The 50,257-nt window shown below is 44.3% G+C and carries 43 protein-coding genes, 3 tRNA genes and 1 pseudogene; 14 read left to right on the top strand and 33 right to left on the bottom strand.

Annotation, left to right across the window (positions count from 1 at the left end; genetic code table 11):
- Positions 1–103: 103 nt before the first annotated feature.
- Positions 104–2,305: a TonB-dependent receptor gene (locus tag QZ942_RS10630; protein ID WP_292995389.1), complete on the bottom strand. Its 2,202-nt coding sequence runs from the start codon at positions 2,303–2,305 to the stop codon at positions 104–106.
- 342 nt (positions 2,306–2,647) lie between these two features.
- Here QZ942_RS10630 and zigA point away from each other — a divergent pair, with 342 nt between their 5' ends.
- The 3 genes from zigA (at position 2,648) to QZ942_RS10615 (ending at position 5,097) form a co-directional block, all read left to right on the top strand.
- The gene (zigA, locus tag QZ942_RS10625) at positions 2,648–3,856 is read left to right on the top strand and encodes a zinc metallochaperone GTPase ZigA (RefSeq protein ID WP_292995387.1); all 1,209 of its coding nucleotides are present in this window, start codon (positions 2,648–2,650) and stop codon (positions 3,854–3,856) included.
- 1 nt (position 3,857) lies between these two features.
- The gene (locus QZ942_RS10620) at positions 3,858–4,514 is read left to right on the top strand and encodes a DUF1826 domain-containing protein (protein ID WP_292995385.1); all 657 of its coding nucleotides are present in this window, start codon (positions 3,858–3,860) and stop codon (positions 4,512–4,514) included.
- Positions 4,515–4,632: 118 nt separating this feature from the next.
- Positions 4,633–5,097: a Fur family transcriptional regulator gene (locus QZ942_RS10615; protein WP_292995383.1), complete on the top strand. Its 465-nt coding sequence runs from the start codon at positions 4,633–4,635 to the stop codon at positions 5,095–5,097.
- 28 nt (positions 5,098–5,125) lie between these two features.
- Here QZ942_RS10615 and QZ942_RS10610 read toward each other — a convergent pair whose 3' ends face one another.
- The 3 genes from QZ942_RS10610 to QZ942_RS10605 form a co-directional block, all read right to left on the bottom strand.
- Complete coding sequence (locus tag QZ942_RS10610; RefSeq protein WP_292995381.1) at positions 5,126–5,251, bottom strand: hypothetical protein; 126 nt, start codon at positions 5,249–5,251, stop codon at positions 5,126–5,128.
- A 31-nt stretch (positions 5,252–5,282) separates the two neighbouring features.
- On the bottom strand, positions 5,283–5,477 hold the full coding sequence (locus QZ942_RS14120; protein ID WP_366836390.1) for a DUF547 domain-containing protein: 195 nt from the start codon (positions 5,475–5,477) through the stop codon (positions 5,283–5,285).
- Positions 5,478–5,993: 516 nt separating this feature from the next.
- A complete protein-coding gene (locus QZ942_RS10605; protein WP_292995379.1) occupies positions 5,994–6,704 on the bottom strand; it encodes a glutathione S-transferase family protein in 711 nt (236 codons plus the stop codon).
- Positions 6,705–6,838: 134 nt separating this feature from the next.
- Here QZ942_RS10605 and QZ942_RS10600 point away from each other — a divergent pair, with 134 nt between their 5' ends.
- Complete coding sequence (locus QZ942_RS10600; protein ID WP_292995377.1) at positions 6,839–7,198, top strand: helix-turn-helix domain-containing protein; 360 nt, start codon at positions 6,839–6,841, stop codon at positions 7,196–7,198.
- Positions 7,199–7,264: 66 nt separating this feature from the next.
- Here QZ942_RS10600 and QZ942_RS10595 read toward each other — a convergent pair whose 3' ends face one another.
- The 6 genes from QZ942_RS10595 to QZ942_RS10570 all read right to left on the bottom strand — a co-directional run bounded on the left by QZ942_RS10595 (position 7,265) and on the right by QZ942_RS10570 (position 16,378).
- A complete protein-coding gene (locus tag QZ942_RS10595; RefSeq protein ID WP_292995375.1) occupies positions 7,265–8,638 on the bottom strand; it encodes an ammonium transporter in 1,374 nt (457 codons plus the stop codon).
- 697 nt (positions 8,639–9,335) lie between these two features.
- Positions 9,336–10,940: an ABC-F family ATPase gene (locus QZ942_RS10590; protein WP_292995373.1), complete on the bottom strand. Its 1,605-nt coding sequence runs from the start codon at positions 10,938–10,940 to the stop codon at positions 9,336–9,338.
- A 381-nt stretch (positions 10,941–11,321) separates the two neighbouring features.
- Entirely contained in the window at positions 11,322–11,711 is a 390-nt protein-coding gene (locus QZ942_RS10585; RefSeq protein WP_292995371.1) for a hypothetical protein, read from the bottom strand.
- A 669-nt stretch (positions 11,712–12,380) separates the two neighbouring features.
- Complete coding sequence (locus tag QZ942_RS10580; protein WP_292995369.1) at positions 12,381–13,127, bottom strand: hypothetical protein; 747 nt, start codon at positions 13,125–13,127, stop codon at positions 12,381–12,383.
- A 170-nt stretch (positions 13,128–13,297) separates the two neighbouring features.
- On the bottom strand, positions 13,298–15,610 hold the full coding sequence (locus QZ942_RS10575) for an EAL domain-containing protein (protein WP_292995367.1): 2,313 nt from the start codon (positions 15,608–15,610) through the stop codon (positions 13,298–13,300).
- 168 nt (positions 15,611–15,778) lie between these two features.
- Positions 15,779–16,378, bottom strand: coding sequence for a glutathione S-transferase family protein (locus QZ942_RS10570; RefSeq protein WP_292995365.1), 600 nt, complete (start codon positions 16,376–16,378; stop codon positions 15,779–15,781).
- A gap of 419 nt (positions 16,379–16,797) precedes the next feature.
- On the opposite strand from QZ942_RS10570, the gene QZ942_RS10565 reads away from it, so the two are divergent.
- The gene (locus tag QZ942_RS10565; protein ID WP_292995363.1) at positions 16,798–17,427 is read left to right on the top strand and encodes a hypothetical protein; all 630 of its coding nucleotides are present in this window, start codon (positions 16,798–16,800) and stop codon (positions 17,425–17,427) included.
- A 422-nt stretch (positions 17,428–17,849) separates the two neighbouring features.
- On the opposite strand, the gene QZ942_RS10560 is transcribed toward QZ942_RS10565, so the two are convergent.
- Both QZ942_RS10560 and QZ942_RS10555 read right to left on the bottom strand, forming a co-directional pair.
- Entirely contained in the window at positions 17,850–20,036 is a 2,187-nt protein-coding gene (locus tag QZ942_RS10560; RefSeq protein WP_292995361.1) for an endonuclease/exonuclease/phosphatase family protein, read from the bottom strand.
- A 100-nt stretch (positions 20,037–20,136) separates the two neighbouring features.
- Positions 20,137–21,396 (bottom strand): OFA family MFS transporter, encoded by a 1,260-nt coding sequence (locus QZ942_RS10555; RefSeq protein ID WP_292995359.1) that lies wholly within the window; start codon positions 21,394–21,396, stop codon positions 20,137–20,139.
- 495 nt (positions 21,397–21,891) lie between these two features.
- Between QZ942_RS10555 and ppk2 the strand changes: the two genes are divergently transcribed.
- The gene (gene ppk2 / locus QZ942_RS10550) at positions 21,892–23,046 is read left to right on the top strand and encodes a polyphosphate kinase 2 (RefSeq protein ID WP_292995357.1); all 1,155 of its coding nucleotides are present in this window, start codon (positions 21,892–21,894) and stop codon (positions 23,044–23,046) included.
- Positions 23,047–23,603: 557 nt separating this feature from the next.
- Entirely contained in the window at positions 23,604–24,251 is a 648-nt protein-coding gene (locus QZ942_RS10545) for a DUF4082 domain-containing protein (RefSeq protein WP_292995355.1), read from the top strand.
- A gap of 145 nt (positions 24,252–24,396) precedes the next feature.
- On the opposite strand, the gene QZ942_RS10540 is transcribed toward QZ942_RS10545, so the two are convergent.
- Entirely contained in the window at positions 24,397–25,359 is a 963-nt protein-coding gene (locus QZ942_RS10540) for a methyltransferase domain-containing protein (protein ID WP_292995353.1), read from the bottom strand.
- 45 nt (positions 25,360–25,404) lie between these two features.
- Between QZ942_RS10540 and QZ942_RS10535 the strand changes: the two genes are divergently transcribed.
- Positions 25,405–25,530, top strand: a complete 126-nt coding sequence (locus QZ942_RS10535) for a hypothetical protein (RefSeq protein WP_292995351.1) — start codon at positions 25,405–25,407, stop codon at positions 25,528–25,530.
- 179 nt (positions 25,531–25,709) lie between these two features.
- Positions 25,710–27,002 (top strand): DUF2130 domain-containing protein, encoded by a 1,293-nt coding sequence (locus QZ942_RS10530; RefSeq protein ID WP_292995349.1) that lies wholly within the window; start codon positions 25,710–25,712, stop codon positions 27,000–27,002.
- A gap of 67 nt (positions 27,003–27,069) precedes the next feature.
- On the opposite strand, the gene QZ942_RS10525 is transcribed toward QZ942_RS10530, so the two are convergent.
- Both QZ942_RS10525 and QZ942_RS10520 read right to left on the bottom strand, forming a co-directional pair.
- On the bottom strand, positions 27,070–27,960 hold the full coding sequence (locus QZ942_RS10525) for a hypothetical protein (protein WP_292995347.1): 891 nt from the start codon (positions 27,958–27,960) through the stop codon (positions 27,070–27,072).
- A gap of 353 nt (positions 27,961–28,313) precedes the next feature.
- A complete protein-coding gene (locus tag QZ942_RS10520; RefSeq protein WP_292995345.1) occupies positions 28,314–28,661 on the bottom strand; it encodes a hypothetical protein in 348 nt (115 codons plus the stop codon).
- A gap of 733 nt (positions 28,662–29,394) precedes the next feature.
- On the opposite strand from QZ942_RS10520, the gene smbP reads away from it, so the two are divergent.
- Positions 29,395–29,730, top strand: coding sequence for a small metal-binding protein SmbP (smbP, locus tag QZ942_RS10515; protein ID WP_292995343.1), 336 nt, complete (start codon positions 29,395–29,397; stop codon positions 29,728–29,730).
- 338 nt (positions 29,731–30,068) lie between these two features.
- Positions 30,069–31,349: a hypothetical protein gene (locus tag QZ942_RS10510; RefSeq protein WP_292995341.1), complete on the top strand. Its 1,281-nt coding sequence runs from the start codon at positions 30,069–30,071 to the stop codon at positions 31,347–31,349.
- Positions 31,350–31,585: 236 nt separating this feature from the next.
- Here QZ942_RS10510 and QZ942_RS10505 read toward each other — a convergent pair.
- The 13 genes from QZ942_RS10505 to QZ942_RS10445 all read right to left on the bottom strand — a co-directional run bounded on the left by QZ942_RS10505 (position 31,586) and on the right by QZ942_RS10445 (position 42,436).
- Positions 31,586–31,675 (bottom strand) — tRNA-Leu (locus QZ942_RS10505).
- A gap of 19 nt (positions 31,676–31,694) precedes the next feature.
- Positions 31,695–31,768: transfer RNA gene (locus QZ942_RS10500), tRNA-Cys, on the bottom strand.
- A 113-nt stretch (positions 31,769–31,881) separates the two neighbouring features.
- Positions 31,882–31,956, bottom strand: a tRNA-Gly gene (locus QZ942_RS10495).
- Positions 31,957–32,077: 121 nt separating this feature from the next.
- Complete coding sequence (locus QZ942_RS10490) at positions 32,078–33,748, bottom strand: alginate export family protein (RefSeq protein ID WP_292995339.1); 1,671 nt, start codon at positions 33,746–33,748, stop codon at positions 32,078–32,080.
- A gap of 470 nt (positions 33,749–34,218) precedes the next feature.
- Entirely contained in the window at positions 34,219–35,091 is an 873-nt protein-coding gene (locus QZ942_RS10485; RefSeq protein ID WP_292995337.1) for a hypothetical protein, read from the bottom strand.
- Positions 35,092–35,196: 105 nt separating this feature from the next.
- Entirely contained in the window at positions 35,197–36,297 is a 1,101-nt protein-coding gene (locus tag QZ942_RS10480) for a sulfate ABC transporter ATP-binding protein (RefSeq protein ID WP_292995335.1), read from the bottom strand.
- The gene (cysW, locus tag QZ942_RS10475; RefSeq protein ID WP_292995333.1) at positions 36,294–37,172 is read right to left on the bottom strand and encodes a sulfate ABC transporter permease subunit CysW; all 879 of its coding nucleotides are present in this window, start codon (positions 37,170–37,172) and stop codon (positions 36,294–36,296) included. Before cysW ends, QZ942_RS10480 begins: the two co-directional genes overlap by 4 nt.
- A gap of 8 nt (positions 37,173–37,180) precedes the next feature.
- Positions 37,181–38,014 (bottom strand): sulfate ABC transporter permease subunit CysT, encoded by an 834-nt coding sequence (gene cysT, locus QZ942_RS10470; protein ID WP_292995331.1) that lies wholly within the window; start codon positions 38,012–38,014, stop codon positions 37,181–37,183.
- A 50-nt stretch (positions 38,015–38,064) separates the two neighbouring features.
- On the bottom strand, positions 38,065–38,889 hold the full coding sequence (locus tag QZ942_RS10465) for an EAL domain-containing protein (RefSeq protein ID WP_292995329.1): 825 nt from the start codon (positions 38,887–38,889) through the stop codon (positions 38,065–38,067).
- A 100-nt stretch (positions 38,890–38,989) separates the two neighbouring features.
- On the bottom strand, positions 38,990–39,331 hold the full coding sequence (locus QZ942_RS10460) for a DUF2325 domain-containing protein (protein WP_292927694.1): 342 nt from the start codon (positions 39,329–39,331) through the stop codon (positions 38,990–38,992).
- Positions 39,332–39,379: 48 nt separating this feature from the next.
- Positions 39,380–40,378, bottom strand: coding sequence for a sulfate ABC transporter substrate-binding protein (locus QZ942_RS10455; RefSeq protein WP_292995327.1), 999 nt, complete (start codon positions 40,376–40,378; stop codon positions 39,380–39,382).
- A gap of 31 nt (positions 40,379–40,409) precedes the next feature.
- Positions 40,410–42,092: an alginate export family protein gene (locus QZ942_RS10450; RefSeq protein WP_292995325.1), complete on the bottom strand. Its 1,683-nt coding sequence runs from the start codon at positions 42,090–42,092 to the stop codon at positions 40,410–40,412.
- Positions 42,093–42,238: 146 nt separating this feature from the next.
- Positions 42,239–42,436: a YezD family protein gene (locus tag QZ942_RS10445; RefSeq protein WP_292995323.1), complete on the bottom strand. Its 198-nt coding sequence runs from the start codon at positions 42,434–42,436 to the stop codon at positions 42,239–42,241.
- An 824-nt stretch (positions 42,437–43,260) separates the two neighbouring features.
- Between QZ942_RS10445 and QZ942_RS10440 the strand changes: the two genes are divergently transcribed.
- The gene (locus QZ942_RS10440) at positions 43,261–43,590 is read left to right on the top strand and encodes a BON domain-containing protein (protein ID WP_292995321.1); all 330 of its coding nucleotides are present in this window, start codon (positions 43,261–43,263) and stop codon (positions 43,588–43,590) included.
- A gap of 289 nt (positions 43,591–43,879) precedes the next feature.
- Here QZ942_RS10440 and QZ942_RS10435 read toward each other — a convergent pair whose 3' ends face one another.
- Both QZ942_RS10435 and QZ942_RS10430 read right to left on the bottom strand, forming a co-directional pair.
- The gene (locus QZ942_RS10435; RefSeq protein ID WP_292995319.1) at positions 43,880–44,215 is read right to left on the bottom strand and encodes an exosortase system-associated protein, TIGR04073 family; all 336 of its coding nucleotides are present in this window, start codon (positions 44,213–44,215) and stop codon (positions 43,880–43,882) included.
- 603 nt (positions 44,216–44,818) lie between these two features.
- A complete protein-coding gene (locus tag QZ942_RS10430; protein WP_292995317.1) occupies positions 44,819–45,754 on the bottom strand; it encodes a CysB family HTH-type transcriptional regulator in 936 nt (311 codons plus the stop codon).
- Positions 45,755–46,595: 841 nt separating this feature from the next.
- Here QZ942_RS10430 and QZ942_RS10425 point away from each other — a divergent pair.
- On the top strand, positions 46,596–47,009 hold the full coding sequence (locus tag QZ942_RS10425) for a hypothetical protein (RefSeq protein WP_292995315.1): 414 nt from the start codon (positions 46,596–46,598) through the stop codon (positions 47,007–47,009).
- A gap of 21 nt (positions 47,010–47,030) precedes the next feature.
- On the opposite strand, the gene QZ942_RS10420 is transcribed toward QZ942_RS10425, so the two are convergent.
- The 3 genes from QZ942_RS10420 to QZ942_RS10410 all read right to left on the bottom strand — a co-directional run bounded on the left by QZ942_RS10420 (position 47,031) and on the right by QZ942_RS10410 (position 49,970).
- Positions 47,031–48,137, bottom strand: coding sequence for a lytic transglycosylase domain-containing protein (locus QZ942_RS10420; RefSeq protein ID WP_292995313.1), 1,107 nt, complete (start codon positions 48,135–48,137; stop codon positions 47,031–47,033).
- Between the two features lie 159 nt (positions 48,138–48,296).
- A complete protein-coding gene (locus QZ942_RS10415; protein ID WP_292995311.1) occupies positions 48,297–49,211 on the bottom strand; it encodes a peptidylprolyl isomerase in 915 nt (304 codons plus the stop codon).
- Positions 49,212–49,316: 105 nt separating this feature from the next.
- Positions 49,317–49,970, bottom strand: a complete 654-nt coding sequence (locus tag QZ942_RS10410; RefSeq protein WP_292995309.1) for a DUF6629 family protein — start codon at positions 49,968–49,970, stop codon at positions 49,317–49,319.
- A 189-nt stretch (positions 49,971–50,159) separates the two neighbouring features.
- Here QZ942_RS10410 and QZ942_RS10405 point away from each other — a divergent pair.
- Positions 50,160–50,257, top strand: a pseudogene (locus QZ942_RS10405) (IS5/IS1182 family transposase); the annotation flags it as partial.

Here is a 50,257-nt window from a genome sequence, read left to right as displayed (position 1 = left end):
AACAGCGCAACAATCAGCAAATAAAATCGGATACGGTTGGTCATGTAAGTTTGATTTTCATTCTATGCAATTCTTGCCGTGGTCTTGTCATTAAGCAGATTGACTAAAAGGAGGCGCGCAACCCGAATACAAAACTTCGTCCTGGTTCCGGTGCGAAATTTCGTAAAAAAGAAACCGAGTTGCGTATTTCTTCATCCAACAGATTGTACCCTTTGGCAAACAGCCACAAATCACCCCATGTGCCTGCTTTGATTTGATAATCCGCCGTTGCGGTTAATAAATGGTACCCGCCTGTGGATGTTTCATTTTTGCCCGGGTGAATTTGTGTTTCCCCGCGGGTATAACGTAGCGCGGTATTCCATAGACTATTGCCAAATCCCAGCTCGGCACCGTAGCGTAGCGGAGGCATGCGCGGCACATCGTCGCGATCGCCATTGACAAAGCGGCCGCGTACATAATCGGAGAACACGGTCAGCAGCACATTGCCCCGCGGCATTTTATAGAGGGTTGCGTCAATCCTGGATTCGAAACCGGCAAATTCGGCATTGCGTTGGTCGTAAGCGAAAATCGATACGCATTCCGAGTCGCTGACACAGCGCTGGCGGATCACTTCGTTGTCAATTTCGTAGACCAGACCGGTATTGCGCAGATAAATATAATTGTCGGTACGGTTATAATAGCCATTGATCCGTGCACTGATGCGTTCGGATTTCCAGTCAAAACCGAAATCAGCCATGTTCACAGTTTCATTCTTTAATTGCACATTCCCGATTTCGAAACTGCGGGTGGATAAATGCGGGCCGAGCGCAAGCAATTCCTGTATATCCGGGGGACGCTTGCCGCGATTCAATGTCAGCGTTAGCGCAACATCCGGTAGCGGATTCCACTGGACGGCTGAGGAAGCCGAGAGTGCCTGATAGTCAAGCGCATTGGGCAAAGGCACCGGTGGCAGGGCGCTGCCGCGCAGTTTCAATTCGCTGGCGCTGGGATTTACGTGCGCTTGTTCGAAGCGGAGGCCGCCACGCACTATCCATTTATTCCAGGTGTAATCCTGCGTGGTATAAAAACCCAATGACTGTTGCTTGGTCGGTGGTACGAAAGTTTCGACGCCGAGGGCGGAAAATTTGCGATCTATCCAGTGTGCGCCGAAGGTGCCGGTTAGGTTAGGTAATGCATTGTGACGCGCTTCGACACGGCCCTCGCCGACATCATTTTTAAACTTGGTGAAAGGCGAACCACCTTCCACCTCGGTATGTCCGTAGTCGACCAGCCCATAGCGGAAACTAATACTTTCGATTCCACGCATCGGCGCGTACCATTCAGATTTAAAATCGTAGCGGGTTTGTTGCATATTGATACGGATATTCGGGAACAAGGCCTGGAGTCCAAAAATATCCTCAAAGCCAGTCAAATCCCTCAGTCTGGGCAAGATCGTTTCCAGACCACCCAAATGATTTGGATCCAGATTATGGCTACCTTTGGGTATTCCATAGCGATTATCTGTGTGACTGACCGACATGCCTGCCATGACATTATTGCCCACCCATGAAACACCGGCAAAACCACCGATTCCTTTGCTATCGGTATTCGGGATTTTGCCACTGATATTTTGTATTCCCGTCAGACCGAACTGTTGTTCTGCGAAAGTTTCATCAATTGCTTTGCCGGGAATTTGAGTATCACCCCGCTGGCGAAAGAAACCGCCCAAATTGAACGCCAATTGATCTTTTCCCATATTCAATTTAAAGGCGGAATTTGTGCCGTCTCCGTTTGTATCATAACGGCTCTCAACAGAACCGCTGATTGGTTTCTTGGCGCGCTTTTCAGGTATGCGCTGATCATTAACGTCGACAACGCCGCCAATTGCGTTGCCGCCATAGCGAACTATTTCCGGGCCACGCATGACTTTGATTTCTTCGGCAAACAACGGGTCGATTGCCACGGCATGATCCGGGCTGAGACTGGTTGCATCATGGGTGCCAATGCCATTTTGTAAAATACGCACCCGGGATCCGGTTAAGCCACGGATCACAGGGACGCCAACTCCTGGGCCAAAAGAAGCATTGCTCACACCCAATTCCGTCTCAAGAGTTTGACCTAGCGTATCGCTTTGCTGCAAACGCAGAGACCTGCCCTTCAAGACGCTGGTATTGGGTTTTGGATGCTGATCGGGCACGATGCCAATTACTTTTATGGGTTCAAGTTTGATCACGGATTCATTCTCGATAGAAATGGGTGCTCCTTTCGTTTGAACGGAATTACTTGGTTTCTCATCAGTTGCTAGAGCCTGATTTGACGTTCCCATAACTAATAAGATACTTGCTGCTATTTGCCACTGCCAGGAGCGTGTTTCTGGTGTTCGATTCGATAAATATCTGAAAGATAGATTCTGGAAACGATTGCACATATCACGCTTGCCTGCTTCTTTTCTCTCGATCAGCGTGTGGATGTAATAAGTGTGGATCGATTCAAAACTTCTAATTTCAGGGAATGCATTAAAAATATGTTTCTTCTCATGTAAATTGTAGAGTTATCTAGACGTCGCCTAAAAGTTCAAGCGCAGTAGTATTGCTTTATTTAAATGATATGATATAACATAACTATTATCAAGCAACATAAAATTTATTAATAGCGAACAAATCACACTATGGATACAACAACTGATCTTTTGCCAGTCACTGTACTTTCTGGTTTTCTGGGCGCAGGTAAAACGACTGTGCTAAATCACATTCTTAATAACCGGGAAGGAAAACGAGTTGCGGTTATCGTGAATGATATGAGTGAGATCAATATCGATGCATCAATTATTGAGCAGGAAATATCATTCAATCGATCCGAAGAAAAACTGATAGAAATGAGCAATGGCTGCATCTGCTGCACTTTGCGCGAAGATCTTTTGATTGAAGTACGTAAACTTGCTACCGAAGGAAAGTTTGATTATCTGGTGATCGAATCGACAGGAATTTCGGAGCCGCTACCGATTGCAGAAACATTCACTTTTGCAGATGAAGAGGGTGTCAGCTTATCCGATATTGCGCGATTGGATACCATGGTGACGGTGGTTGATGCGGTCAATTTCCTTAAAGATTTTGAAGAAGCAAAAATGCTTCAGGACACTGGAGAAAGCCTGGGGGAAGACGATGAACGTAGCGTTGCCGATCTATTGACCGATCAAGTTGAATTTAGCGATGTGATCTTGATCAGCAAGATCGATTTGATTACGCAGGAGGAGCTAACCCGCTTGCATGGGATTTTAAGTTGTCTCAATACGCAGGCGGAAATCATAGCGATTGAGAATGGTCAGGTTGATTTATCCAAGTTATTGAATACCCAAAAATTTAATTTTGAACAAGCTCAGCAAGCACCTGGCTGGCTGAAAGAGTTACGTGGAGAACATATTCCGGAAACCGAAGAATATGGAATCAGCAGCTTTGTTTACACCGCAAGGAAACCATTTCACCCGAAGAAATTCTATGATTTTCTACATCATGAATGGCCGGCAGGTAGATTACTTCGCTCGAAAGGATATTTTTGGCTCGCAACCCGGCCAGATTATGCAGGGCAGTGGAACCAGGCCGGGGGCATTGCAGGATACAGTTATAGCGGTATGTTTTGGAAAGCGGTGCCTAAAAAACAATGGCCTACCGATAAAGACTATTTGGCATCTATTGCAGCGAAGTGGGTTGAACCATTTGGGGATAAGCGGCAGGAATTGGTTTTTATTGGTCAGAATCTTAATCAACAAGCAGTTTGTCAATGGTTGGACGAATGTCTGTTGACCGATGCAGAACTGCATGCTGGCAAGGAATACTGGAATACCTTGGAAGATCCTTTTCCTTCCTGGGATCCTGATTAATATGCAAACATATCCTGCGACTGATCATTCACTCAATCAAGTGATGCCTGCGCAAAGCACTTATGTTAGCGGTTATGCACCTGAAGTACTGGCGCAAATTTATGATACGCAGATTAATATGTGCATTTTGCAACGTTCTATTGCGCCTGACGTTAGAATGTATGCGGCGTATTTGCAGCAAGAATATGTCGATTTCCAGTTGATACGGCAGGTCAGTGTTCAGAGCGTGGTTGATGTATTAAAGGGATCGCTACCCGCCCATTCTATGAGCATTTGCTTTATCGAGGATGTTGCAATGGCAGTTGATATGTTTTCCTGTCTTTTCGATCTTGATCAAGTAGGCTTACGGTTGCTGGTGTTAAATAAAACCATGTGTCCACGTTTCCATGCGGATAAAGTGCCGTGCCGTTTGGTGACGACCTATGCGGGCAAAGGAACAGAATGGTTAGACAGAGAAGGAATAATAGATCGTTCAGCGTTAGGAGCCAGCAAGGAATCAATGGTTGAGCACGATATCGTTCAACATTTAAGCGAAGGGGATGTTGCGTTGCTCAAAGGGGACGGATGGGAAGGAAATGAAGGGTTGGGCGTTATTCATCGTTCACCGTCTCTTAATGACAATGAAACACGGTTACTGCTTACGCTCGATTTTGTTTAAATTTTACTGTTGTGTAATGAATCTATCCATACTAAAGTGCATCTCTGTTATAGACGCGCAATTGCAATTTATAATCTTGTGGCAAATTTACTTACTATACCATTGGAAGCCGAACAGAATGCCAGCTGACATTGATCAGATCCTTAAGAAATCACAAGAAGCTTGTGCGTTGACGGGAGCTAAACTAACCAGTAAGCGAAAGAATGTGCTTACAGTGCTATTGACCGCATCGACTCCGCTCTCTGCCTATGAAATTGTCGAAAGATATAAAGTCCAGTTTAATGAAGCACTGCCGGTCATGTCCGTTTATCGTATGCTGGATTTCCTGATTCAGGAAAAGTTGGTGCACAAACTTGAAACAGCCGGTCAGTACATGATCTGCGCTCATATTACCTGTGATCACCCGCATGAAATGCCACAATTTCTGATTTGCGACCGTTGTCATGCAGTGAAAGAGATAGGTATCAAAAAGCAGATAATGTCAGAGCTGGAACGCGGTATTCAAAGTACAGGCTTCGCATTAAATAAAAAACAATTGGAATTACACGGGTTTTGTGAACATTGTCAAAACAAATCAAAGTAATGAATTTGCGTCGGTAGTAGTTACATTATTATTTTTCATTGGGCATCCAATCAAACTCGATAAATTGGATTTCAGCATTTTCGGAAACAAATAATTCGAATGCGCGCGGTGTATCGGTCAGGCTATCACGGTAGTGTGCAAAAAACTGTGCCAAGCTAGACCACTCCCGCCAGCCGCGTTCAAAGTCATCGCGATACTAGCCAATCAAAGATTTCAGAAACTTCAAGTTTTTCTGCTTCTTCGTTAATTTTGTTGCGTGACCGATTCGATAAAAAGGCGCGTGCGGCCGTTTTCAATTGTTGCTCGCGTTCCATGCCGGTATAGGCTCTATTGCGCAGTGCCGGGCAACCGGTGGATGCGCGATTAAACGCAAAGTGAATGCAGGGGTTCGTTGAAATTTACCGGTTTCCGTAGCATTTCATTTTCAGTCGCGTTTAATGACAGGAATTCACCCAGTAACGATATGAATTCTAATTCCCGCTGGTTTTTCATCATGGAGATCAATTGCGACTTCCAGCTCAGCGCGACCGGCGCATAAATCCGCAGGGTCGCGATCGAAGAATAGCTACGTAGAATTATTTCGACGGTAAAGCATTGTATGAATTGATCAAGAATGCAAGTTGCTCGGATTGATTCCAGCCAGAGAAATCACTTCTCTTAACCGCGGAGAGTTGTGATAAATATTTTTGTAACTGACCATGATTGAGCGTAATTCCATAGTAATTGACTTGACTGGCTTGTTTAGGTTGAGCATGTAAACATGCTCGCGCAGTAAATCATCTCAAATTGTATGGTCAAATCGGGTCGCTGATGCAGTATTTGCGGTGATGCATGACAGCATGATCAGTAGAAATCGCTTAATTGCCATGAGGGTATTCCATTGCTCAAGGTAAGTATCAAGTGCTTTGCAAATCAGGATAAAACTCACGTTCGATTCGATCAACATAATTGACAAGATTGTCTTTGGCTAGGCCATATTCCTTCAACGGTGATTCAATGGGGCAGCCGATGATATTGATGAGCAACCCAAAAGCTGTAGTATCCAGCGTAGTGGGTTGATCGCCCAAGAAATAAGGCTTGTTGCCGATACTTGCAGATAGGGCATCCATATCCTGTTTGCCGAGTGCGAAGATTTCTTCAGCTTGGTGTCTGCCGGTGCCATGACCCAAAATCTGCCGCTTGATTTTGCGGCGCCAGCCACTGGCGACAATATCCCGGATGATGGGCGGTAATCCGCCAAAAATCGCTTGTTTGTTGACTTGCCAATTTTCATCCGTGTATTGCCAGCGCGAATAGAGCGCAACCCAAAACAAATGTTCTTCAAGCAATCGCTGCATGCCAATCGATAGGGCCAATTCTTCTTCGGACAGCCCTTCATCCAGATCCTTGTATGCTGATTTGAGATGCCTGATGATAAAACGCGAATCACCCAAGGCTTGGCCATTATCTTCGATGTAGGGCAGTTTTCCTTTGGGTGCGCCTAATGGAAGCGCCGGTTTAATTTCATATTCAATCTCCGCCATGCGCAAGTAGGTTTCTATTTTGCAACAGAAAGGACTTAAATTTGGAATACCCCAAGTGCGTTCAAATTGGTAAAGTTTTAACATGTCAGCTCCTTATTGGTAATAATTTCACCGTTACTTGTATAGTGCAAGTTACTTTATATTATAAGCTTGTTAATTGCAAGTCAGTATATTACATTACTGCCATTCTGTTATTTTCTGAGTAAGGTTTTTGGCGTATGACGAACAATTCTGACAAGACCATCTTTGAGCGATCGCATTGCCCGATTGCTTGCGCGCTAGATCAGTTGGGGGATAAGTGGTCTTTGCTGATTATCCGTGATCTGTTGCTGGGAAAAAGGCGATACCAAGAGTTTCTGTCATCACCAGAGCAAATCGCGACAAATATTCTGGCAGATCGATTGAAAAAACTCGAAGCTGCCGGGATTATCGTGCAGCATGCATACCAGCAAAAACCGGTGCGCTTCGAATATGAATTAACCCAAAAGGGAGAGGATTTGCGGCCGGTATTAGAAGCTTTAGTCAATTGGGGAAAGGTTTATTATCCTGACGCCACCGTTTTTAAATCTCATGAATAGTGATCACTTACCTTAGATAATAAAGCCCCCCGCTGAAAGCAGCGGGGGGCTAAACTTGAAGAGCTATTAACTCTGTGATTCTGGTTTTGCCTCAGTATTTTGCGTCTGTGCTGCCGCAACTCTACTTTCCAGAGTTAAGATGCGGGATTCCAGTCTCGCTACCAATGCTTTGGTTTCTGGTGATTCAACTGGGGCTTGTGGTTTAGCGGCACGTGTTTCCAGAACTTCCACGCGCGTTTGTAATTGCTCCGGCAAGTTCTCTTTTTCAGGGCCGGAAAGGTGTGTAAATTCTACGCTATCCTCATAAGGCTCGCGTGTGGTACCGGTCGCTTTGACGATGGCACCAGCGATCAATCCACCGGTAATGGCAATGATAAGGGTAATCATGATGCCGTTGAATTGCGCAATTGCGATATCCGGTACTACGAAGAAAGCACTGAGTCCACCTATTAATCCAGGCATACCGTGCAAGTTATGCACGCCACAGGTATCGACGAGTTTGAATCGGGATTCCAATACCGGTTGCAGGAATACATAACCTAGAACAGAAACCGTGCCTGCCAGCAAACCAATGCCAAATGCGCCGGTTGGGGATACCACATCGCATAAAGAACCAATAGCTACACCACCTGCCAACGCCGCATTAGCCATATCGACCATGGAGGTTTTGCCGTTGTGCAGTTTGGAACTGAGGAAATAGGTGGCAATCGTCGCGCCGGAGAGTGCCAGTAATGTATTGACGACCGTTTGCGGCATATTTTCTAAAGGTACTAGTGCCGTGGCAAAACTTGGCCAGAATATCCAAAGCACCATGGAACCTAACATGGCAAAGCGATCAGAGGTGTGATCAGATTCGATCGGCTTGCTGCGCTGGTAAGCTGTGGTGAGCACGATGGACATACTTAATCCAAAATAGGCACCAAATGCATGGATAACAATGGAACCGGCTGAGTCCTTAAATCCGGTGGTATAGCCAATCGCATCATCAAGCACCAGCCATTCATTTAACAGATAAAGCGGAACGACTAATAGAGCGAGCAATGCGTATTGAAAAACACGTAGACGCCCTAGTACAGCACCCATAGCGATTAATGCCGTGGCGACTGATAGCTCGGCAAATAGCAACGAATCCAGCGTGTGCGGTGATAACTGGTGACCAAAGATACCGTTCGCGCGTAACAAAATGTAAAGAGGAAGTCCAACGGCGACAACCAGATAGGTGCCAGTTACCGCGCCAAACCCATAGCGGCGGACAAATACCATGAGAAAACCGAAACCGACCAGAAGCATGGTCAAGATGTTGATAATGTAATTATACTTTGCAACTACTTGCGCTTCACTCACAACAGCTGCTACTTCACTAGCGCTGACCCAACTGCTGAAACCTAGGAGAAACAGCCCCACTACGTTCAGTAGTGTCAAGCAAAAGCCTTTGTTCATATGATTCTTCCTTATTTTGGTTGTTTGGGATATTTCCGGGGAAACACTGTTTATGCCAGGTAGAACTTTAGTTATTAATATCGCTGCATTAATTGATCAACACATTCTATGGCGAGACCCTCAGAGCGTGTTTTAATTTGAATACAGATTCATCCCCGGGTAGGAGTTTGAACTCTAATTACCTTTAAAACAATAGGGTCTAAATAGATTAATGATTATTTTTGCAATGAGATTTGAGTATGAGAAAGAATAATCATCAATAGAAACCGGTGTTTATGTCTGTGCCGGATAAGACAGAATTTTAAGATGCAGCTTTAGGCGCTATGTCTTAAAGATCAAATTTTCTTCATTTTACAAATTTTATTTACTGCGTGATAAAAGTCACAAAGAAAATCATGGAAATATGTTTTACTCAACGCTCAACGCACATTTCCACCGCTTTAATGCCCTTTAGTTTGCTGTTACCGCTGAAAACTAAATGAGGATATGCGTTAAATTCAGCAAAGACTGTGTCATTCAAAGTGTTCGCAATGCTTTAAGGAAAAATGATTTAAATATACCAAAGCAGCAATAACGGCTGATTGCAAAATCTTTGTCTGAGATTTCTGTACAAAACACAAAGACCTGAAATTAGCGATCGTTGCCACCTGTAAAACAGGCGGCATATAGCCAATGAGAAATCGGAGAATGCTATAAACTATTCAATCCCTTGTGATCTAAGATAATCCTCATAATTGCCCTTGAAATCATTCATACCATCCGGTTTCATTTCAAGAATTCGTGTGGCCAGTGAAGAAACGAATTCCCGGTCATGGGAAATAAAAATCAAAGTGCCGGTATATTTCTCCAGTGCGCTATTCAGTGATTCGATGGATTCCATATCCAGATGATTGGTCGGTTCATCCATCAGCAAAACATTCGGTTTCTGCAGAATCAACTTGCCAAAGAGCATGCGGCCCTGTTCTCCGCCAGAGATTACGCGGGTGGATTTTTTGACGTCATCGCCGGAGAACAATAATCGGCCCAATGTGCCGCGGATCGTTTGATCATCATCATTGCCTTGCCGCCACTGGTCCATCCATTCGGTCAATGACAGGGTTTCTTCAAAATCAGCCGCATGATCTTGCGGATAATACCCGGGGCGTGCCTTATCGGGCCATTTTATCGTACCGGAATCCGGTATTAGCTCGCCTACAAGGCAACGCAGCAGCGTGGTTTTTCCGATTCCGTTAGGGCCAATGATGGCGATTTTTTCGCCGGCTTCTATGTCCAAGTTCAAGTGATCAAATAAAGGTTTGTCCATTCCAGCGAAACGCTTGCTGATTTCTTTGATGGAAACAGCGAGACGATGCAGCTTATCCCGGTCATCCACTTCAAACAGGATATAAGGATATTGGCGGCTGGATGGTTTGACATCTTCCAGTTTGATTTTCTCGATCTGCCGCGCACGGCTGGTTGCTTGTTTGGCTTTCGATGCGTTTGCCGAGAAACGGCTGACAAAAGACTGCAAATCGGCAATCTGCGTTTTCTTCTTGGCATTATTGGTTAACATGCGCTCGCGCACCTGGGTCGAGGCGATCATATAGTCATCATAGTTGCCGGGATAGATACGTAGTTCACCGTAATCCAGATCAGCCATATGCGTGCATACGCTGTTCAGAAAATGCCGGTCATGGGAGATGATGATAATGGTATTTTTGCTGGCATTGATGATGTCTTCCAGCCAACGGATGGTATTAATATCGAGGTTATTGGTCGGCTCATCCAGTAATAAGATTTCCGGATCGGAAAATAATGCTTGTGCTAATAACACGCGTAACTTGAATCCTGGCGCAATTGCGCTCATCAACCCCTGATGCTGGGAAGAGGGGATGCCTACCCCAAGTAGCAGCTCTCCGGCGCGCGCTTCGGCAGAATACCCATTCAGTTCGGCAAATTGAGACTCCAGTTCGGCGGCATGCATATATTCTTCTTCCGTGGCATCCGGATTGGCATAAATGGCGTCACGCTCCTGTTTGACTTGCCATAACTCCGCGTGCCCCATCAGTACCGTATCAATGACTAAACAATCTTCAAAAGCGAATTGATCCTGACGCAGCTTGCCCACCCGTTCACCGCTGTCAACCATGACATTGCCCGCAGTGGGTTCAAGATCCCGGCCGAGAATCTTCATGAACGTTGACTTGCCGCAACCATTCGCGCCAATCAAACCATAGCGATTACCCCCGCCAAATTTTACGGAAACATTTTCAAAGAGTGGTTTGGCACCAAATTGCATGGTGATATTGGCTGTTGTAATCAAAGTCTGTACCTAAGGGTTATTGTTTCAAGAGAAGGGCCGACATTCTAAAGGTTTTTTTAGGGTTACGGTGAGTGTTAATAACTTTCGATTGGAAATGAAGCTGTTGTAGCTGAAATGTAGAATAGAATTGTGAAGAAAGCAGATGGTTTAAATATAACCAAGCGAAAGCGATCAATTGCAAAGTCTTTTCATGTGATCGTATCACGCACAAAGATTGAAAACGGCAATTGGGCTTATGCTTTGCAAGTGCAGAAACTGTTAGTGACAGGCTTGGCAATTATTTTTGTTAACTCTATTTCATGCTGCTTGATGCGCCTCCTATACTGTGTTGAAAGCAAGTATAGGAGGGATTGTTCCTGAGTCAGGATGCGGTGTTTTAATTTACTTGATGGTATACGCCAAATTGTAAGTTTTATTGTTGAGCATATTGGTGCAAGCAAATCCGGCCGGGGATAGGACGCTGCCTAGGCCGTAACCGATATAAATTTGAGTGCCTGCAATATTACTCAAGTCTGTCGGGGTGACGATGATCGATATCTTGTCGTGGGTTGAGAGCGTGGTGGTGAGGTATGCGGGCGTGTTATCGCAACTCGTGAACTGTTTCCATTCCAGACTGCTATTCAGAAAATAGGCTCCGCCACCCACGTTGTTGGGCAGAATGACAGCGACGAACACACTGCCTAGCTTGCCCATATCATTGCTGTCGACAGTCAGCATCCCCATGATGGTTTGTGCTGTGATAGGGCCAGACGTGCTGGACGACACAGACATTGAGCTGTTCGGGTTAGGTGTCTGTACGGTTGCGGAGGCGCTCTTCTCCGAACAATCGTTCCATATATCGCACGCACTTACAGTATAAGAATAGATTGTTTCAGCAGTTAATTCGGTGTCACTATAGGAAAGAACCGGGCCCAACGAAGCTATCAAGCTGTTATTTCGATAGACCATGTATTTGTGATAGATCGTCCCATTGGAGGACGCTTTCCAGGTCAAGGTCACGCTGGTTGTTGAGTCGACATGGGCTTTTAAATTGGTGGGCGCCACGGGGAGTTCACTCGACTTGGCTAAACTGCTCAGCATGAGCGTAGCGAAGAAGATTAGGCTCATCAGTATCACCGGTGCCGATGTCGGGTGTGAGTTGCATTTGTTGAGGTTTTTTATCATCTTTTTTCCTAGTTAATAAAAGAAATAAATGTGGACAGTCAACCGGTATCCGCTTGAATGTTAGTAAGTTGAATTTCTTGAAACATATCGACTAGGAATTGCAGAGCTTTAACGATCATTAAGGACGGTTGGTTGAGATGACGTTAGAAATCCCAATATCATTTGTTCATACCCCAGTTCGGCAGCATGCAGAAAATTTTATCCAGTGGCTCCGGGTTGGGATCATGTTGCTTTTTGATACAGCTATTATTCCACGTGTCTCGATTGATCATCGAATTACAAATAATGAAAAATACCGATTAGTGAAACGCCCCCGGTTGCATAGATGAGTGGGCTGTCCCAGGTGTGGGGAGAAAAAGCTTCGGCTAAGGTAATCAGGATCGGCATTAGAAGTAGCGCGGCAACTAGCTGAGTGGAACTGAAGTATTGGTGAAATGCCAATATCGCAATCACAGTGGTCATCAATACGCAGGCGCTGCCCATATAACTTCGAACGTACTTTTGCTTGGTAAAAAGCGCATAAGTCGTATATTTTCTTTTACCGAATCTTATCCCGACGGGTTCTGCAAGACCGTCACCGACACCATTGGCAATAATGATGATCATGATGAGCGGTAGCATGTCGCGGCTTTCGAAGTAAGCCAGCAAGGGGATGAGTACCAAGTAGCTTGCGATAAACTGTGTGTAAAGCCAAGTCAATGTAAATGGTCTATCTTCCGGCCTATCAAACGAGCAGAACATCACGGAAAGCACCCTGACCTTATTGCGCAAGGGCGCTATAAAAAATGTCAGAAAAATAAATGCGCAGACCACATCGATGAAAAATGTTGTTGCGCTATAGGGATACTCAATGACGGATGACAGTAAAGTCGGCAGAAAGAAAAATGCGAAATGATTTATTTTGCGCGTGTAGTTAACTTTGAAATTTTGATGAATGACTAATAATCCGCACGCATAATGAATTAAAAATAATAATGCGTAGAAAATTGCGTGATGCAACCAATACTCGAAGGGGATGGACATGTGCGGATCGGCTATAGTTTTCTCATGCAATACGAGTCAATTCTCAGCATTTGCATCAAGTGGTTTATATGCAGGTCTCGATAAGATCGTATCCAAATATCGCGCTACATTGCGATAGGATGAAAAATCAAATTCACCACCCAATGTTTCGAAAGAATAAGAATTATTGGTTATGTGCCTGACGCCATTTTGTCCAATTTGCGCTGACGGGGTACAAGTAACTTTGAGATTGTATCGGTATTGGCTGGTGTACTAAACAGATAACCCTGCACTTTTTCACATCCAAGGCTTCTAAGAATATTCAATTGTTCTGGTTTCTCAACCCCTTCAGCGATTATTCCATATCCCAGTTTGTGTCCCATCTCTATCATCGAACTAATTAGAGTCAGTGCTTGCTTATCAACAAGCATATCGTTAACAAAATATTTGTCTATTTTCAGGCAATCAACCTTAAGGTGTTTAAGAGAAGCAAAAGATGAATAACCTGTTCCGAAATCATCAATTGCCAGTAAAACACCCAGGTCTTTCAAGTCTTGAAATATGGAAAGATTGCGTGGGTCGGTCTGCACAATGCTCTCTGTCACTTCTAACTCCAGCTCAGCTGGGGCTATTCCTACTTCTTCAATAATACGTTTAATCAGTGACGCAAACTCTTTATCGAGAAAAAGGCTTGGAGAAATGTTTACTGCCATACGAAGCGAGTGAAAGCCTTCTTTCTTCCAGGCGACTAATTGGCTACAGGCTGTTCTTAACACCCATTCGGTAAGTGGTTTAATCATACCGATTTTTTCGGCTGTGGCGATAAAATCAATTGGCGGGACTTGGCCTAATTCCGGATGATGCCATCGTGACAGTGCCTCGAAACCAAAGATTTCTCCGGTATTGACTTCAATTTGCGGTTGATAAACCAAGGACAATTGTTGTTTTTCGATTGCTTTCCTTAAGTTTTGCTCAACATGAAAACGATGCTCAGCTTGTTGGGTAAGTTCCGCTTTATAGAAAGCATACTGATTTTTTCCATTTTCCTTTGCTGTGTAAAGCGAGGTATCTCCTGCTTTTAATAATGCTGACAGATCTTTTCCATCATCCGGGTAATATGCGATTCCAATACTGCAAGTCGGTGTGAGTTTTCTGGAATACATCTCGATCGGTTGCGCTATCGCATCAAGACAACGTTTCGCGACATTGGCTGCATAATCAGCATCTATTTCTTCAATGAGAATACAGAATTCATCGCCTCCAAGACGCGCAATAAAATCAATTTCACGGCATGTATTGACCAAACGCTTTGCAATGGTCTTAAGCAGCAAGTCACCAGCATCATGCCCAAGACTGTCGTTAACAGCCTTGAAGTCGTCTAGGTCAATATATAGCAATCCAAAACGACGGTTATGCCGGGCAGACGTTTTTGTGATTTCTGCAAGGTGCTGAGAAAAAGCGGCGCGATTGGCAAGACCGGTTAGTTCATCGGTATAGGCGAGTATTCGTATGCGCTTTTGAGTCTGATCCCGTTCCATGACTATTCCCGCAAGCCGGGCTGCAGCGATAAGATCATGTAATTCTGCTGTATTAGGAAGCGCAGGATGATTGTAGTACATGCCAAACGCACCTAAAACCTTTCCACTGGAAGCATTGATGGGTTCAGACCAACAACAACGCATGCCATGGGGTAGGGCGTATTGTTTGATTTTTTCCCATTTAGGATCTGTCTCAATATTCTCAACGAGAACACGCCGTCCTGTATAAGTGGATGTTCCACACGATCCGACATTGGGTCCGTTTTCCAGACCGTTTATGGCGTCACAATATGCCTTTGGCAAGCTCGGAGCCCCTCCGTGCAGAAGCTTGTTATGCTCTAATTCAAGCATTGAACATCGCATTCCAGGATGGCGGGCTTCATACAATAGCGCAATCGCATCATAGATGTCAGATGCGGAGCGCCCTATTGCAATCATCTCGAGAATTTCGGCATTTTTGTTATCAAATATTTCTGCCAGTTTACGCTCTGTCATATCAATATGTGTTCCAACCAGCCGAATTGGCTTACCATCAGATTCGCGAATTACAAGAAATGCTCGGGAGAGGACATAAACTTCGTGTCCATCCTTATGATGCATACGCATTTCAACTTCAAATGAATCGGCTTGACCAACCAAGTAATCCTGAACCTTTTCGAGCACTCTGTCCTTATCATCGGGATGAACCAGATTTGCCCAGGTGTTCAAGTCATTATCAAGTTCATTTTCTCCATACCCCAGCATACTTTTCCAGCGCGGTGAGTAATAGACTTCATCCGATTCAAGATTCCAATCCCAAAGCCCATCGTTAGCGCCACGCATCGCCAGAGAAAACCGCTCTTCACTGATATAAAGCGCAGTTGTACGTTCTTCTGTCATCAGATTGACAGCAGCAAGTTCGGTATGTAGCCGTTGTATCTCTTCAAGAAGCTGGGACTTGGATCGATTGGTATAATTTTTAATCATCTCAATAGACAGAGCGTGTTGTTTTAGGGGATAGCAACTACTCACTGAGATTCGGGAATTGTCACGCGGACACGATCTAAGTGTTGGAAAATGGTTGCTCTTATTCCGTGTCGGCCATTACTTCATCAAGGTAATACGATTTAATTCTCGACATTGTTATCAACCGGCTTATGCTTTCTTGTATGCAGATCTCGATAAAATCGCATCCAAATAGCGTACTACATTTTTGTAGGGTGCAAAATCAAATTCACCGCCCAGTGCATAGGACAAAACACCCGCCATATTAATATCGGCAACGGTAAATTTATTGGCCACCAGAAAATCTTTACCAGCCAGATAGGCATTCAATACCTCGAGTGGTTTCATCAGTTTCTTTTCAGCCAATTGGATGATGTCAGAACTTCTGTCTTTTTCATCCAGAACCTTCCGGTGGAGAATAAGATCCACACATGCTGTTTCCATTTGGGTTACTGCAAAAAAAGTCCATTTGTAGAGCTGCGCTTCATCTTCCAGCCGGTTAACCCACAGTTTCTCAGCGCCATATTTTCTCGACAGGTAAAAATTAATCGCCATGGCCTCGGTCAGCACCAGATCGCCATCAACCAGAGTGGGTACCTGGGCAAGTGGGTTTAGCTTTAAATATTCGGGAGTGTGCTTCTCTTCCTCGAATGGGTTTATCTTGACATGCCGGAAATCAAGACCAAGTTCCGCCAGCGTGAATAATACATATTTCGCGCGTGACCATTCAATTCCATACAAAGTAATCATATTTTCACCTTGAAGTTAACGCTTGTTATTGCATAATCCTAAATTCCTCAGTTGAAGACTCTTAAATCGCTCAAGAACCCTACTGATTAAGGTTCTTTGAAAGATACATGGCATTACCAATCAGGTGAGATTTTAGTGGAATAATCAAAATCTGCTGAAATTGTTGTCACGCCTTGCTCTCAGCTTGTTTGCCGCAACGAAGGAGCAGTTAATATTTCTGGCCTGTAACCATTGATAGTATTATATTTCAGCCATTTTCATCCTAAATTCCAACTGAGGAAATTAGGATAATGGATTAATTACTGCATTTTAGCAGGTCTGTTATGGTGGGTGTTGATCCACAGACGCGACGATCCATTGCACGGAACGGCGGTTGGAGGGTATGCTTTGCTGGTATGGAATTTTGGAATAGGGGTCTGGTGAAAAAACTTATTATGTTTGATTTTTCAGAGAAAAATGCTTTCCCGTTACTTAGAAATTTGCTGGATGCAGATTCTAGCAGGCTGTTTCACGAACAGCACGAAATTAAACAAGCGCATCCCGCGGATATTTTAACTGATAAATTACTGTATCTTAACGTAAAATTCCAGACCTTTTGGAAGAATAGCTCTTTAGAAACGCAGTGGGATAATTCAAAAAACAACCCAAAAGGAGACAGTATCTCCGATTATATTTTAGAGCTTGATTCTTTTTATGATTCTTTGTTTTTAATAATAAAATGTTTTGAGCCCCCAAGAGAGCAGGATAATAAAGACGCGACTAGGTGGCTTAAAGGCATAAAATCAGTTAGAAATCAAAAGTTTTTGGACTCTACGAGTCAGAGCCAAAAATTATTTCGCGATATGGCTAATAAACTAAAGCATGGTCATGTTTCAATATCCATGTTGACAATCTCTAATCACAAGAACATTCCAGTAGATGGTTTCTATATTCAAAGCATCGTCGGTCCAAATGATCAACGGGGGCCTGATCCAGATATTCATCAACTTTATAGGGGAGCTGCAACGGCGATTTCGTATAATCACTTTGCACTGCACTGCACTGCATAGCATAGGCTGCTTATTCTTGCACCTGCATAAATTAAATGAAACCCTATTTCCGAAGAATTCGAGTAATTTTTTCAAGCAATCTGAAGCGGCAAGTAAAATGATATTTGCGTGTGAGTCGATTGATCATGACTTTTATCCAGATGAATATGAAAAGCCATTTATGGGAATTAAGCGAGTAAACCCTGACAAGTTTTCATTAATTTATCCGTACAGATATAAAAAATCAGCCAACGAGATCTTCCATAAAATAAGCGGCTATAAAGCAGAGGTGAGATTTAATCCGCGCACTAGTTCATCAAATGGAATCATTCCATATATGCCCCTGCTCTAGATGGCATTGGTTTTGATTCGGCGGATCACCTTTCGGGCATCCGTCTACGAAGCTGAAAACAAGCCGCCGAAAAGATGAACGCATCGCGTCTTTACCGATTCGGATATCGGCTCAACTTATAAATAATCTGATACTCCGCGCCGTCCGCCTCGATGATGATGGACGACTCCCGGCTGTTTTCGCCTTTCTTCAATGCGGGAATCGTGGCGGTGAAGGGGCCGTCGTCGTCTTCGCCGCTGTCGAGTTCGAATACGGTGATGTTGAGCCTGTTGTCAAAAGCGGTATTTTTAGGGTAATAAGAATTGAGCATCCGTCGCTCGTCGTCGTCGAAGTCTTCGTCGGTGAAGTCGAGGAAATTGGTGGCCATATCATCGGCGGTCATGGTGAGGTGGATCTCGTCCGCGCCGAGGCCGCTTTGGTCTTCGATGCTGTAGATTTCCAGGTGATTCAGATAGGAAATACTGTAGCGATAGCCTGCCAGGAATTCAAAGTCCGTTGTCTGGCTGCGTTCCAGCAGAATATAAACATCCTTGATGTCGGCGGCACGATCATAGTCGATTACTGTGAGCCGGTCTTCATTGGTTACCTGCGCAAAAGGCGCCGGGGCGCCGATGCCTTCGAACAAACTGAGGCGGATTTTTCGTTCAAAATCGTTTTGGATATAAAGCTGCACCGGGTAAGGGTTGCCGCTCAATAATTGTTCGGCCAGCGGCGCCCTGAACCAGCATTCGTCGTTTGCGCCATTTTTCTGGCCGACCGGCAGGCGTGGATCTTTGGGGATGTCGTTTGGCAATAAACCGATGGCGAGGAAGCGGTTTTCGCCGGTGTGCTTGATGAAAGAGAAAGCGATGTTGCCGGTGAATTGATCCTCTCTTTCAGCAGCTTTCAGACGGATGAACATTGGCCGGTGTACATCGACCTGATCGCCTATCTCAGACAGCCCGAATTCATGTTGCAGACTGTTTAACCAGTCGAGGTCGAGTCCCAGTTCGCCCCATTTGACTTGATTGAACGGATCAATTTTTGTGGACATAGCGTTGTCGTAATAGAAAGCGGCTTCCAGATTGGGGCTATAAGTGAACGTGTAAGTACCCGGTTCATGAATATAAATCCACTGGAACACGCCGGAGGAGGGGATCTTCAGGTCATTAGCGATATTGACTTTGACCAGTGAATCCGGCGCCTGAAAATGCACAAAATCGCCCTGCAGTTTGGCTTGATTCGGCGTGTTGTACGGAAACTGCCAGTGCACTTGCGCCAAGATACCTTTGTGGTCGCTCTGGATTCTTTCAAACGCCATATCCAACGCGGAGAAATTGGACGGCAAAATTCGCATGTGCTGCGCCACCAGATGGCGAGGCGTTTCGCCCATGGCATCGGTGCGTTGCTTCGGAAAACAGATGTAATCCAGCCGCTCTTTCAACCCTGCCGGCAAATACTTGCCATCTTTAAGATTGGTGTTGGTCAAACCCGGGTCTGCTTCCATGAAAGCACCCGGCGGCGCCATCAATGTGCGCCAACCGTCAATCAGTTGCCCGGTGAAAATCAACTGGTTTTGCCTGACGGTTATTCCTTGCGAGGCGTTGTTGTACGGTCCGCCGTTGTTGATAAACACGTTGGTCCATTCGCTATGACCCTCGGTGGAATAGGGCGGCGTGTCGCCGCGGATGTTCAAATCACCCAGTACGATGACTTTATCCCAATTGCTATTATCTTCCGGCGCGCCGATCAGGTCGATGAGCCCGGCTTCGATGACTTTCAGTTGCCGCAAGCGGATGGTGTGATGTTCGCCGACTTCTTCGTAAAAAGCCTGCAAGTGTGTCAAGGCGATGGTGACGACCTCAAAGTGTAACCCAGTGCTGATTTGTACGATGGACACACCTTTTTCCGCCAAGCCGTCATCGCTCGCGCTCATCGGGTAAAACATTCCGCCAATGCCAGCACTAACGTAGGGATAAAACCGGCTGCGGTTATTGGAAAAGTTATAGTCCGACGGCGGCAATTCGCGAAACTCGAATTTGCTGAATATCGCCAGCCCGCCGTCGTTCAAATCGCCGCTGCCGCCGTTGAACGACACGATGAAATGGGGATACATGTCCTTGAGTCCTGTCTCCAGAATCTCCTTGGCATCTTCGTTATCCGCCTCGTTGAACACCACCACATCGGGATGCTCATCAAAAGCAAAATTACCGGGATCGAGTGCTTTGACCGCCGCCTTTGCGCGCCATTCTGCGTCGCTATGAGGACCTGCGGGCCAGGCTTGCGCCTGGATGTTCATGGTTAAGATTCTGATATGTCTCATAATAGAAGAACTCCCTAAGCTAGGTGATTAGCAGATTATTGAAAACTCGTGTGTACTGTTGTTTGATCGAAGTATTCTAACGCGCTTGACCGGTTTTCACAGGATTTAATCCTATTGCGGCAATCAACATTCCAAGAACCGCCAGTCCTGAAACGATGGCAAACGCGTGTAAATAGCTGCCGGTGAGGTCCTTAACGCTGCCGGATAGCAGTGTTCCGAGGACGGCGCCGGTGCCGTAGGCGGTAAACACCAATCCGTAATTCTGCGCATAATGCAGTTTTCCAAAGAAGATGCCGGTCGCGGTGGGCGCCAGCGCCAGCCACCCACCCAGGCACATCCACAACACGCAGAATGCAAACAAGTACAGCATGGCATTGCCTTGTCCGAAAAAGAACAGCAGTAAAGACGCACCTAGAATCATCGTAAATGAAACCATTGCGGTATGCTTCGGACCCAGCTTGTCGGTTAAAGCCCCGAACAACGGCCGCCCGAGTCCGTTGAATATCGCAAACAATGAAACAGCAAGCGCTGCCGTTGCCCCGTCCAGCTTCGCTACTTCGGTGCCGACCGGAGATGCGATGCCGATTGCCATTAACCCCGCTAAACATCCGATTGTGTACGTAGCCCACAACGCATAGAAACTACGGGTTTTTAACATTTCTCGCCTATTGAGGTTTAAGGATGGCATTAAATCAGTGGCAGCAGAAGCTGTTTTTACTCCCTGAGGTGCCCACCCAGTGGGCGGGAAACTCAATAATTGAGCTAATAGCATGAGCACAACCAGAAAAGCGATTCCTGAGTAAAGAAAGGTAGGAAGTATTCCAATATCAGGATGATCGATCATCGCTTTCATGAGTGGCGCGATTACCAATGCCGATATGCCAAAACCCATCACCGTTAAGCCAATCGCCAAGCCGCTTTTTTGCGGAAACCATTTCGCGACCACGGCAATCGGGCAGCCGTAAACAATGCCGACCCCGGCTCCGCCTATTACGCCGTATAAAATGGTCAGGACAGTAATGTCCAGAGAAAAACTTGCAGCAATCCACCCTGTCCCTACCAGCAAGCCTCCAAGCATAGTCGTCTTTTGGGGACCCCATCGTGCTACTAAACTTCCTGCAAATGGCATCGCAATCGCGAAGACAGCAAGGAATACCATAAATGGGTAGCCGCTTTGGCTCGAAGATATTCCCCACAATGCTTCCAAAGGTTTTCTGAAAACACTGAATGCATAAATGGATCCAAGACAAACATTGATTAATAATCCAGTCACAACCAGTACCCATCTCCCTTGTTCCGCTTTCATACCGAATAGTTTCAAATTTTGCACAACCATTTCAGTTTCTCTCTATCATCTTGTTATTTCAATCAGCACAGTCTCTTGCCGTGGAGACTCTTCTCATGATCTTACCGTTTCTTGTCTTCTGCCGGGTCTTAATCTGGATGATAGCTTCGATAACTGCAGCGGGATAGGTTATGTCTGTGCCTGCGGAATAGTTATTTGGCAATGGCGGGTTCATAGAAGGTGTGCAGCATCGACCCGAAATAGAGTTGAATTCGAAGGGAAAAATTTATTCAGGAGATTAATATTTCGCAGTGCAGCATAAAGACCGGAAAATTGCGATTATTACCGCTTGAAAACAGGAGCATGCGGTCTTGAGAAATCGGAGAGTGCTATCAATCGTACCTGACGGTGATCGGGATTATTCTGCACAAGAATAAGAGTTTTCAATTATGGGCCTGGCGCTTTTTTGTCTTTTGGTTCAAATGAGGAATTTGGGATTATAATAAAAAATTGTTCATGATTTGATTTTTTAGAAGGTTTTATGCTATGGGGAAAAAAGCCACTATCACGCCTGCTTCAAAAAAAACACCTGTACGTAAGACGAGTCGCCGTAAGATAAGCGATGGTGATATCTCTCCTGTACTGACGGATGAAGGCATTCAAGCGTATGAAATTGATGAAGCGATAGCATCAGCTCAAAACTCTAAAGAAATTGCCATGCAAGATATACTGGAAAAAATTAAATCCGGTGATGCCTCAACCTTGGCGGAAACCTTGGACGTAATTTTGATGGGGGCATCACCGGATGATGCCGCTAAACTTCGGCATGCCTTGCTTGAGCACATTCACCCCATCGTCACCAAAAGAAAAAGTAATCCAGATGATGAATTGTCTGATGATTGGCGAGAAGGCGGGTATCCCTATAAAAACCTAATGACCCGCAAGGCATATGAGAAAGCCAAATATGATTTACAAGTAGAGCTACTAAAATTCCAAGCATGGGTTAAAGAATCCGGGCAGCGAGTGGTAATTTTGTTTGAGGGCCGCGATGCTGCTGGAAAAGGAGGAACGATAAAAAGATTTATGGAACATCTGAATCCTCGCGGTGCCAAGGTAGTGGCGCTGGAAAAACCATCTGAGGTGGAACGCGGACAATGGTATTTTCAGCGTTATATTCAGCATTTGCCGACTGCTGGTGAAGTGGTCTTGTTTGATCGATCTTGGTACAACCGTTCTGGCGTTGAGAGGGTTATGGGATTTTGTGACAATGATCAGTACAATGAATTCATGCGGCAAGTGCCAGAATTTGAAAGGAATCTGTCAAGAAGTGGTATTCTTCTGATCAAATTCTGGTTTTCAGTTAGCAAAAAAGAACAACTCAGACGTTTTAAAGAAAGAGAAGCGCATCCGCTTAAACAATGGAAGTTATCGCCTATTGACGTGGCTTCTTTAGACAAATGGGACGAATATACTAAAGCAAAAGAAGCCATGTTTTTTTATACAGACACGGCCGATGCCCCATGGACAGTGATTAAATCTGATTGCAAGAAACGGGCAAGGCTTAATGCGATGCGTTATGTTTTGCACAAAGCATCTTATACAAATAAATATCTGCCAAATATCGGTCCGTTGGATCCTTTGCTGGTAGGCCGTGCGCACGTTGTCTATGAGCAAGGCGAGCATGAGCACGCATTATTGTGAACTGTCACCACTTTTTGTAGCCACGAAAAGTCTTTCCGGCAGCAAAACTGGGGCATATATTTAACGAGAAATCGTTGGGTACTATTGATGGTGCTCAATGACGATAGGAATTATTGTGTACATGAATTAGAATTCCTGGTTATGGATGTGATGCTTTTTTGTGAGTTTTGAGTTCGCTGTTCAGGGTAGCTGATGTGCTGATGTGCGCAAAGTTGATTAACTAACAAAATAGGATTTTCCGAAGTTTTATAGTACAAATGTACTGTCTGAAAATGACAGACCAACTATATCCACTGGATTGCTATTGTGATCCAATGAGAATGGGTAATTAGTTGATTTACCTCAGAGATCAGTATCCTATACTTTTAGAGGATACAAGTTTGTACAATACAATACAATATATTGTCCTCTGAAAGCTTTTTGTCTGTAGAGCGGCAATTAAAATACAGATAAACAGATAAAAATTATAGACTTCGATGATGGTTTGTAGTTAATCGAGTTTTAACGTAACACTGTATATCCATAAACAACATTTGATTAATTCAAAGGAAATTATCATGAAATATTCTTTTATTGCTGGCTCAAAAGGGAGGGCGTTACTCGCTTTGGCGATGTTATGCGGCGCTTCTCATGCACTTGCACTTGATACGCCGGCTTATTCCGTCACGGGATCGGGTTTTCTCGGTTTCGATAGGCCGGTGACCGCGGGTTTCAAATTCACCGCCGAGTCGGCTAGTAACCTGACTGCACTTGGCTATCACGACGAAGGTTTGGACGGGCTCTTCAATGCGCACGACGTAGGATTGTATGATCTGTCTGGTACACTGCTCGCCAGCGCGACCGTTCCCGATGGCACGGCAGGGGATCTGATCGGAGAGTATCGTTACGTCACGCTTGGCAGCGCTTACACATTAACGGCGGGTACTGAATATGTATTGGCCGCCCATACCACCGCGGGTGACGGGTACCGTTTCGGCACTGTGCCGCCAATCACGCTAACGGTTGATCCATTGATTTCAATCGGCGATGACGCCAGTCTCTATGTCTATGGTTCAACGTTAGCCTTCCCAACCGCTTTCGCTGGTTATGACATCTATGCGACGCCTAACATGCTGTTGTCGCCGGTGCCAGAGCCAGAAACCTATGCGCTGCTGTTAGCAGGATTGGGGTTAATAGGCTTTACATTGCGTAACAAGAAAGCTTAAAAATAAGTTACCTTTATTAAACGTATTCAGTCGAATGAAGAACCCGCCTCTATGGCGGGTTTTTCTTGTCTGCTATTTTCAGACTATAAGAGTTGTTCCTGAAAAAATAACTAACCACGATTCGAGGCCGGTTGTGATGCATGGATCAGTGATGATGCATTTGAGTGGTATTTGATCGAAATTTCGATGGGTAATTTAGCGCCTCAAGTGCTAATTCCAAGACCGGAACCCGCTTGCTTACAAGGCGAACTTCCAGCGAATCAGACAGTGCGTTAAGGGGGGCGCCGCCTTGGTAGCTAAAGCGTATTGAAATATGATCGCCTTTGGAAACCGCAATTGGCGTGGAGAGTGGAACGATGATGTATTGGGTATGCCAATCGACGGTGCTGTGTGTCAGCATATTAATGGCCAGTATATTTTTGGTGATGAGTCGTAATGCATTGAGTTGACCGTCTTCAGCAATGATGATTTCTCCGTCCCAATGACAGGTTTGGCTAAATGGTTCGGCATAAGCCAGCAATTGAAATACCTCAGGATTTCCGAGGCTTTTGCTTCTTTCCTGAATTGCGCAGGGATCTTGAAATAGAATCGTGGGCGCGTAGAAACCTTCAAAATGGAAGTTTTGTTCTATCGGTTGAATGGCCTGAATGCTGGCTTCTGGCACAAAGATAGGCAAGGGGCTGCCAAACTTTTCCCAGTAACGTTTTTTAAAGGAATCGATAACAGGCATTTGCTTTTCACGTAACAAACCCGTGTGCAGCATTTCACAGATCACCACGTCAACCGGTTCCGGCGGCAAGTAATGCAGCGCATCGGCTTGGATAACTTCGACTTTGCCGCCATTAATGTTTTTCGCAAGAAAGCTGCGCGCAGCACCTACCAGTTCCGGGTTGCGCTCAACACAATAAACCTTCTGCGCTTTTTGCGCGGCAAAAAACGATTGTACGCCAGTGCCGCCGCCCAGCTCCAGAACCTTAGCGCCCGGTTTGACCACCAAATTAATTGCTTCTTTAAAGCCTTTCATCCGGATAGTGTCATTCAACATGTTGTGATGGTAATGCAGGGGAATGAATTGGCCAAGTTCCAAGCTCTCGAATTTATTTTTCATAGGGATTCCTGAATATTTAGCGCTGCGAATTTATAATGAGTTGCTGTGACTGTTGACAGCAATGATCATGCCAGTCTGCGGAATGGCATACGCTGGCAGTGCTGGCGCATTTATACTTGGTTTTTTCTAGTGGATGGACGGCAAGACCGGCAAATATTGCCGAAAAAATAATTGGACTCGTGCCTGCAGCCCGGCATGCAAAAATTGAGATTCCAGCAATGCAGCAATAGCAAGCCAAGATTACTTCAATAACCGATGGGCGCTCATCAGAAATACAGCGTAATATTTCAAAACAAAAAATGCATTGCTTCGTTATTTTATCGCCGGTATAAACAGGAATAAATATTGTTATGACAGAACCAACGATTGTCTGCCCGAACTGTAAAACGGAAATTAAACTGACTGAATCATTGGCGGCGCCGCTGATTGAATCCACGCGTAGGCAATTTGAGCAACGCTTGGTGCAAAAAGACACTGAGATCATGCGGCGCGAGCAGGCCATGCGCGAAAAAGAGAAGCAATTGACGGAAGATAAACGTAAGCTTGAAGACCAAGTGGCTGATCAAGTGGCGGAACAGTTGAAAGCGGAGCGTACCCGCGTGATTGCGGAGGAATCCAAAAAGGCTAAGCAGGCCAGCGCTGCCGAACTGGAAAACAAAGCGCGCGAGCTGGTTGAGTTGCAGGAAGTGCTCAAAGCCCGCGATGAAAAATTGGCGGAAGCGCAGAAAATGCAAGCTGAACTCATCAAGAAACAGCGCGAACTCGACGATGCCAAACGTGAACTGGAGCTCACCGTGGAAAAGCGGGTGCAAGACGGATTGACCGAAGTGCGTACACTCGCCAAGAAAGAAGCCGAGGATGAACAGAAACTCAAGGTGATGGAAAAAGAACAGACCATTGCCGCGATGCAGAAGCAGATCGAAGACCTCAAGCGCAGAGCCGAGCAGGGTTCGCAGCAATTGCAAGGTGAAGTCCAGGAACTTGAACTGGAGAATTTACTGCGTAGCAAATTTCCTTTCGATACTATCGAGCCGGTACCCAAGGGTGAATTTGGCGGGGATGTGCTGCATCGGGTTGTCAGCACGGGCGGTCAGGCCGGAGGCACCATTTTGTGGGAATTCAAACGCACCAAGAACTGGAGTGACGCCTGGTTGGTAAAGTTGCGCGATGATCAACGCACCGCCAAGGCGGAAATCGCCGTGATCGTGAGCCAGATATTGCCGAAAGGTGTGGAAACCTTTGAAATGGTTGAAGGCGTCTGGGTTACCCACCCGCGCGCCGCTTTGCCGGTGGCGATGATTCTGCGCCAATCCTTGCTGGAAATCGCTCTGGCACGCCAATCCTCAGAAGGCCAGCAAACCAAAACCGAAATGGTCTACCAATACCTCACCGGCCCGCGCTTCCGCCAGCGTGTGGAAGCCATCGTTGAAGCGTTTTCCACGATGCAGGAAGATCTGGATAAAGAGCGTAAAGCTATCATGAAACAATGGGCTAAGCGCGAGGAACAGATTGAGCGCGTGATGGGAGCTACGGTGGGAATGTACGGAGATCTTCAAGGAATTGCGGGGAAATCGTTGCAGGAGATTAAGGGGCTCGAATTTTCGGCCTTAGAAGATATGGGGCGTGAGAAAATGGATGAATAAGTAGTGATGGATTGTCTTGGAACAATTGATTCTCCCGGAAGGAAGAATCAATTGTTTTAAGGACAGGCTATTTGATTTTCTTTTCTATCTTGGGTACCGTCACTTTGATTGCCTCAAGTACGGATTGAGCGGCAATCTTTTGCATCTCCGCTTGCGTTGATCGACCCAAATGTTTGGCTGCTGCTGATGCCAGAGATGCGTTAGCAAGACTGATCATCAGCGGACCCCATGGATCAATGGGATGAGGTTTGCCGTTGATAATAATCGCTCCGCCACCATCAACTGCTACACCGCCGATGATGGTTCCATAAATAGCGCCGAAGGCATCCGGATCTATTTTGGGAATATTGATATCGGATTTTTCATAAACCGCAATGGCTATTCCAGTTGCACCGGCTGGCACATTGAGCACACTGTTGTTTGCTGTTCCGGCACCATAAGATATCCATTTGGAAAATGGCTCAGTGGTGGAATTAACCGACGCTGAGGCTTGCAGGGTTTGTGCTTTGGTGGTTGGCACGACGCCGACAACATTGGCTTGACTCGTGAGACTCGGATCACTGGTTACCGTGACAAAAGTGTCATCAATAAAATCCCCTTTGATGGCCGAGAATGCATCGTCAATAATGACGGTGGGTCCGGGTCCACCCCCGCCTGTGGGGTAGTACCACGCGGTAATCGTTAAAGGACTGCTGCCGACTGATTGAGTTAATGTTCCTGCCGGATAAGTTTGCCCTTGCGTTCCATTAGTTACGCTCCAGAATAACATATGAGCCATACCGGTTGCGCCATTGTATGTGTATTGTATTTCAGGGACGTATAGTGGCGAAATATTTCCCGGTTCATCGACATCAACTTCACTGGATGGATAGGGCTCAAGTTCTCCATTGGCATTGCGCGGTTGACGATGATGGCCTGCGGGAATAATTACTTTGTAATGTACGCTGACATGAGGCATGATTTTCTCCGTTAACAAAACAATTTTTTATACAAGTTGTTTGTAATGAATAACATTTCTTGAAAATTTCAATCACTGCGCATTTAATTCTACGCTTCCAATGGCGAAACTGCATGAGATTTGGTGATACCGGAATTTATTATCCTGGATCTTTCGGCAATTCTTGCCAGTTGCTCATGGTTTTACTTGAGTAGAGCTGGGTATTATGCATTCATACGACCAGGTCATGGACTGCCTAGAATAAGCGCCACCGATGGATTCACAAGACTCTTTTTCGTTATTAGAATAAATAAACGATGTTATTAATATCGCAATTAAAAGGAGTGTATACAAAAAAACTTTTGTCTTCTCGCTCATGATTTAACCTCATTGAATGGAGTGAAAGAGAAATCAAAACCCAAATAATCCCAAGGTATATTTATGCAACCACAATCACACTCACCATGATTATCTTTTGCTCTCCACCAAACCGGCTGACCTGTCTGCGCTTGCCGTACTCTCATATCGAATTGAGGAACAGGTTGACAGATTAGGTAATGCGTTACATTCGACATATCCACACAAGAAAGACCGCTTATATTATGAAATGTAATTTCTTTTTCATAAGCATGTTCAATACCGCGCAAGATAAAACCTTCTTTAGCAGTGCGCATTTCATCCAACTGCTCTCTGGATCCATTCCATTCTTTCCATTCAGCCATTTTTATCCTTCCTTAGAGCTTTTAAACACCTATCCAGACTCGAAAATCATTGTTTTGTCATGAAATAACTTTAGTGAATTGTTTTAATATGGCTTGATATAACCACGACCCACCCCATGCAATTACAAGAACCATTAACAAGACTGCTAAACCATAAAATATTTTATTAATCACTTCACTATCTCCTGCAATACTTTCATTTCAGCTGCTCGGGAAGAGTCCGGACAGTTACTCATTTGATGTGTGCAATATTTACTCTGGTATGGGTTTACATGATGGCTTCCTGTTTTTGGTTTGATTAAAACATAGGGAGATTAGTTTTCTGCCGTGCTGGTTGGCTATGCGCTTGCTCTGAGTGCAGTGTGCATGATTTCATCGAGTGCGTGGTTGTTTGCTAGCTGTTGTGGTGTGTTCAGCACCTGCCCGAATTCTGCGGCTAAATGATTTTGTTTGTCAAACTATCGAATTGTAACTTAATTTTTTTAACCTATAGAAATTGACCACAAAAACTACAAAAGGGCGCTGCAATATGTTATGGGTGAGTTGTTCCTAAGAAACTTTAAACAAACTCATATCCAAAGCATTGTATGAGGATGCTGCCCGAACTCTAACTACGTTCGGTATCGCACAGATTAATCTCCATTCTCCCGGATATGCTAATAAAGAATGATTCGGAAAAGTAGAAATTTTTTGTGATCATTCCTTAGATTGATTTTTAGTGGAGTTAATCAGTATGAGAACTATTACTTTATTTGCAAGTATATTATTTATGGTTGTTTTTTCTTTAAGCGCAATGGCGGGAGATAATCGACTAATTGATGCAATTCAGCATACACAAAGGGCCGTTACCGCGGTAGATGGCATGGATGTCGCCAAACATGCAGAGATGGCGAAAAACCATGCGAATGCTGCGAAAACTGATAAACATAACAAATACGATAATAAACAGATGGATGATGGAATTAAGTGCTTAGATGATGCTATTAAAGAAGGTATGGATGGTAATGCTGAAGCCGCCAGGAAAGCCGCGAATGATGCTTTAAAACATTTTACTCAGGCTACAAATTAATTTTTATTAGCTTCAGTACTATAAAACGGCATATAAAGATTCGCCGATTTTAATAGTACTTTCAGTTCTCTTCTATTCCTGATTTATCCTTTTTATATATCGTCGTCTGTGTGCATACGTACTACTTTTGCATACAGACGTTCTGATAATTTCATCGAAAAAATGAATCCCTCAGGATTGCGCCGCCGAACGGCGCGAAGAGTATGACCCAGAAGAAGCATGCACCCGAGCCCTAACGCGAATTATCTTTATCCTAACTGCCCATTTTTGCCAAACGGTTTTTGTGATGCAGTTGTAAGTTGTATACTGTTTTATATCTTTTTACGAAGTGATCAACGATGGAAGATTTTATAAAACGACTAAGATATCGAGCTTGGATTCAAAAATTCCTTGCATTTCTCGCGTTAGCTGGCGCTGTGAGTACTGTAATAATTGGCGCTGATTACTTTATATACGAATCTCCCAAGATTGCTGCACAAGACATTGAACAACAAAGAAAAATATCCTCTTCGTATGATGCCATTTCTCGATTATCAGATCTTAATGCTAGCATTCGTATCAATATGGAAGAATTAAATATAGCGGAAAATGAATTGGGGATGATCAGAAGTGCGGTGGAGCGCGATGGAAATATTGGAATGAGTCAAATTAAAAACAATTATTATTACAATTACATAAATAACGTTGGAGATTCTACTAATAGTCCCTTTGCTAATGCTTATGTGGATGGGGATAAAAAAATATTTAATATAACAAAGATGAAGTTAAAGGAATTAGATGGCATTTTAAATGATATTAAACAAATAAATGTATTCCTAGAAAGTAAAGAAGCAATAAATCGTTATATTAATGCTCAGGAAGCTTATCCAGATTCAATTAGAAAATCGCTTCAGCAAAAGATACTTTATTCCGACCAACTTAAAAAAGATCTCACTCATGCACGTGATATAACCAGAGAAATTGGTGAATCCAGCCGCCTTATTTCCATTAGGGATGAAATTATAGGCAGCGACCAAGAAATTCGAAACCTGGAACAAAGAATTAAAGAGTTTGATGAAAAAATGAGTTCTGGTGGTTTTTTAAAGGAGGCCGAAGAAATTTTAAATACCAAATTGCAAACTAATAAACAAGTTATTGAACAAATAGAGGAATTTTCGGCTAAGGTAAAAAATAATCTAAACGATTACAAGGAAAAATTACCCAAACAAGAAGAATTAGTAAAGAGACTTAATTCTCAAAAAGATAAGTTAGATGCGGAAAAACAATTAATTCCATTACTTAATAATGAAGTAGAGCCAATATTAAATGATAGCAAAGTAGCATTTTATATCTCTACTAACATTGCTCGTCTTGGAATTATGATAGTAACTATATTTTTAGCTCAAGTATTTATCTCGATATATAGATATTTAACCCGAATATCAAATTTTTATCATGCTCGAGCAGATGCTCTTGAAATATTGACACAAACGGAAGCACTTAAGAACACAGATCTATCTAGTTTAATTGAAATGTATTCAAATATATTTTCACCAGAAAAAGTCGATTTTGGAAAAATGCCTCAACCACCTATAGATGAAGTAGTAAAAGGTGCGCACTCTGTCTTTGGAAAGTCCTAGATCAAACATTGGGACAGTTAAGCATAGTTTAATCTCTGCGGGTTCAATTCCCGTTCCTTGGGGCGAAAGCTGGTTGAAAACCAGCAGGTTGAAGAGCGCAGTTAATACCGCCGCTGCTTGCGGCGGGGTGCCTTATTGGATGAGAGGAGTCGTGTATTTTTTGGCTAAGTGCCCCCGCAGATAAAAATAAAGTAAAAATATTTCTTCGGGGTATTGAGGCTAACTTATTGATTGGGTGGTGCCCGGGGCCGGAATCGAACCGGCATGGGCGGTTTAAGCCCGAGGGATTTTAAGTCCCTTGTGTCTACCTATTTCACCACCCGGGCGATAGAAATATCTGATCGGTGGAGGCGGGGGTCGGAATCGAACCGGCGTAGACGGCTTTGCAGGCCGCTGCATGACCACTCTGCCACCCCGCCATTACTGCATAACTTCTAAATGTGCTGTAAGTCTTACGGAAAGAAGCCTGTAATCGGCTATCCAATTTCCGACAATAAAATAACATTTCACAAGAGCCATTTTCTTTGAAAAATGGAGCGGGAAACGAGGCTCGAACTCGCGACCCCAACCTTGGCAAGGTTGTGCTCTACCACTGAGCTATTCCCGCAATATGAAGTTGCTGTGCGACTGGTATTACTTCAGAAACGAAGGGTGGATTATAGAGATGCTGTACGTTTTGTCAAGAAAATGCGGGATGATTATTGACCGAAACTGGCAATCCAAGATTGTTACAAGAGACTGATCAACACTTCAAAGTACAAAAAATCAGTGTTGCCTGAGCGTTGATCAACATGGGTGGGTTGCGCTGCGATACGGTTTTTTACGAATTCCCCCGCCGTGAAATGGGTATAACCCAATATGGTATTAATGCGTGGTGTGGGTTGATAGCGTATGCGCCCTTCGAATGCATGGCCGCCGAAATCACCGCTTTGTCCAGTGCGATCCCGATTGAATCCGGGATCCTTGATGGTATTACTGATGTTGCCGTCGAGAATATCGAACATACGGTCGGTTTTACTGGCCAGCCAGTACGCGCCATAACCCACCTCAAACCCTAGCTTCTGCGTCGGACTAATCTCAAACCTGAGTTTGGGTGCCTTCAAGTTCTCATAAATCACATAGTGATCGGCTGACCAAGGACGGGCAAATCCAAAAAAACGATCAAACCGGTTATCGACATTGTCATTAGGGTCTTTGTCACCGCTGGCGTAGCCATAAAAAGCACTGAGGCGCGGCTTCCATGTATGCTCAAAGCCGCGACCTACTTCGATGGTATAGCCGTGCGCATCCACGCGATTGGGGCCGGAATACCCGAGTTGGTGGTTGTAGCTGACATCGAAATCAAGAATGTTGCCAGCCTTGCCGTAAACGCGGAACCCAGGCATATGAATTTGCCGATCCAATCGACTGGTTGCTGTAAAGCCATTCGGGTCGGCCGTTTGCTTCTGGCCCATATAATACGCCTGAAAGGTGGCGATTTCAGACCACTTGCGCCAAGTGCCGATCCCGCCAAAGAACCATAAATGATCATTGGCTTTATCAAATTGAGTTTGCAGACGCAAAACGGGTTGCAAGCCAAACAGATCAAGCTCCCAATCATTGGCTTCGCGTCCCAGATTCAGGCGAAAGCCTTCAAAAGTATTGGTGGTATTGCGCCATTCATTTCGTGCGATAAAACGCCGGTCTGTTGTTTCATAGGCCATGCGGCCTACGCGGAATCGAATTGGACGATCATTGCCTCGATCATCGGCTCCGAGCGCTTTTTTGAAATGTAACTCGCCGTAGGCATTGAGCAGATCGTACTCATTTCTTTCCTGATCCGTGATGGCATGTTTATTGTTATAGACGCGGGAATCCTGAAACTCGACTGCAAAACGGAATGGATCCAAAATATCCTTGATCCCAATCCATGCACGATTACGTAAAAAGAAGGGGTTATCCTCTCCGCCCTCGATACGGCGTATGTCGTTATTGCGCCACTCATAACGTGTACGGTGCTCAAGGCCGACTTCCAGCCAGGTAATATCTTTAAACCGCTCAACACCAATATCGCTTAATCGACGCACATAACGTGGCGGATCCGATTCAGGATTGGTTGCGTAGCTGTTGGAACGTTGGTGATAACTGGTTGGTTTTTTTACATCCGATACCTTGGCTTCCGGCACAATGGCGGGTAATGATTTTTCCAGATCAGATGGTTTGGCCTGATCCGATGGTTTATTTGCTGGCTGATTACCCGGCTTATTTGAATCTGCTGTGATCTCTTGTGTTATTCGGACAACACTCGGGTGGGCCATTTGATGCACCGCGGGTGTTTTGTTATCTGAAGATGCCTCAGTTGGACTGATAGCTAGTGCGCTTATAAGCGCAATATGTGAAAAGAACCAAAGCAACTTCACTGTTTTCTCCTTGAATTCTCCGGTATTCCGGTCGAATTATTGATATCTTTTTGCTCTTTCATCGCCGGTATGACTAGCCGGTAATATTTTGATTATTTGTGAAGCCAGCTTGATTTGAAAATCATCGTGTTTCTTATGATCTCATAGCAATAAGCATGGGTCGGTTTTGGCTCACGCGAATTTCTTTTCGACACGGTATCTGCATAACTTTACCCTCGTGCGCAACGAGGCTGGTTGATCGGTATTCAACACTGGCTGAAAAATCCACAAAATTTTCTTGAGTTATGCCTACAGATGCTCGTTCGTTGGCACTCCATGCATCGACTTTGTTTCTGAATCGGTATTTATTGACATCAACCGATTGATCAGAACGTCAACGGGAGCGAAAGATAGCATTGTTTCTATATAAACAGAAATAGTGTTTGGTTAATATGTTATGTTTTTAAATTATATGAAATCTTAATGTTCTATTATAAGCACCTCAGATGATCTGTAACCAGTTTGTCGTAATAATCACCTTGGGCCAGATTAAATCGTGCGGAAATAGCAATATCAGCCTGATTTTTTTGCTTCACTTGTTGCAAAATTGTTTGTCCGCCAATTAATCTTTGCAGCTCTGTCAATGCGTTAAGAGTCAAGAGCCAATTACTGTTTGAATGTTGGATGGTTGCCGTATCAGGTGCGCTAATGCGCAGATAATTGGCTGATACTTTGTTGATTAAATCCCGAAGCCCATGGGCGGCGTACAGTGAGCCGATATTGAGTGCAATTTGATAGCCGCGCTGTCGATAATTGTTTAAACCATCCAATAACTGGGCATGATGCAGCGCATAAAAACTATTCACTGCCATCGAAATGACGATATTCTGGGTCGCCAATCCGCATTTGATAATAATTTCCTCAAAATAAGCACCATGATCCTGTTTAATACCTAGTATATGTCTCGGATCAACATCTAGAAAAAGTACGCCGCCTTTATTCGAGTAAGTTAGATAATTCAGCATGTGAACAGTACGGCACAGGCGATCCAGGCTGATAATGGATTGGAAATCGGCAGGCTGCGTAATAACATCCGTGAGTAAATCACCGATTTCTATGGATTGTTGACTATGCTGGTTATTGTCATAGGGTGTGACCGACAGTTGTGCGATATGACCGGAAAGCTTTTCGTTATCGTCAGTTCGGCGTACAGCGTCGAAGACGCTACTGATCTGAATTGGCCCGAAAATTCCGCTGACCAGACCCTTTTCCAAAATAAAAGGACGAATATTGGACTGATGCTCGACCTCGAAACGATCGTTAAAATATTGTACGAGTTGTTGTAAAGGCATATTCTCTTCCATGTTTTAAGCGTGTTATAAAATGAAGCAAACGTAGAATTTCTCTAAGCTCTCAAAGTTTGATTGTTTAATCGTAGTTATTCACTTAGGGTAATGATCCAAAACGTTTCATTGTGCTTGTGCCGTATCATTGACGCTATTTTGATGTTTGGGAAACAAATCAAGGCGGCGTGGTTTGATAAATACTTCATCGCCTTTTACCAGTTGTAACTCACGAAAACGTTCCTTGCTGATTTCAACTTGAATCGGAGTTTTGTCTGCGTCGTCGATACGGACTACCTCCAGTCGAACGATCGGGCCCACGGAAAGAACGTGAACGACACGGGCCGCCAATGCCGCTTCACCATTCTGCGTGCGTTCAACTTCGATCTCATGGGGACGGACGTAGGCGACTGCCGTGAGTTCGTCAGCTTCTGCGTGTTCCGGTACGTCCACTTCGATGTCACCAATCCAGGCGCGTCCACGATGCAAACGGCTATGAAACAAATTCACATTGCCGAGAAACTCATAGACGAAGGGACTGGCGGGTTGCTCATACACCTCATCCGGGGTGCCGATTTGTTCAATACGGCCTTCATTCATGACAACCACTCGATCGGCGACTTCGAGCGCTTCTTCCTGATCATGCGTCACGAACACACTGGTGATATGCATGTCGTCATGCAATCTGCGCAACCAGGAGCGCAGTTCCTTACGCACCTTAGCATCCAATGCGCCAAAAGGCTCATCCAGCAATAACACTTTGGGTTCTACCGCCAGCGCTCGTGCCAACGCGATACGCTGGCGCTGACCGCCTGAGAGCTGATGGGGATAGCGATCTGCCAGCCAATCCAACTGCACGAGGTGTAATAACTTCATAACCCGATCACGGATCTCCGTCTCGGGTGGACGAAATTTCTTGGGACGCACGCGCAAGCCAAAAGCAACATTCTCGAAAATAGTCATGTTGCGAAACAATGCATAATGCTGGAATACGAAACCAACTTGACGTTCGCGGACATGTTGATCGGTGGCATCTTCGCCGTGAAATAGCACTTGACCGCTATCGGCTGTTTCAAGCCCGGCGATCACACGCAGTAACGTGGTTTTTCCGGATCCCGAAGGACCCAGCAATGCCAGCAATTCACCGGAATGTACTTGCAAGTTGACATCGTGCAGCGCAGTGAAGGTGCCAAATTGTTTTGAGAGATTAAGGACTTCAATGCTCATTCGTGACCTCTTGATTTTTGATGTGGTTTGTTGCGGAATTCGATCAGTGTTTTCAGTGCCAGCGTCACCAATGCCAGCAGTGCCAGCAATGAGGCCACTGCAAAGGCGGCTGCAAAGTTGTATTCGTTGTAAAGAATTTCGACATGTAGCGGCATGGTATTGGTGCTGCCGCGAATATGCCCTGATACCACTGATACCGCGCCAAACTCTCCCATCGCCCGGGCATTACACAAGATTGCGCCGTACAACAATCCCCATTTGATATTGGGTAACGTGATTTGATAAAAGGTTTGCCAACCGCTTGCTCCCAGCACCACGGCCGCTTCTTCTTCTTCAGTGCCTTGTGCTTGCATCAGCGGAATCAACTCACGCGCAATAAACGGCACCGTCACAAAGACGGTTGCCAGCACGATACCGGGAACAGCGAAAATAATTTTTAGGTCATGCTCCGCCAGCCAAGGACCTAACCATCCTTGCAAACCAAAGACAAGCACATAAATCAACCCTGAAACCACCGGCGATACGGAGAAAGGCAAATCGATCAGCGTGATCAGCAGGTTCTTGCCGCGAAATTCAAACTTGGCGATCGCCCAGGCTGCGGCAACACCGAACACCAGATTCAATGGCACCGCGATCGCCGCTACGGTCAGTGTCAATTTGATGGCGGAAACAGCATCAGGGTCGGTGATTGCAGCAAAATAAACTTCCGCGCCTTTTTTGAACGCTTCATAAAAAACCGAAATCAGTGGAATGAAAAGAAATAGCGTTAGAAATGCTAACGCTAATCCAATCAAGGACCGGCGTACCCAGGCTGGCTCTTGTGTGGCTCGCTGCCTAAAAGTTTCTCCGGATGCGGGAAATGTAATTGTGGACATAGTTGTTCTCAGGTAATAGTACTGCGGCGTCGGCTCCACCATTGCAGCAGATTAATGATCAGTAACAAAATAAAAGAAATCACCAGCATCACCACCGACAATGCCGTGGCACCGGCATAATCATATTGTTCCAGTTTGGTGACAATCAGTAGCGGGGTGATTTCAGAGATCATCGGCATGTTACCGGCAATGAAAATCACCGATCCGTACTCGCCAATCGCACGTGCAAAAGCCAGCGCGAAACCGGTCATCAATGCTGGAAAAATCGCCGGGAAAATCACCCGGGTGAACGTTTGCCAGCGATTGGCACCGAGTGTCGCTGCCGCTTCCTCCAGCTCGGACTCGATATCCTCGAGTACGGGCTGCACGGTACGCACCACGAACGGCAGGCCGATAAAAGTCAATGCCACAAAAATACCGATCGGTGTGAAAGCCACCTTGATGCCGAGCGGTTCAAGAAACTGGCCGATCCAGCCATTGCCTGCGTACAGCGCGGTCAACGCGATACCGGCCACCGCAGTTGGCAGGGCAAAAGGAAGATCCACTAATGCATCGACTAATTTTTTGCCGGGAAAATGATAACGCACCAACACCCATGCCACTAACAGCCCAAATACCACATTGACGCATGCAGCGGCGAATGAAGCGCCAAATGTCAACCGGTATGAAGCGAATACGCGCGGTGTGGTGACAATGGACCAAAATTCCGGCCAGGTTAGCTCGGCGGTGCGGATAAACGCTGCCGAAAGCGGAATCAGTACGATTAAGCTCAAATACAGCAGGGTAAATCCAAGTGCCAGGTTAAAGCCCGGCAGAATGCTGTGTTGTTTAAAGGTGTTCAAATCTAACTCCTGTTAAATTCATTGTGTTCTTGTTTATACCTGTTTATGTGTTAATTTTCTGATATAGGTGATAGTTCGATCATTCCTATTGCATGTGCCGGTTTACTGAGTAAATTTCCTTGCAGATAATCCGCACCAGTCTGTCTGGCAGCAATTAATTGCTCGGGTGTCTCGATATCCCGTACTAACAGGCTTGCGCCAAAGCTATGTAGGGTATCTATCAGTGGTGCAATTGCTTCGTGCAGTACCAGATCGCGTGCTTCAATACGTACGATGTCCGGGTACAAGCTCCCTAGTTCCGTCATCCAATCGCTACGCGTACCGGTGTAATTAGCCGCAATTTGATAACCACGGGAACGATAGTTGGTGATGACATGCTGGAGCAGTTTCCAGTTGCGATTAACGATGGCTGGAATTTCGATGACTACTCGTGAGGTTTTTATACCAATCAAATCGAGAAAATTTTCAAATGCGCGACCGTGATCGTCTTTAACGCTTTCCAGAAGTCGCGGATGCACATCGACAAACAAGCTGTCTACTTTGGAATTACTATTGAAATAGTAATTCAGCGCGTGAATTGCCCGGCATAACCGATCCAAATCAACCAGTTGTTCATCTTTTGATGCCAAGGAAAAAACCTGCCAAGGCCAAAGCGCGACTTCTCCGTTTGATAGGGAGCGGATATAGGCTGCGTGACCAATAGTTTTTCTCTGAGCGATACTAAAAATGGGTTGAAAAACACTGGTTAGTTCGCAATGATAGAAATGTCCGTTTATCCAGCCATTCTCAGCACGATTCAGAGAATAATCGGTCGCTGATTGGATCAGCTCAAATTCATCTCCAACAACGAAGGTATTGTTTGTTGATGCATTCATGGAGCAACTCCCACTTAAATTGATGTCGCTAGCGATAGATCAAACCAATTTTTTTGAATTGGCTTGATCTGTCATTTTTGTCTGCTGCCAATTAGATCCATTAATGGAATTTTTGAAATTGGCTTTTGGCTTCGCAAAAACTTCTACAACAACAATCTTCATCTGTTTGATGCGTATTCAACTTGTCTTTCAGCTCGTTGACAGAACGGTGGCAAAACATTAATGGGATACCGCCACGATTTGCTTTCTCTTTCACTGAATTGGCAAGGGAATGATTAACAAAGTCGCAAATAACAATAACTAACCGGGTTTCGTTTGGAATCTGCCGCTTGTTAAATCCTTTCTTGCGGCCGTTCCAATGCTCGACACGCGCATAGTTCTGGGTGGAAATGAGGTGTTTGAACGATGTCACATAATCCCCGCCGACAATTAGAACGCTCATGTTCAATCCTTTATAGGTTGTAGCGCACCGCGGTGCGCTACGTTGTTATTACTTCAAGTAAATCTGATCAAATGTGCCGCCATCCGCAAAGTGGATTTTGTGCGCATTCTTCCAGCCGCCAAAGGCATCGTCGATTTTGAATAGCTCAACCTTTGGAAACTTACCGGCATGTTTTTCAGCAACCGTCGGATTAGTAGGGCGATAGAAATGCTTGGCAACTATCTCCTGGCCTTCTTCGGAATAGAGGTACTGGAGATAGGCTTCAGCGATTTGACGCGTGCCCCTCTTATCAACCACTTTATCGACTATCGCTACGGGCGGTTCTGCAAGAATACTCAATGACGGTATTACAATTTCAAATTTATCCGAACCATATTCCTTGAGCGCCAGAAAAGCTTCGTTTTCCCAGGAGATGAGCACATCACCAACGGCGCGTTCCACAAATGTTGTGGTTGAACCGCGCGCGCCGGAATCGAGGACAGGTACATTTTTGTATAGGCTACTGATGAACCCTTGTGCTTTGTCTTCACCATATTTCCGTTTGCCAAATTCCCATGCCGCCAGGAAATTCCACTGCGCGCCTCCGGAAGTTTTTGGATTGGGTGTGATCACTGCTACGCCAGGTCGAGCCAGATCATCCCAATCTTTAATCCCTTTGGGATTGCCTTTGCGTACCAGGAAAATGATTGTCGAGGTATACGGTGTGCTGTTGAGTGCTAATCGTTTTTGCCAATCCTCGGGAAGCAATTTGGCTTTCTCTGCGATGGCATTGATATCATTGGCCAATGCGAGCGTGACAACATCTGCTTCCAAGCCGTCAATCACTGATCGCGCTTGCTTTCCTGAACCGCCATGAGATTGCTTGATTGCGACGGTTTCTTTGGTTTTCTCCTTCCAATGCTTGGCAAAAGCAGCATTAAATTCCTGATAAAGCTCGCGCGTTGGATCATAAGAAACATTGAGCAATGTTTTTTCCGCCAATACATTGCTGCTAATTATCAAACTTGCTGCTAAGAGACTTGTTGTTAGCCATATTTTAATTGTCATGATTTTTTCTCCAATAGAAATTAAAGATTATTTACAAGAGACTGATTAATACTTCAAAATATAAAAAGTCCGTATCGCCTGAGCGCTGGTCGACGCAAGGGTGTTTGTGAAGCGTAGCGCAAGAGTTCGCTGAGATACGATTGTTTACGAACTCCCCCGACGTAAAATGGGTATAACCCAATATGGTGTTAATGCGTGATGTGGGTTGATAGCGTATGCGCCCTTCAAATGCATGGCCACCAAAATCACCGCTTTGTCCAGTGCGATCCCGATTGAATCCAGGATCCTTGACGGTATTGCTGATGTTGCCGTCGAGAATATCGAACATGCGGTCGGTTTTACTAGCCAGCCAATAGGCACCATAACCCAGTTCAAATCCGAGTTTCTGCGTCGGACTGAACTCAAACCTGAGTTTGGGTGCCTTCAGGTTCTCATAAACCACATAGTGATCGGCTGACCAAGGCCGTGCAAATCCAAAAAAGCGATCAAACCGGTTGTCAACACCGTCGTTAGGATCTTTGTCGCCGCTGGCGTAGCCGTAAAATGCACTGAGACGAGGTTTCCAAGCATGCGTAAAGCCGCGACCTACTTCGATGGTATATCCTTGCGCATCGACACGATTGGGGCCGGAATACCCTAGCTGGTGGTTGTAGCTGACATCGAAATCAAGAATGCTGCCTGCCTTACCGTAAACGCGGAACCCAGGCATATGAATTTGCCGATCCAGCCGGTTGGTGGCTGTAAAACCATTCGGATCGGCCGTTTGTTTCTGACCGTGGTAGTACGCTTGGATGGTGGCGATTTCAGACCACTTGCGCCAAGTGCCGATCCCGCCAAAAAACCATAGATGATCATTGGCTTCATCGAATTTGGTTTGTAAGCGCCTAACCGGTTGAAAGCCAAACAGATCAAGCTCCCAATCATTGGCTTCGCGTCCCAGATTCAGGCGAAAGCCTTCAAAAGTATTGGTGGTGTTGCGCCATTCATTTCGCGCGATAAAACGCCGGTCTGTTGTTTCATAGGCCATGCGGCCTACGCGGAATCGAATCGGACGATCATTGCCTCGATCATCGGCTCCGAGCGCTTTTTTGAAATGTAACTCGCCGTAGGCATTGAGCAGATCGTACTCATTTCTTTCCTGATCCGTAATGGCATGTTTATTGTTATAGACGCGTGAATCCTGGAACTCGACTGCAAAACGGAATGGATCCAAAATATCCTTGATCCCAATCCATGCGCGATTACGTAAAAAGAAGGGATTATCCTCTCCACCCTCAATACGGCGTATGTCGTTATTACGCCATTCATAACGCGTACGGTGCTCAAGGCCGACTTCCAACCAGGTAATATCTTTAAACCGCTCAACACCAATATCGCTTAATTGACGCACATAACGTGGCGGATCAGATTCAGGGTTGGTTGCATAGCTGTTGGAACGCTGGTGATAGCTGGTCGGTTTTTTTGCATCCGCCACTTTTGCTTCCGGGACAATGGCAGGCAATGATTTTTCCAGCTCAGATGGTTTAGCCTGCCCTGATGATTTATCGATTAGTGGCTTGCCGGTATCAACAGCAATCTGCTGTGCTACTCGGACAACACTCGGGTGCATTGCCTGGAAATCTACAGATGATTTACTGTCTGAAGACGCTAAAGCTGAGCTGACAGTTAATGCGCTCAAAAATACAATGTTTAAAAAAAACCAAATAAATTTCACTTTATTCTCCTAGGTGAGCTCTCCGGCAATCCGGTTGAGTCACTGATATTTTTTTGCTCTTTCACTTCCAATTTTTTTGGTCGGTGTTATGTTGTTATTTGTCGGATCAGTTTGATCTTGATGCGTCAAACCCAAAACTTATTCAATTATGATTTCGATGTTTTGCGCCCAGATCCGCTAGGGCTCAAGCGAATTTTTTCCCGGCACTCTATCTGTACGACTTTGTTCTCGTGTATGACGATTTCAACCGATCCATACGCGATACTGACCACAGCGCGCAGAATTTCCTGAGCAATGTCTGCGCTAATCTGATTATCTTTCTGTGATGCAGACAGTTGTTCCATTTTTTTGGGGGCAGTAGTTATGAAAGACGCAAATTTACTAGTCTTTCTTTGTTCCTGGAACTAATATAATTTCATTTGCTTATCACTTTTATGTATATGCAAAAAAATGTAAGTTGATATCGTCTATCAAATATGGGTTCAACAGGTTAAGCAATGAGTAGATTCATTAAGCACTGTTGCAGTACGGTGGCGTAACTTAGATCATGTGGAATAAACGCAAGCCAGAGAAAATCCAGATCTATTGTCTAATGGTGGTTGGATACGTATTGATTCGATTAAAGCTGGTGAATAGAGGCTCTGGCATTCGGATTTGTATTGATTCCTGTTGAAAGCTTTTTAGAGAAAGATCACGATAAGGAATCCCAATGGGTAACTCTGGCACCAGGAATGGTTATTCAAGAAATACTGACTGGAAGAGACGATGAGTAGACAGGCCTATATGGTCACGAAGAGGCGCTGTCAAAATATCACTGGATTCAATCTTTCAAGCCTGTCCATATTAAGTTTCTCATGGATGGTGAAGCAACAAACTACTTAATGAATCTAGATTTTTTCAAATAATAATTTGTCTTCAACAAAATAGTCTTTGTCAGCGATAATCATGTAATATTATCTCCAGGAATGGAATGCTTTGTACACTAATGTACGCACGAGCTACTCTATCCTTGCAATACCACATCTGATTTTTGCGAATCCTTTCGGAGTATTCAATAAAGTCGTGAATTTCAGATTGAGTAACGTATTGAAGGTAGCTTAAAGAAAGAGCCTTTAATCTAAATATAACGAGGGATTTTTTCCGTTAATTATTTATTTGGAGAGCTATCATGACACAACTTAGTAACCATTTCATCGCATTCTTATTAAGCACTCAAATGGTTTTTTTCGCGGGCTGCATAGCAACGCCCAAGCAAGCCGATACCAGCGAACAATTCAATGATATTGTCATTACCACAAAGATCCATGAAGCGATTCTCGATGAACCTTCCCTGAGAGCCTTCGATATCAACATCAGAACCTCAAAAGGTGTCGTAGAACTGAGTGGTCTTGTTAATTCCCGGGATGATATGAATAAAACAATATCAATTGCACGCAGCGTCAATGGCATAAAGTTTATCAAGAATGACATGCGAATCCCGGGAACCGGCGATTATTAATTGCTCATACAATTGAATTGCAAGTTGTGTAATATGCAAAACTAACTATCTATTATTGAGTCGGCCATTCAACAATGTGATTTGCCATAGCGGCAAAGACTGGAAAGTGGAGATCCTAATCCATCTATTTAATGGCCGACTATTCTTTTTCATCATTGCTCCCCTTGTTCGGGTAACGATGAACCAAAACTATCTATTAGGCAATCAAGCTGGCTTGCTCAACTTATTTTGACGGGATATATATTTAAATATTGTGAGAATATTTAAAAAATAAACTATAGCAAACCGACTAATAGGACGTTTCTCTGGAGAAATCCTGCCACATGAAAGGAGGGTTGATCGATGGTTTGGTTGGAATAAAGAAAGTGGCTGCATCGAGCACACCTACTAAACTACGACCGACTGTATGCATGATACCTATTGCCACACCAATTGACGCACCATAAATTGGTCCCTCTTTTTGACCGGTTATAATAACATTCTTGGGTAACTCCACCCATCCTGCAGTTGCATTAGTAATGCCAATTGCAAATTTCTCGCTCGAGTTATCAAAATAACTTTCAGCAGCAACAGCTTGAGACGACAAAAGAAAACATATTGAAAATATTAAAGATAATTTAACCATTTTTTTGGAAGACCTTAGTTGTAAATGATGCGAATTTACTAGTCTTTGTATATGTTGTGAACTGATAAAATTTCATTTGCTTATCACTTCTTCGTATATACAAATCGGTCAGTTGGCTTCCGTTATCAAAAATTCAATTTAATAGAGAAAACAATGACTGGGTTTTATTAATGATGCTGCGGTATGGCGGAGTAACTTTGGCTATCGCGGTAAATGCAAGGTAGATGAGTCAAGTAGTCTCCCTACTGAATGTTGGATAAATATCGATTCTATCAAGGCGGGAAAATAGAGACCCTGGAATATCGAACTTCTGTATCGATTCCTGTTGCTGTTGAAAGTTTGATAGGCAGAGCGAATGATAAAAGTCTGAGATTGAGCACCCCTGACACCAGGAATGGTTATTCACGCGTTCCTGGTTGGGCGTGATGGTGAAAAAGACTGAATAAACTTCATCTGGATGCCACTGGATTCATGACCGCTGACCTGGATTGGGAAAGTGTCAGATTCAGGGACGTCTGTTTATGATTGATTTATTTAGTACTATGTAAATCTGTTCACACGTGACCTGATAGACTTTATATTTGACAACGCACCTCACTTCTCTTACTCATTATCAATCTGAGGATTGACTCCTAAACGAACAACTGATTCAGTTAATATTGGGATGCAGAGCTCAATAAAACGGTAGGCATAGCCACGTAAGTAATGATTGCGCCTAACTGAAATGTAAGTTGTATTCTTTTCAAATAAGTACTCACTTTCAAGTTTAATTAATGTCGTATCTCTTTCAGGGGCAAATGCTACAGAAGCAACGATGCCTATACCTAGACCCAATTTGACATAGGTCTTAATTACATCAGCATCCAGGGCAGACATGGCAATATCTGGAATTAATCCTGCTTTGGCAAATGCTTGGTCAATACGGGATCGACCGGTGAAACCTTGGTGATAAGTAATGATCGGGAATTCCGCTATGGCTTCAAGAGTGAGTGGATATATTGACTGCAAAGGGTGCCCTGAAGGAACGATGACGGCATGTTGCCACGTGTAGTATGGAAAAGACACTAGATCAACGGCGCTTTCTAATGCCTCAGTAGCAATACCAATGTCTGCTTGACCATCAATCAGCATCGATAATATTTCACTAGGGCTAGATTGGTGAAGAATAAGATGAACCTTGGGAAAAGCTTTCTTAAATTGAGTAACCACTGAAGGCAATGTGTATTGCGCTTGAGTATGCGTAGTAGCGATAGTCAATTGTCCCTGATCATGATTGCTAAACTGTTCAGCTAGGTGCTTAATATTTTTTGTGTCAAATAAAATGCGTTCGACAATTTTAACCAATTCTTTACCAGGCTCTGTCAAACCAATAAACCGTTTGCCTTTACGAATGAATAGTTCAATATTTAATTCGTCTTCAAGATCCTTGATATGCTTACTAACACCTGACTGTGATGTAAATAATGCATTTGCAACCCCTGTCAGATTGTAATTTTGCCGAACTGTTTCACTAATAATGCGAAGTTGTTGAAAATTCATTTGCCTTCTCTTAGATGTCTGAATGCTGATAGGGACTGTCGGATAATAGCAATTTACTCAAAAATGTAATTTTCGACTTATCGATTATTTTGGGACTAATCTTATAATAATTGGTGTTTTGGCTATTTTTCGATATTCCTTAATAACTTCCGGCAATCCTGCTGAGTCACTGTTATCTTTTTACTCTTTCATTTCCTATTTTGTTGGCTGGTGTTGAGTTGTTATTTGTGAGATCAGTCTGATCTTGATGCGTCAAATCTAAAACTTATTGAACTTGCAATTCCCCGCGGTCTTGCCGCGGGGATAGGTGCAGGGCGCGCGGAGCAAGTTTATTTATGATTTTGGTGTTTTGCACCTAGAATCATTTTTGTCCACGCGAATTTTTTCCCATCACTCTATCTGGACGACGACTTCGACCTATCCATACGCGATACTGGCTACAGCATGCAGGATTTCTTGAACGACTTCTGCAAGTATCTTTTTATCAATACCCCTGGCCGCTATAATTTCTGGATCCAATTCTGGATCAATAACCATTTATATTTTTCAATAAAGTAGTAGGGATTAACGGAAACGAAAGATAGCAATTTTTTAATATAAATAGAAATATTATTTTTTTATTATCTTATAACCTATAGTTATAGATAAAATCCAGGCTCTGGATGAATCTAGAACAACGCAATAATGAAATGATTCCAGTAGAATTGACACGTGAGAGTATGAGAATATTCATAATCATTTGATTTTTTAGCTTCCCGGCCAGGATTCACGTCTGAGAATTCGGATTAATAATAATGCTCACTTATTGCCGGAAGTCTGGATGGGTAATATTAGGATAACTATGATTTTTTTAAGAAAATTTATGCTTTTTACAGTGCTGCTGGTTGTGTTGGCCATCTCAGTTTCCGGGTGTTCTGTTTTTATGGCGGCAAAACAACCCGAAAAGAAAGATATCAGTCTATTAAAAGAAGGCGTATCAAGAGCGGTACTGATCTCTGAGTTTGGAGCCCCGGTTATCAGTGAATATAAAAATGATAAACGGTTTGAAATCTTTAAATTTGTGCAGGGGTATAGCACAGGTGCCAAGGCAGGCAGGGCTTTCTTTCATGGCGCAGCAAGTGTTGCTACGCTGGGATTGTGGGAGCTTGTTGGTACACCTGCTGAAATAACGTTTAATGGCGACGAGATGGCTTTTCAAGTCAGTTATGATGAAAATGATCTGGTTGATGAAGTAAAGTTAATAACAAAAGAATAAATTGCTTATTGCGCTGAATAATTACAAGCCGGTTTGCAGCCCTGGTATGCCAATCCGCTGTATATGGATGGCGTTGTTTCCTTCTTCGTAAGCGAGCAATTTACCTTCTTTCTGCCAGAGACGGAATGCCAGGGAGTAGGATAATACGCGTATCGGGTAATCGCGCGGCAGCGTTTGTAGATAGGGCTGAATAGTCGTGAAATCGGTAGCGCCGTATTGCTGCATGATAAAGCGCAAACCGCCATTAGCCGGGCCGATGTTATAGGCTAATAAACCCAAGAAGAGGTCGCCATTCATTTCGGCTAGATAGTGTTTGAATGTGGCCGCACCGACAAAGGCGTTGTGCCGGGGATTTTCCAGCGAGATTTTTTCAGTGCCTAGCCGTTTATGCGCCTGAACCATGACCGTTTTCGGAACTTGGGTGATTTGGAATAAACCGCGCCCGCCGTCACTGCTGTCTCTGGGAATGAACGACGACTCTGTGGCTGCGATACCCTGTAATAGATTAACATCGACATCGAATGATCTGGCAGCATCTTCGATAGCTTGTTGATATTCTTGTGAGCGGCTAATCATTTTTTGTAGTTGTGCTGAGCTGTGTCTGCGATAAGCTGCATAGACTTGATGTGAGATTGTTACCCGGCTTGCCTCCTCCTTTCCGCCTACCAATGTACGGAAGTTTCCGTAAGCCAGAGTGAACTGGTCATGGGTAACCATAAAAGCGATTAGCAAGGCAAATGAAAGGGACAGGATCGGAGTCAATAACTCAGAATGCGCTTGCAGCCATTTTCTCAGCTTCCACCAGCCAATGAGAAACACGCAGGCAACCAATACTAGTACTAATACGCCGATCGCGAACGGAAGTAGGCTGCTGAAAAAACTGGTGCCTGAAAACCGGCTCGCGGAATAGCCTAACAGCACAATGATGGCCGAAACCGCGATAATCCCTAAACCGAGAATTTCTAAGCTGATCAGCAACAAATTCCACTTGAATTCGCCGGTTTGTTTTTTTCTCAACCGTTTCTGCGGTTTGTCTTTGCCGGTACGTACTGCTGGGCTGCGCCCGCGCTTGAGTTTAGGCTTGATATTGTTGGATTCTGGATTGTTGAGATGAGCCGTCTTATCCATTGGCATAAGAATCGATACGTTTAATAAGTCAATAGAATCGTGACAATTGACAAACATCTGTAGCGAAGTTCAAAGTATTTTCGGAATACCCTCTTTCATGGGAAAAACGGTCTATTCGGGTGACTTTGAACTACTGATCCTAGTAGATTTATTAATTTTTCATTCATAACCTGACAAAGTAAATTGAAATGATTTTGCGTCGGTTAATTGCATCCGCACATTTTTTACAACTGTAGAAGCGTTGATCATGACAGATGGAATGTGTAATTGGCCACTCCCGCTCGAGAAAGTTGCGATGCTGGTTGGAATTTTTGGCAATGACGAAATATTCGCCGGATCAAGCTCAAATACGTAGGCTGGATTATCTTCAATTAACCGTAAATTAACCGCCAATGCTTCACCTGTTCCAATATCGACAGCAAAGCTGCGAATACCCTCACTGAATACACCTGTTGTATTGGTTACGGCAACATGATGAGTTTGAACAAAGTTATCGGTAGAAACTGTTGAGCTAATAGAACCGATCGTTGGTGTGGCAGTCAGGTTGCCGCCCAAGTTGGCTATAGGCAGTTTTTCAATGGCATCAATGACGCTCATCCCATCAAAAATAACGCGCCCGAATACCGTAAAGCCGCCATTCTGATTATCCAGATTCGGGGAATTATCTGCGAGATTGACAAACCATTGACTGGTTGCACTGTTTGGATTGCCGGAAAGTTTCGCCATGGCAACGGTTCCGCGTGTATTGGAGATCTTGAATTCATTGGTAACCGGAGCAAATGTATTAACCGGTGCGAGTGTTTTTTCATCGGCACCATCAACGATCTTGAAACCGCCGCCTTGAATGACAAATCCAGGAACACTGCGATGGAAGATTCCGTTCGTATAAGCGTCGCTATTGATATAGTTGAGAAAGTTGGCTGTGGTGAGCGGTGTTTGAGTTTCAAAGAGTTCGATGCAAAATTGACCCATATTGGTATTAAAACAAGCGATTGAGTTAGCTTGCGTATTGTTTGCCAAAAAAAACAAGCAGGCAAATAGTGCGGTTTTATAAGATGTTTGAATAAGGCGCATGGTGATTGAGCGTGTGTTAGGAATAAAATTGGATTGTACTGACAGAGATCAAAGTGAAGCAATTGTTTTATTATTGATAGGCTTCAGTTTTGTATCAAAGGGAGGCTATGGTATCGGAATTAACGGTTCTTTAACGCGATGCACAAAGTAAAAATAAATTAATGCACTTGCGATGGCTGCAAAGAAACACCAAACTGAAGCAAAGGTTTCCAGAAAAGTAAAATAAGCAACGAAGAAACCGATTGTTATGATGATGCCCGCAAAATACAAGTGCCGATAACTGGAAAAGATAAATGGTACGCAGGTGGCTAATAGATACAAAACAATGACGAGCTGGTAACCAGCGACATCATGTTTGTAATTGATACTGTGATTGATAATTTCTGCGATGATCGGCTGTTTAATGAGACCGATAGCGGTATAGACAGCAAGCCCAATACCTGCTACACCAATTGATGCAATAATTTTTCTGCGTTTGCAGTTTGTTTCTGAACAATAGACTGCGAAGGGTGCAAATAGTGGCCAGATAATGCCGATAAAAACGCCGTAAATATTACTTAACCAGAATTGAATTTGCGCTGCATCGTTATTGATTAGAAAAACCCACAATAATCCTTCTATGATCTGTTGGATAGCAAAGATAAGTGGAATAAGCGCTATTGGAAGATCTCGTTTATAAATGCATTTTCGGACTGTTGCGACACTGACAATCAAAAGTGTGCCACCCACTATAAAGCTTGCTTCTGCTGAAAAACACATCTTGATTATCTGTTCCTAGTTAACTAATTTTTTATCTATTAAGCATAGGGCTTTTTTAACACCTTAATCGAACTAACCGGATAAAGTCCAGTATTAATTGTTAGGGAAACACTGATTTATTCGATCACATCGACTTTGGTCATAAAGGTTTGATAAAATGCATCGTATTGATAAATATGGAATAGAGCGATGCAATCAAGCTTTTCTGATCTGGAATATGCAGCAAAGAAGAAACAAACACGACGGGATCGTTTTTTGTCCGAAATCGAAGGGGTAACGCCTTGGCC

This window comes from Nitrosomonas sp. (assembly GCF_021731985.1).
GTDB lineage: Bacteria > Pseudomonadota > Gammaproteobacteria > Burkholderiales > Nitrosomonadaceae > Nitrosomonas.
The sequence above is the reverse complement of the archived record's forward strand: the minus strand, read 5'-3'. Positions and strand labels throughout refer to the sequence as shown.

Excerpts from the sequence above, each read along its gene's own strand:
- QZ942_RS10530 (WP_292995349.1), top strand. The coding sequence starts at position 25,710 with ATGACAGAACCAACGATTGTCTGCCCGAACTGTAAAACGGAAATTAAA.
- QZ942_RS10595 (WP_292995375.1), bottom strand. The coding sequence starts at position 8,638 with ATGAACAAAGGCTTTTGCTTGACACTACTGAACGTAGTGGGGCTGTTT.
- QZ942_RS10630 (WP_292995389.1), bottom strand. The coding sequence starts at position 2,305 with ATGGGAACGTCAAATCAGGCTCTAGCAACTGATGAGAAACCAAGTAAT.
- QZ942_RS10480 (WP_292995335.1), bottom strand. The coding sequence starts at position 36,297 with ATGAGCATTGAAGTCCTTAATCTCTCAAAACAATTTGGCACCTTCACT.
- QZ942_RS10445 (WP_292995323.1), bottom strand. The coding sequence starts at position 42,436 with ATGGAACAACTGTCTGCATCACAGAAAGATAATCAGATTAGCGCAGAC.
- QZ942_RS10520 (WP_292995345.1), bottom strand. The coding sequence starts at position 28,661 with ATGGCTGAATGGAAAGAATGGAATGGATCCAGAGAGCAGTTGGATGAA.
- cysW (WP_292995333.1), bottom strand. The coding sequence starts at position 37,172 with ATGTCCACAATTACATTTCCCGCATCCGGAGAAACTTTTAGGCAGCGA.
- QZ942_RS10585 (WP_292995371.1), bottom strand. The coding sequence starts at position 11,711 with ATGTCTGTGTCGTCCAGCACGTCTGGCCCTATCACAGCACAAACCATC.
- QZ942_RS10525 (WP_292995347.1), bottom strand. The coding sequence starts at position 27,960 with ATGCCTCATGTCAGCGTACATTACAAAGTAATTATTCCCGCAGGCCAT.
- QZ942_RS10570 (WP_292995365.1), bottom strand. The coding sequence starts at position 16,378 with ATGATTACTTTGTATGGAATTGAATGGTCACGCGCGAAATATGTATTA.
- QZ942_RS10605 (WP_292995379.1), bottom strand. The coding sequence starts at position 6,704 with ATGTTAAAACTTTACCAATTTGAACGCACTTGGGGTATTCCAAATTTA.
- QZ942_RS10620 (WP_292995385.1), top strand. The coding sequence starts at position 3,858 with ATGCAAACATATCCTGCGACTGATCATTCACTCAATCAAGTGATGCCT.
- QZ942_RS10455 (WP_292995327.1), bottom strand. The coding sequence starts at position 40,378 with ATGACAATTAAAATATGGCTAACAACAAGTCTCTTAGCAGCAAGTTTG.
- QZ942_RS10415 (WP_292995311.1), bottom strand. The coding sequence starts at position 49,211 with ATGCGCCTTATTCAAACATCTTATAAAACCGCACTATTTGCCTGCTTG.
- QZ942_RS10510 (WP_292995341.1), top strand. The coding sequence starts at position 30,069 with ATGGAAGATTTTATAAAACGACTAAGATATCGAGCTTGGATTCAAAAA.
- QZ942_RS10440 (WP_292995321.1), top strand. The coding sequence starts at position 43,261 with ATGACACAACTTAGTAACCATTTCATCGCATTCTTATTAAGCACTCAA.
- QZ942_RS10460 (WP_292927694.1), bottom strand. The coding sequence starts at position 39,331 with ATGAGCGTTCTAATTGTCGGCGGGGATTATGTGACATCGTTCAAACAC.
- QZ942_RS10600 (WP_292995377.1), top strand. The coding sequence starts at position 6,839 with ATGACGAACAATTCTGACAAGACCATCTTTGAGCGATCGCATTGCCCG.
- QZ942_RS10465 (WP_292995329.1), bottom strand. The coding sequence starts at position 38,889 with ATGAATGCATCAACAAACAATACCTTCGTTGTTGGAGATGAATTTGAG.
- zigA (WP_292995387.1), top strand. The coding sequence starts at position 2,648 with ATGGATACAACAACTGATCTTTTGCCAGTCACTGTACTTTCTGGTTTT.
- QZ942_RS10425 (WP_292995315.1), top strand. The coding sequence starts at position 46,596 with ATGATTTTTTTAAGAAAATTTATGCTTTTTACAGTGCTGCTGGTTGTG.
- smbP (WP_292995343.1), top strand. The coding sequence starts at position 29,395 with ATGAGAACTATTACTTTATTTGCAAGTATATTATTTATGGTTGTTTTT.
- QZ942_RS10560 (WP_292995361.1), bottom strand. The coding sequence starts at position 20,036 with ATGAACATCCAGGCGCAAGCCTGGCCCGCAGGTCCTCATAGCGACGCA.
- QZ942_RS10410 (WP_292995309.1), bottom strand. The coding sequence starts at position 49,970 with ATGTGTTTTTCAGCAGAAGCAAGCTTTATAGTGGGTGGCACACTTTTG.
- QZ942_RS10580 (WP_292995369.1), bottom strand. The coding sequence starts at position 13,127 with ATGTCCATCCCCTTCGAGTATTGGTTGCATCACGCAATTTTCTACGCA.
- QZ942_RS10575 (WP_292995367.1), bottom strand. The coding sequence starts at position 15,610 with ATGATTAAAAATTATACCAATCGATCCAAGTCCCAGCTTCTTGAAGAG.
- QZ942_RS10430 (WP_292995317.1), bottom strand. The coding sequence starts at position 45,754 with ATGAATTTTCAACAACTTCGCATTATTAGTGAAACAGTTCGGCAAAAT.
- QZ942_RS10615 (WP_292995383.1), top strand. The coding sequence starts at position 4,633 with ATGCCAGCTGACATTGATCAGATCCTTAAGAAATCACAAGAAGCTTGT.
- QZ942_RS10545 (WP_292995355.1), top strand. The coding sequence starts at position 23,604 with ATGAAATATTCTTTTATTGCTGGCTCAAAAGGGAGGGCGTTACTCGCT.
- QZ942_RS10435 (WP_292995319.1), bottom strand. The coding sequence starts at position 44,215 with ATGGTTAAATTATCTTTAATATTTTCAATATGTTTTCTTTTGTCGTCT.
- QZ942_RS10555 (WP_292995359.1), bottom strand. The coding sequence starts at position 21,396 with ATGGTTGTGCAAAATTTGAAACTATTCGGTATGAAAGCGGAACAAGGG.
- QZ942_RS10485 (WP_292995337.1), bottom strand. The coding sequence starts at position 35,091 with ATGGAAGAGAATATGCCTTTACAACAACTCGTACAATATTTTAACGAT.
- QZ942_RS10420 (WP_292995313.1), bottom strand. The coding sequence starts at position 48,137 with ATGGATAAGACGGCTCATCTCAACAATCCAGAATCCAACAATATCAAG.
- ppk2 (WP_292995357.1), top strand. The coding sequence starts at position 21,892 with ATGGGGAAAAAAGCCACTATCACGCCTGCTTCAAAAAAAACACCTGTA.
- QZ942_RS10540 (WP_292995353.1), bottom strand. The coding sequence starts at position 25,359 with ATGAAAAATAAATTCGAGAGCTTGGAACTTGGCCAATTCATTCCCCTG.